Annotated in this window: 47 protein-coding genes and 5 pseudogenes (2 of these 52 cut by a window edge); 29 read left to right on the plus strand and 23 right to left on the minus strand. The window is 60.3% G+C overall.

Annotated features, from left to right (window positions below; translation table 11 throughout):
- The 3 genes from BSG20_RS09950 to BSG20_RS09960 form a co-directional block, all read left to right on the plus strand.
- Positions 1-189: the end of an NAD(+) synthase gene (locus tag BSG20_RS09950; protein WP_072374284.1), read on the plus strand. The gene continues 1,863 nt to the left of window position 1, outside the view; the window shows 189 of its 2,052 coding nt (coding positions 1,864-2,052); its start codon lies off the left edge, out of view; the stop codon is at positions 187-189.
- 75 nt (positions 190-264) lie between these two features.
- Positions 265-474 carry a hypothetical protein gene (locus tag BSG20_RS09955; RefSeq protein ID WP_072374287.1) on the plus strand — a complete coding sequence of 70 codons (210 nt, stop codon included), beginning with the start codon at positions 265-267 and terminating at the stop codon, positions 472-474.
- 51 nt (positions 475-525) lie between these two features.
- The gene (locus BSG20_RS09960) at positions 526-783 is read left to right on the plus strand and encodes a hypothetical protein (RefSeq protein ID WP_072374290.1); all 258 of its coding nucleotides are present in this window, start codon (positions 526-528) and stop codon (positions 781-783) included.
- Here BSG20_RS09960 and BSG20_RS09965 read toward each other — a convergent pair whose 3' ends face one another.
- Positions 784-1,686, minus strand: a complete 903-nt coding sequence (locus BSG20_RS09965; RefSeq protein ID WP_072374292.1) for a LysR family transcriptional regulator — start codon at positions 1,684-1,686, stop codon at positions 784-786. It lies immediately after the preceding gene.
- 230 nt (positions 1,687-1,916) lie between these two features.
- Between BSG20_RS09965 and BSG20_RS09970 the strand changes: the two are divergent.
- Positions 1,917-2,219: pseudogene (locus tag BSG20_RS09970) on the plus strand (nucleotidyl cyclase domain-containing protein); the annotation flags it as partial.
- Positions 2,220-2,221: 2 nt separating this feature from the next.
- Here BSG20_RS09970 and BSG20_RS09975 read toward each other — a convergent pair.
- Positions 2,222-2,893 (minus strand): annotated as a pseudogene (locus BSG20_RS09975) (LysR family transcriptional regulator).
- Positions 2,894-3,089: 196 nt separating this feature from the next.
- Here BSG20_RS09975 and BSG20_RS09980 point away from each other — a divergent pair.
- Complete coding sequence (locus BSG20_RS09980; RefSeq protein ID WP_072374295.1) at positions 3,090-3,554, plus strand: RrF2 family transcriptional regulator; 465 nt, start codon at positions 3,090-3,092, stop codon at positions 3,552-3,554.
- Between the two features lie 4 nt (positions 3,555-3,558).
- On the opposite strand, the gene BSG20_RS09985 is transcribed toward BSG20_RS09980, so the two are convergent.
- Positions 3,559-4,662 carry a monooxygenase gene (locus BSG20_RS09985; protein WP_072374298.1) on the minus strand — a complete coding sequence of 368 codons (1,104 nt, stop codon included), beginning with the start codon at positions 4,660-4,662 and terminating at the stop codon, positions 3,559-3,561.
- A gap of 159 nt (positions 4,663-4,821) precedes the next feature.
- Between BSG20_RS09985 and BSG20_RS09990 the strand changes: the two genes are divergently transcribed.
- Positions 4,822-5,559, plus strand: a complete 738-nt coding sequence (locus BSG20_RS09990; RefSeq protein WP_072374301.1) for a metallophosphoesterase — start codon at positions 4,822-4,824, stop codon at positions 5,557-5,559.
- On the opposite strand, the gene BSG20_RS09995 is transcribed toward BSG20_RS09990, so the two are convergent.
- The 7 genes and pseudogenes from BSG20_RS09995 to BSG20_RS10020 form a co-directional block, all read right to left on the minus strand.
- On the minus strand, positions 5,560-7,917 hold the full coding sequence (locus tag BSG20_RS09995; RefSeq protein WP_072374304.1) for a polysaccharide biosynthesis tyrosine autokinase: 2,358 nt from the start codon (positions 7,915-7,917) through the stop codon (positions 5,560-5,562).
- Between the two features lie 4 nt (positions 7,918-7,921).
- Positions 7,922-8,929: a glycosyltransferase family 2 protein gene (locus BSG20_RS10000; RefSeq protein ID WP_072374307.1), complete on the minus strand. Its 1,008-nt coding sequence runs from the start codon at positions 8,927-8,929 to the stop codon at positions 7,922-7,924.
- Complete coding sequence (locus BSG20_RS10005; RefSeq protein ID WP_072374311.1) at positions 8,926-9,852, minus strand: glycosyltransferase family 2 protein; 927 nt, start codon at positions 9,850-9,852, stop codon at positions 8,926-8,928. Before BSG20_RS10005 ends, BSG20_RS10000 begins: the two co-directional genes overlap by 4 nt.
- Positions 9,849-10,847: a glycosyltransferase family 2 protein gene (locus BSG20_RS36390; protein ID WP_072374314.1), complete on the minus strand. Its 999-nt coding sequence runs from the start codon at positions 10,845-10,847 to the stop codon at positions 9,849-9,851. The genes BSG20_RS10005 and BSG20_RS36390 overlap by 4 nt, the downstream gene beginning before the upstream one ends.
- A 60-nt stretch (positions 10,848-10,907) precedes the next feature.
- Positions 10,908-12,056, minus strand: a pseudogene (locus BSG20_RS38615) (glycosyltransferase family protein); the annotation flags it as partial.
- 56 nt (positions 12,057-12,112) lie between these two features.
- On the minus strand, positions 12,113-12,907 hold the full coding sequence (gene exoK / locus BSG20_RS10015; protein WP_072374318.1) for an endo-1,3-1,4-beta-glycanase ExoK: 795 nt from the start codon (positions 12,905-12,907) through the stop codon (positions 12,113-12,115).
- Positions 12,908-12,910: 3 nt separating this feature from the next.
- On the minus strand, positions 12,911-14,029 hold the full coding sequence (locus BSG20_RS10020) for an acyltransferase family protein (protein ID WP_072374631.1): 1,119 nt from the start codon (positions 14,027-14,029) through the stop codon (positions 12,911-12,913).
- A gap of 105 nt (positions 14,030-14,134) precedes the next feature.
- On the opposite strand from BSG20_RS10020, the gene BSG20_RS10025 reads away from it, so the two are divergent.
- A complete protein-coding gene (locus tag BSG20_RS10025; RefSeq protein WP_072374321.1) occupies positions 14,135-14,338 on the plus strand; it encodes a hypothetical protein in 204 nt (67 codons plus the stop codon).
- A gap of 236 nt (positions 14,339-14,574) precedes the next feature.
- Positions 14,575-15,534 carry a glycosyltransferase family 2 protein gene (locus tag BSG20_RS10030; RefSeq protein ID WP_072374324.1) on the plus strand — a complete coding sequence of 320 codons (960 nt, stop codon included), beginning with the start codon at positions 14,575-14,577 and terminating at the stop codon, positions 15,532-15,534.
- Between the two features lie 11 nt (positions 15,535-15,545).
- Here the strand turns inward: BSG20_RS10030 and BSG20_RS10035 are convergent, their stop codons facing one another.
- On the minus strand, positions 15,546-16,547 hold the full coding sequence (locus tag BSG20_RS10035; RefSeq protein ID WP_072374327.1) for a glycosyltransferase family 2 protein: 1,002 nt from the start codon (positions 16,545-16,547) through the stop codon (positions 15,546-15,548).
- A 135-nt stretch (positions 16,548-16,682) separates the two neighbouring features.
- Complete coding sequence (locus tag BSG20_RS10040) at positions 16,683-16,949, minus strand: exopolysaccharide production repressor protein (protein ID WP_024317324.1); 267 nt, start codon at positions 16,947-16,949, stop codon at positions 16,683-16,685.
- Positions 16,950-17,741: 792 nt separating this feature from the next.
- Between BSG20_RS10040 and BSG20_RS10045 the strand changes: the two genes are divergently transcribed.
- The 4 genes from BSG20_RS10045 (at position 17,742) to BSG20_RS10060 (ending at position 22,102) form a co-directional block, all read left to right on the plus strand.
- Positions 17,742-18,422 carry a sugar transferase gene (locus tag BSG20_RS10045; RefSeq protein WP_024317323.1) on the plus strand — a complete coding sequence of 227 codons (681 nt, stop codon included), beginning with the start codon at positions 17,742-17,744 and terminating at the stop codon, positions 18,420-18,422.
- 75 nt (positions 18,423-18,497) lie between these two features.
- On the plus strand, positions 18,498-19,769 hold the full coding sequence (locus tag BSG20_RS10050) for a polysaccharide biosynthesis/export family protein (protein WP_072374330.1): 1,272 nt from the start codon (positions 18,498-18,500) through the stop codon (positions 19,767-19,769).
- A 10-nt stretch (positions 19,770-19,779) separates the two neighbouring features.
- A complete protein-coding gene (locus tag BSG20_RS10055; protein WP_072374333.1) occupies positions 19,780-21,045 on the plus strand; it encodes an O-antigen ligase family protein in 1,266 nt (421 codons plus the stop codon).
- A gap of 49 nt (positions 21,046-21,094) precedes the next feature.
- Complete coding sequence (locus tag BSG20_RS10060; RefSeq protein WP_072374336.1) at positions 21,095-22,102, plus strand: acyltransferase family protein; 1,008 nt, start codon at positions 21,095-21,097, stop codon at positions 22,100-22,102.
- Here BSG20_RS10060 and BSG20_RS10065 read toward each other — a convergent pair.
- Together BSG20_RS10065 and BSG20_RS10070 are read right to left on the minus strand one after the other, a co-directional pair.
- The gene (locus tag BSG20_RS10065; protein ID WP_072374339.1) at positions 22,097-25,291 is read right to left on the minus strand and encodes an efflux RND transporter permease subunit; all 3,195 of its coding nucleotides are present in this window, start codon (positions 25,289-25,291) and stop codon (positions 22,097-22,099) included. The genes BSG20_RS10060 and BSG20_RS10065 overlap by 6 nt on opposite strands.
- Complete coding sequence (locus tag BSG20_RS10070) at positions 25,288-26,463, minus strand: efflux RND transporter periplasmic adaptor subunit (RefSeq protein ID WP_072374342.1); 1,176 nt, start codon at positions 26,461-26,463, stop codon at positions 25,288-25,290. Before BSG20_RS10070 ends, BSG20_RS10065 begins: the two co-directional genes overlap by 4 nt.
- Positions 26,464-26,878: 415 nt before the next feature.
- Here BSG20_RS10070 and BSG20_RS10075 point away from each other — a divergent pair, with 415 nt between their 5' ends.
- From BSG20_RS10075 to BSG20_RS10085, 3 genes and pseudogenes are all read left to right on the plus strand, one after another.
- Positions 26,879-27,343 carry a MarR family winged helix-turn-helix transcriptional regulator gene (locus BSG20_RS10075; protein WP_072374345.1) on the plus strand — a complete coding sequence of 155 codons (465 nt, stop codon included), beginning with the start codon at positions 26,879-26,881 and terminating at the stop codon, positions 27,341-27,343.
- Positions 27,336-28,562, plus strand: coding sequence for an HlyD family secretion protein (locus BSG20_RS10080; protein WP_072374348.1), 1,227 nt, complete (start codon positions 27,336-27,338; stop codon positions 28,560-28,562). The genes BSG20_RS10075 and BSG20_RS10080 overlap by 8 nt, the downstream gene beginning before the upstream one ends.
- A pseudogene (locus BSG20_RS10085) lies at positions 28,555-30,096 on the plus strand (DHA2 family efflux MFS transporter permease subunit). Before BSG20_RS10080 ends, BSG20_RS10085 begins: the two are co-directional and overlap by 8 nt.
- Positions 30,097-30,099: 3 nt before the next feature.
- On the opposite strand, the gene BSG20_RS10090 reads toward BSG20_RS10085, so the two are convergent.
- From BSG20_RS10090 to BSG20_RS10100, 3 genes are read right to left on the minus strand one after another with little or no spacing between them, the layout of a single operon-like run.
- Positions 30,100-30,690 (minus strand): DNA-3-methyladenine glycosylase, encoded by a 591-nt coding sequence (locus tag BSG20_RS10090; protein ID WP_072374351.1) that lies wholly within the window; start codon positions 30,688-30,690, stop codon positions 30,100-30,102.
- A 33-nt stretch (positions 30,691-30,723) separates the two neighbouring features.
- Entirely contained in the window at positions 30,724-31,044 is a 321-nt protein-coding gene (locus BSG20_RS10095; RefSeq protein ID WP_072374354.1) for a hypothetical protein, read from the minus strand.
- Between the two features lie 47 nt (positions 31,045-31,091).
- On the minus strand, positions 31,092-31,982 hold the full coding sequence (locus BSG20_RS10100; protein ID WP_072374356.1) for a LysR family transcriptional regulator: 891 nt from the start codon (positions 31,980-31,982) through the stop codon (positions 31,092-31,094).
- Between the two features lie 122 nt (positions 31,983-32,104).
- On the opposite strand from BSG20_RS10100, the gene BSG20_RS10105 reads away from it, so the two are divergent.
- Complete coding sequence (locus BSG20_RS10105; protein WP_037120914.1) at positions 32,105-32,845, plus strand: SDR family oxidoreductase; 741 nt, start codon at positions 32,105-32,107, stop codon at positions 32,843-32,845.
- Positions 32,846-32,931: 86 nt separating this feature from the next.
- Positions 32,932-33,831: an SDR family oxidoreductase gene (locus tag BSG20_RS10110; protein WP_072374359.1), complete on the plus strand. Its 900-nt coding sequence runs from the start codon at positions 32,932-32,934 to the stop codon at positions 33,829-33,831.
- A 235-nt stretch (positions 33,832-34,066) separates the two neighbouring features.
- Here the strand turns inward: BSG20_RS10110 and BSG20_RS10115 are convergent, their stop codons facing one another.
- Entirely contained in the window at positions 34,067-34,978 is a 912-nt protein-coding gene (locus BSG20_RS10115; protein WP_024317309.1) for a LysR family transcriptional regulator, read from the minus strand.
- Between the two features lie 167 nt (positions 34,979-35,145).
- On the opposite strand from BSG20_RS10115, the gene BSG20_RS10120 reads away from it, so the two are divergent.
- The 5 genes and pseudogenes from BSG20_RS10120 to BSG20_RS10135 all read left to right on the plus strand — a co-directional run bounded on the left by BSG20_RS10120 (position 35,146) and on the right by BSG20_RS10135 (position 42,855).
- Positions 35,146-35,967, plus strand: coding sequence for an alpha/beta hydrolase fold domain-containing protein (locus BSG20_RS10120; RefSeq protein WP_072374361.1), 822 nt, complete (start codon positions 35,146-35,148; stop codon positions 35,965-35,967).
- Between the two features lie 39 nt (positions 35,968-36,006).
- Complete coding sequence (locus tag BSG20_RS10125) at positions 36,007-37,197, plus strand: efflux RND transporter periplasmic adaptor subunit (protein ID WP_072374364.1); 1,191 nt, start codon at positions 36,007-36,009, stop codon at positions 37,195-37,197.
- Positions 37,198-37,319: 122 nt separating this feature from the next.
- Positions 37,320-40,526, plus strand: coding sequence for an efflux RND transporter permease subunit (locus tag BSG20_RS10130; protein WP_072374367.1), 3,207 nt, complete (start codon positions 37,320-37,322; stop codon positions 40,524-40,526).
- 140 nt (positions 40,527-40,666) lie between these two features.
- Positions 40,667-40,803: pseudogene (locus BSG20_RS38805) on the plus strand (D-erythronate dehydrogenase); the annotation flags it as partial.
- Positions 40,804-41,028: 225 nt separating this feature from the next.
- Entirely contained in the window at positions 41,029-42,855 is a 1,827-nt protein-coding gene (locus BSG20_RS10135; RefSeq protein WP_370874307.1) for a putative bifunctional diguanylate cyclase/phosphodiesterase, read from the plus strand.
- 18 nt (positions 42,856-42,873) lie between these two features.
- Here BSG20_RS10135 and BSG20_RS10140 read toward each other — a convergent pair whose 3' ends face one another.
- From BSG20_RS10140 to BSG20_RS36405, 4 genes are all read right to left on the minus strand, one after another.
- Positions 42,874-43,890: an NAD-dependent epimerase/dehydratase family protein gene (locus BSG20_RS10140; RefSeq protein ID WP_072374373.1), complete on the minus strand. Its 1,017-nt coding sequence runs from the start codon at positions 43,888-43,890 to the stop codon at positions 42,874-42,876.
- Between the two features lie 2 nt (positions 43,891-43,892).
- Complete coding sequence (locus BSG20_RS10145; protein WP_093041100.1) at positions 43,893-45,218, minus strand: UDP-glucose dehydrogenase family protein; 1,326 nt, start codon at positions 45,216-45,218, stop codon at positions 43,893-43,895.
- A gap of 96 nt (positions 45,219-45,314) precedes the next feature.
- Positions 45,315-46,742, minus strand: coding sequence for a mannose-1-phosphate guanylyltransferase/mannose-6-phosphate isomerase (locus BSG20_RS36400; RefSeq protein WP_177309826.1), 1,428 nt, complete (start codon positions 46,740-46,742; stop codon positions 45,315-45,317).
- Positions 46,743-46,778: 36 nt separating this feature from the next.
- Entirely contained in the window at positions 46,779-48,203 is a 1,425-nt protein-coding gene (locus BSG20_RS36405) for a phosphomannomutase (RefSeq protein WP_177309827.1), read from the minus strand.
- Between the two features lie 155 nt (positions 48,204-48,358).
- Between BSG20_RS36405 and ung the strand changes: the two genes are divergently transcribed.
- The 5 genes from ung (at position 48,359) to BSG20_RS10175 (ending at position 52,714) form a co-directional block, all read left to right on the plus strand.
- Positions 48,359-49,060: a uracil-DNA glycosylase gene (gene ung / locus BSG20_RS10155; protein ID WP_072374378.1), complete on the plus strand. Its 702-nt coding sequence runs from the start codon at positions 48,359-48,361 to the stop codon at positions 49,058-49,060.
- A 139-nt stretch (positions 49,061-49,199) separates the two neighbouring features.
- Positions 49,200-50,132, plus strand: a complete 933-nt coding sequence (locus tag BSG20_RS10160) for a VOC family protein (RefSeq protein WP_072374381.1) — start codon at positions 49,200-49,202, stop codon at positions 50,130-50,132.
- Positions 50,133-50,143: 11 nt separating this feature from the next.
- Entirely contained in the window at positions 50,144-50,752 is a 609-nt protein-coding gene (locus tag BSG20_RS10165; protein ID WP_072374384.1) for an alpha/beta hydrolase, read from the plus strand.
- Between the two features lie 256 nt (positions 50,753-51,008).
- Positions 51,009-51,491 carry a transcription elongation factor GreA gene (gene greA, locus BSG20_RS10170; protein WP_072374387.1) on the plus strand — a complete coding sequence of 161 codons (483 nt, stop codon included), beginning with the start codon at positions 51,009-51,011 and terminating at the stop codon, positions 51,489-51,491.
- A 377-nt stretch (positions 51,492-51,868) separates the two neighbouring features.
- On the plus strand, positions 51,869-52,714 hold the full coding sequence (locus BSG20_RS10175; RefSeq protein ID WP_072374390.1) for a GNAT family N-acetyltransferase: 846 nt from the start codon (positions 51,869-51,871) through the stop codon (positions 52,712-52,714).
- On the opposite strand, the gene BSG20_RS10180 is transcribed toward BSG20_RS10175, so the two are convergent.
- Positions 52,711-53,628: a DMT family transporter gene (locus BSG20_RS10180; RefSeq protein WP_072374393.1), complete on the minus strand. Its 918-nt coding sequence runs from the start codon at positions 53,626-53,628 to the stop codon at positions 52,711-52,713. The genes BSG20_RS10175 and BSG20_RS10180 overlap by 4 nt on opposite strands.
- 197 nt (positions 53,629-53,825) lie before the next feature.
- On the opposite strand from BSG20_RS10180, the gene BSG20_RS10185 reads away from it, so the two are divergent.
- Together BSG20_RS10185 and BSG20_RS10190 are read left to right on the plus strand one after the other, a co-directional pair.
- Entirely contained in the window at positions 53,826-55,124 is a 1,299-nt protein-coding gene (locus tag BSG20_RS10185; protein WP_072374396.1) for an adenylosuccinate synthase, read from the plus strand.
- A 60-nt stretch (positions 55,125-55,184) separates the two neighbouring features.
- Positions 55,185-57,469, plus strand: partial view of a RodZ family helix-turn-helix domain-containing protein gene (locus BSG20_RS10190; protein WP_072374399.1) — the 5' portion only. The gene runs 76 nt beyond the window's last position; only the first 2,285 of its 2,361 coding nucleotides appear in the window; the start codon lies at positions 55,185-55,187; its stop codon lies beyond the right edge, outside the window.

Consider the following 57,469-nt stretch of genomic DNA (forward strand, 5'->3'; position numbering starts at 1 on the left):
TGGATGGAGGTTTTCCTGTTCCGTTTCTTTACCATCAGCCAGTTCAAGCGGTCGGCATCGCCGAATGGCCCGAAAGTGACGTCGGGCGGATCGCTGTCTCCGCGTGGCGATTGGCGTGCGCCATCCGACGGCAATGGACGGATATGGCTGAAGGAGTTGAAGACAAATGTCCCTGATGCAAAAGCCTAGGCCTGTCGATAGCGGCTTGCAAAAGCTGTTGGCCGCCGCAGATACCGTTATGTGAATGACAGTTAGCGGTACCACATGGAAGATGAACCTTGTCCATTCGAAGATCTCCCCCGCTACGAGATCCGTCAGGAGCCGCGTGGAGGGTGGACGATCGTTGACACCTTGACGTCCCTGCCTGCGGCAACGGACGGCAGGGATTTCGTCGGTCTCACCAAGAGAGATGCAGAGGACATTGCCCGCGAGCTAAACCTCAGTGCCGCCCAGGGTCGCGATCCGCTGCTCTGATCTCCCGGAACTTGCCGACAGCGGTCGCGTTTCGTTGCCAGAGGTGCAACGATGACAGCCAAGGACAACAGGCCGGACGATCATCCTGCTGATCGGCACACGGCCTACGAAGCGCAGGAAAAAGCGCTGTCAAGGGAAGGGCGAAGCCTTTCGGCCTGGGCATTGTTTGGTGCCGTCGTCTTCGTGGTTGCGATGGTCGTGTTGGCATTCAGCGTCTGGACAGGCGGCGGAACCAGTCCCGCGCCAAAGGCGCCGGCAGGAGCCACGAGCCCCAATACCGTGCCGCCGCCAACGCAAAACACGAACTGACTACGTCATCCATTTCCGGTGCTCCGCAAAGCGCTCTGCGAGCAGGTCGATGAACAGGCGAACTTTCGTCGGTAAGTGACTGCGGTTCGGATAGACGGCGTTGATGCTGAACTCGACGGCGCGATAGTCGGGCATCATCCGGACGAGTCGTCCCGACGCGATGTCGTCGAACACAACGAAACTCGGCGCCAGGAAGATGCCCTGGCCCGTCGTCGTGAGGTGCCGTAGCGTCTCGGCGCTGTTCGATACGACGTTGCCACCGATCTTCACGCTCGCCTGGGTGCCATCGGCGCCTTCAAAGCGCCATTCGTCTCCGTAGGGGTAATAGGTGTACTGAAGGCAGTTGTGGTTGGCCAAATCCGCCGGTACCTGCGGTATCGGATGGCTCTCAAGATAGCTTGGCGAACACACAAGGATGTGCCGCCAAGGCGTCAGCTTCCGGACAACGAGGCTCGAGTCCGGCGGCGGTATGGTGCGGATCACCAGATCATAACCTTCCTCGACCATATCGATCATCCGTTCCCCAATATTCATATCGAGGGCGATCGACGGATAGAGCTCGAGATACTCGCTGACCACCGGCAGAAGGAAGCGGACGATGGCCGTGCTGGTATAGACCTTGAGGGTACCACGCGGCGTAGAGCTCATCGCTCCTGCGGTACTGTCGGCTTCCTCGAGATCGGCCAGGATCTGGGCCGAGCGTTCGTAGTAATACTTGCCGGTTTCCGTGAGGCTGACCTTGCGCGTCGTGCGGTTGAGTAGCCTGACACCCAGCCTGTCCTCGAGGGACTGTACGTGGTTGCCGACCATCGTCACCGACATGTTGAGACGGCGTGCGGCCGCAGAGAAGCCGCCGCACTCCACCACGCGACCAAAGACTGTGAGGCTTGTCAGCCGGTCCATTGGGTTCTCCGATTATCCGCTCTGGGTTGATGATCCTTCCCGATCTGAGCAGATTATCAGAACGCACGTGACGGCGCATTGTCCATCTCATCGAGTTTGACCTCGCGTGGCGAGGCAAGTCACAGGAGAACAATGGTCGAATTTCCCCGCAAGGAAGCATTCGAGGTCGCCGGGGAAGCCGACCAACGCGACCACCCCAGCAGCACGTCGGCATTGATCGCCGAAAGGACATTCTGCGAGAGATCGATCGGTTCCAGTTCGGCGAGATTGCTGTCAGCGTCTGTATTGCCTTGCACCATGGCGAGGTCAGCTACGGCAATATCGGTTCCAGCCGACGCCTCGATTTCACGCTGATCGGCCCCGACGTCAATCGCGTCAGCCGCATCCATACAGCGTGCGGAGATCTTCGCGTTCCGCTCCTGATGTCCGATGCGTTCCGGAAAGAGGCGCAGGCCGAAGCCGTCTCGGCCGGCTGGCAGACACTCACGGGGTTCCCGCAGAAGGTGGAGCTTTTTCGATTGCCAGAGGCATGAAGCTAGCCAAGGCTCCCAGCAAAACGCTCGGCCAAACGGTCCTTCTGGAAGCGAGAGGATGAAGTCGATGAAGGCGCGGGTCTTTGCCGGCAGCAATGTTCGATTTGCGTAGTCGAGCGAAATTGGCCCGGCATCGGCATACGGGGGAACGTGACCCTTCATGTATGAAGGGGAGGCGACAGCAACGAGATGAGCGGGGGCAAGCGTTCGGGCGATGACACCGGGCGTTCGTTCGAAGCCGCCCGCCGATCGCGGCATCATAGTCTTCGGAAATGACATCGACCTGGCGGTTCTCGAACATCCATTCCGGCTTCACAAGCGGATAGCGTGTCAGGAAATCCGGCAGCAACGGCAGGACATAGCCGGTGCCAAAGGCCGGGCTCATGCTGACCTTGAGGACGCCGGACGGTTCGCCTTGATCGGTCGCCACGGCGGCAATGGCACTCTGCAGGTTTGCCAGATCATCGCGGATGGCGGCGAAGAAGCGTTCGCCCGCCTCGGTCAACGTGAGCTTGCGCGTACTGCGCTGAAAGAGGCGAACACCGAGATTGGCCTCGAGGATCGCGACATTGCGACTGACGGCCGCGGGCGTGACGGAAAGCCGGCGCTGCAGCGGAAAATCCGCCGAGTTCGGCGCTGCGGACAAAGGACTCCGGATTTGCCAGCGGTTCCATCGGATTTTCAACGGTTGCTTGAAACCAAGAAAGGCTATTGTGCGGTGAAGTCGGGTGCAAGCACCGAGGTGTCTATCGGCAAAGCCGAAGTCGAATATAAACTATATAAATAATAGCTATTTCTTGTGTGTTCACGGTTTTGGCGTTATTTGCTGAATAATGGGGACGGAGTACCGGGGGCGTAAGGCAACAGGAAATGCTGACGAAAAAGGGAAAGTATGGGTTGAAGGCGCTGGTTGACTTGGCGCGGCTCGCGCCCGGTGAAACGGCCTTCATCAACGACGTTGCCGCGCGCAACAATATTCCGAAGAAATTCCTCGATACGATTCTTCTGGAATTGCGAAATGTCGGCATTCTTCGATCGAAGAAAGGCCCGGGCGGCGGCTATTCGCTGTCGCGTCCGGCCTCCGAAATCCGCATCGGTCATGTCATCCGCACACTCGACGGCCCCTTGGCACCTATTCGATGTGCCAGCCGCACGGCTTTCGAAGCCTGCGACGACTGTTCCGATCCCGAAAACTGTCAGGTGCGGCGCTCCATGACCGAGGTCCGGGACGCGATCGCCGATATTCTCGACAACATGACGCTCGAGCAATTCGTCGCATCCGGTAACAAGCTGGACGATGCCGACGAGGAAGTCGCCATTTCGGTCGCCAATTGAGGCATCAGCCGTCGCGGAAATAATGCGCCGCAGCCGCTCGGTAGAGATCGTCGGCGGCTGCATCATTTGCGCGGATTCGTGCGTTTCTCCAATGCCGATCGAGATTCCGGCCAATGCTTGTCGCACCGTTGCCGGACAGTTCGAACAGTGCGTTGGCGACCTCGAGCGCCGTCCTGCTTGCGGTGATGCTGGCGGCTGACGCGGAGAAGAAGGCTGCTTCGGTCCCGCCTGTCGAGGGGCTCACCTGCGCGAAGTCCAATTTGCCGCCGGCGCTTTCCAGGAGCGCAGCCGTCGCCTTTACGGAAAGTGCAAGTTTTCCAACCCCGGCCGAACGCGGCACTTCCCGAAGACTGGCGAGGGCGGCTCGCGCGATGCCGAGGTCCGTCCCAGCATGGAGGAGGGCGGCCAGGGCCGAACTGGTCGTGTGAGGCTGCTGGCGATTATCCGCCGCTGCTTCGCCGTTTCCAATGACGCCATTGGCAACTGCGGATCCGGCGCCGTTCGTCCTTTGCCCGAAACCATCCCAGTCATCGATGATCTGCAGCCCCGCGGTGTCGCAAGGCAGGTGGAAGCGGACCGCTTGCCCCTGCGTGTCGATCGCGTCGGCGGCGATCCAATCGGCAAACAGGATGCCGGGCACGCGCAAGCTTCGGCCGCTCAGTTGATAGCGGTCGCCAGAGGGGACCGCCGCGCCCGCTTCAGCAAAAGTTGCTGCCACGAAATGATCGCCGGCAAGGGCGCGAACGAAGAGGAGGGCCCTTCGCTCCTCGTTCGTTTCATTCCTGAGCTCTTCCAGCACGGTGAAGTGATGCTCGAGGCATTCCCCGATCGAAGAATCGCCTTCCGCGATGATGGCGACAATCTCGCCGAGGAGCGCATTGGCGACATCCAGCCCCTCATTCTCTGGTGGAACCGTCACGGCTGTCAGTCCTGACTGGAAAAGGGCGTCGAGCTCCGCGCGAGGAAAGATGCGGTTGATGTCACGCTCGCTCGCCTGCAGCGCGAAGTCCGCAGCAAGCCGGCGCGCAGTGGCGATCGCCTCTTCCTCGCTTTCGATACGGTGCGCGGCTGGTCTTGCCCGGTCGGAAAACCGCGATACGGTTCCCATTGCTCCTCCAATCAGTTGAGCCTCTAGGATTGATGGATCGCGGGTGCAATGATAAGGCGCGTTTTTCTACGAATGCACGAGCGATTGGATTTTATTGTCGCTTGATGGCACCAATGCGAAGCGTAGCGACGCTTCGATGCTCGCAATGAAAGGTTCAACATGCCTTCGACGGTCCGTGAGCGGCTGAAACTGGATCCCGGCGACATTCCGATCTACGCCATCGGTGACATTCATGGCAGGCATGACTTGCTGCAGAAGGCAGAGCAGGCAATCGTCGAGGATGCCGCCGCCATTCCAGGGCGCAAGCTGATCATCACGCTCGGCGATTACATCGATCGCGGGCCGTCATCAGCACAAGTCATCTCCCACCTGATGGGGCCTCCTCCGAAGAATTTCGACCGTATCTGCCTGACCGGGAACCACGAGATTACGATGCTCGACTATCTCGACGGTCTGGTCTCCTTTTCCGATTGGATGCGAATGGGGTCGGATGCGCTGCTGCGCTCCTATGGCCTCGACGCAGAGCAGTTGCCGCTGGTTTTCTCGACCGCAGCAAAGCTTGATGGCTTCATCAGGCAATCAATACCGAAGCCGCATGTGGATTTCCTGCGCTCCCTGCCGATTTTCGTCGATACGCCTAGCGTGCTCTTCGTGCACGCCGGTATTGATCCGATGCTGCCGATCGAGGCGCAAAGCGACGATGATCTCGTCTTCATCCGTCATCGATTTTTCGAGAGCCGTCGGCCGCTGCCGAAGGTCATCGTCCACGGCCATACGCCGAACGACGAGCCTGAGGTCCTGCCGAAGAGGCTGAACCTCGACACTGGCGCCTTCCACAGCGGCAAACTCACGGTTGCCAGGCTGTGGAAGGGGCGTGTGCATCTTTTCCAGACGTGATCAGGCGCCGGCTTTTGCTGGCTCCCGCTTCTTTGGCGTCTCTTCCGTGTAGTAGCTCACATATTTATGGCGGTAGCGTTCCGTGCCGCCGAAGTTGGTGAACTTGCCGAGCTCGGTCATGTCGGTCTTGTTGAGGATCACGCCGAGAATCTTGGACTTGATCTGCGGCTCGGCATTGAGAAGGTCACGCACGACGGATGTCGGCGTCGAGCCCCATTCGGTCACGAACAGGAAGCCATCGACCTGCGGGGCAAATGCCTTGGCGTCGATGACGGGACCGAGCGGCGCAAGGTCGACGACGATGTAGTCGAACATCTTGCGTGCATTTTCCATGAGGTTGAACATGCCCTGCGAAGCAAGCAACTCGCTGGTGTGCATGAGGTGATCGTTCGGCAGAACCGGGAGGATTGCCAGCTTTGTCACAGGATCGACCTTGACGGCACTTGCCCACGGAACCTCACCAAGAACCGCCTCGACGAGCCCCTGCTTTGGCGGTGTCTTCAGCATGCGCGTCAGGCCGGGGTTGCGAAGATCGGCGTCGATGAGCAGCGTGCGCTTGCCGCTGGAGGCGAGAAGCGCCGCGAAGTTGGCCGCCGTCGTCGACTTGCCTTCTCCCGGCATCGCCGAGACGACGCCGATAACGCGGTCCGATTTGCCCTGGAACATGACGTCGCTCGCAAGCTTCGCATTGCGCAGGGTTTCGGCGAAGATCGAGCGCGGTGCTTCGAGGACAACACGCATGATGCGTTCGAAGGTCGCGCCGGAATCGGCCGTCGCTTCGGCCGGGTCTAGCGCAGGATTGGCACGGGGCCGGAAGAGTTTGCCCTCCCGCGGCGGCTTGCCGATCAGCGGCAGATAGCCGAGGAATTTGAGGCCAAGGATCGTCCTGACGTCGCCCTCGACGCGGAAGAAACGTTCGCGGAATTCCTGGAATGCCGTGAGCGCGCCGCCGGCCATCAGGCCGAGAACGATGGCAAGGCCAAGCGTCATGGTCTTTTTCGGGCTGGACGGCGAGACCGGCACGCCTGCCTCGGAGATCACGCGAGCCTTGGCAATGGGGAAGGACTGTTGTTGCGAGGCCTCCTCATACTTGCCGAGGTAGGATTCGTAGAGTGTCTTCAAGGCAGTTGCCCGTTGCTCGAGATCGTTGAGCTGGACGATCGACCTGTCGGCTTCCGAATTCTTGCCTGTCAGGTGTTCGATGTTCTGGCGGAGCGAGGCTTCCCGTGAGCGGGCGACCTCGAACTCGTTGCGGTAACTGGACGTCAACTGCTGGAGTTCCTGATAGATCTGGCGGGTCAGGTCCTGTTTTTCGGCACGCAGAGCGACGGCTTGCGGGTGGTCTTCGCCGAAGTTTGTCGTGACTTCCTGTTCGCGCTTGTTCACCGAGATGTAACGGGTGCGCAGATCCTGGATCACCGTATTGTCCGTCTGGCCGGACGAGATTGCCGCGTTGTTGACGGCACTGTCAGGGCCAAGATCGACGATCGACTTGAACTGGTTGTAGCGGGCCGAAGCGCTGGCACTGTCTGCCTGGGCGACGATCAACTGCTTGTTGAGGTCGGCAAGCTGCTGTTCGGACATCAGCTCACCATTGGCCGATGTCAGCCCGTTCTCGGACTTGAACTTCGCCACATCGAGGGCTGCCTGCTGCGACCGCTCGCGAAGATCGGCGAGACGCTGCTGCAGCCAGACCGAGGCGCTTTCCGTCGCGTCGAAGTTGGCATTCAACTGATCGTTCAGATAAGCGTTCGCGTAAGCCTTCGTGATCCGCGCGGCGAGGAGCTTGTCGGTCGAACGGAAGGAAACCGCCAGAACAGAGCTGCGGTTGACGCGGGATACGGCCACCGCGTCCTGCAGCAGAGCGGCCGCCTTCTGGCGGCGGGCGTTGCGAGCATCGTCTTCCGTCGCCGGCGGCCCGCCAGGTGCCAATGCGCTCACGAGCAGCTTCATCCCGGACTTGATCAGCGCGGCGGGCGACTGCGCAGGATCGAGGATTGTTTCGTTATCCTGAAGCTTCTCGGCATCGACCACGCGAAGCGCGAGCTCGTTCGACTTCAGGATTTCGACGGCGCTGGCGATCTGCATGTCGACCTGCTGTGCGCTGGCCACCGGCGTCGGATCCTGCGCGTATTTCGCAATATCGTCGTCGAGCAGGATCTGCGTCATCGACGTGTACTGCGCTGTGGCAAAGAGCAGATAGACAACGGCGAGCGTCACTGTCGCAGCAACGCAGAGCGCCACCGACCCGGCACGGCGAATGACAATGGCGATCAGGCGATCGATGTCGATGAATGAATCGGAATCGTCGGCCGCTTTGGGCAGAGAACTGTGCAAGGTCAGGTTCCGTTGGTTCATGGCTCTATCCTTTGCGGGAGCGGGTCACGCCATCGATGGCTGTGAGGTCGGTCCGCGGGCTGATCAGTTGGCGAAGCGGCGCGAGCGCGCGATGGATCCGAATGGCGATCGGCATCCTGAGATGCGCCACCGCCGACGGATTGCTCCATGCCGTCTTGATCGCTCCGCAGATCGACCGGTCTTTGATGTTCTGTACGAGGATGAGGAAGGCGCGACCTCGGCGGAGGCTTCGCTCGCGAAACTCCTGTGCGGCTGCCGCCTCCGCATCCAGCGTGTAATCTCGAAGGAAGGTCTTATCGCCCTCGATCATGGCGTCGATGTGATGAAGGGAAAGAACGCGTGAAATCGATCCCTCACGGATCTGATAATCGTAGCCAGGGATTGGCTCGATCACGCAGCGCCCACCAAGCGCCATGGCCGAGGCGAGAAACAGATAATCCTCGCCGACTTTCAGTGCTTCGTTGAAACGAAGCCCATGTCGTTCGATGAAAGCGTGCTGAAAGATTGGCTTGAGATAACCAAAGTTATGCGTTGTCTGAAACAGGGCATTCGATCGTATGAATACGGGAAGCGTCAACGTGGGCGTTTCCGCCAGCGATTGTTCGGTAAACATGGTCTCCGGCGGCGTGCCGTCGGCGCGAATGACGCGGAGATTGTCGACGGCGATCTGAGCATCAGCCTTCTCGGCGCGCCCGATCATGCGCCGTAGTCGGTCCGGTTCGACGGTGTCGTCGGAATCGAGCACGGCAAGCCAGCGGCCGGTCGCGGCCGACAGGGCCGCGTTGCGCGCTGCCGCAGGCCCGCCGTTGCAGGCAAGCGCCAGCAGCTTCACGTTTCTGTCGGCGTAGCTCTCGGCAATCGCTCTCGTCTCGTCCGTTGAGCAGTCATCGGCGACGATCACCTCGACCGAAACGCCCCTTTGTGCAAGCGCGCTATCGATCGCCTTGGCGAGCGTCCCCGCTGCATTGTACGCGGCGACGATGAAGCTGACGTCGGGCTGGGTTTGCGTCATGCGGCCTCCGCCGTTCCATACTGACGGATTTCACGAACGCCCAACAGACCGCTGACGACCCCGGTATGCATGAGGCCGCGAAGGGCGTAGCGATACCGAGGAATCGGGGAAAAGATGCAAGCAAGCGCCGCGGCATAGCAGAAGACTGCCTTGGCGACAGCAAGGCCGATCTGCTTTAGCCGCTGCAAGCCGGTGTTCTTCTCCTGGAGCAGCCGCCCATGTGTCTGACCGAAGCGGAAGCGGCGCTTGGCAAGCCAGGACAAGCCGGCGCGGCTTTCGGGCACCGGTTCATAGACATAAGCCTCGGGCGCAAAGGCGATCCCGCCGCCTTCGGCATGCATGTGGCTGAAAAATTCGGTGTCCTCGCCGCCGGTGCGTCCAAGCGCCAGGTTGAAGCGACGCCCGGCCACATGGGGCGAATCGAGGCGAAGGAGGACGTTGCAGGTGTAACCGGTGCGGATTTCGCCGCCGACCCAGACGGGGAGGGTCGAGTGGAAGTCACCCTCGCGCATCCAATTCGGCGCCGTGGAGGAATAGACGCTGCGCACAGGGCCAAGCACGGCATCCGCCTTGGTCTTCCTGGCCGCGGCAAGCAATTCCACCAGCCACTCCTCGCTGGCGTCCTCATCGTCGTCGATGAAGGCCAGGAAGTCGCCGGTCGCATTGTCCAGGCATGCGTTGCGGGCAATAGAGATGTTCGATGCCGGGCAGTGCACATAGGCAATCTCATGCGGAATGGTCGGGCGAAGGGCATCGATCCGTTCCCTCGCACTCGGAACCTTGTCGTTGTCGGCCACGATGATGCGCAGCTTTGCCCCGTCCGGGACGGCCAGGACCGCAAGCGAAAGCAGCGCTTCGTCAAGCGAAGCGCGGCGGTAGGTGCAAACGCCGATATCGATCTGCATGGGTTTGACATCGTTCATGAGGAGACCTTTTTGCCGCGGAAGCTCAAAAGCTCCATCCAGAAACCGGCTGACCAGGCGAAATGCATCACCATTGCCGAAACAGCAGCAAGCGGGCCGTACGGGTTCCTGTGGCCGATGGCCATCCAGAAGCCGTAACCGACGCACGCGACAGCCCAGAGGCTGAACGGGATGACAGCCGCCCAGTTCAGAACGGCGAGAAACGCGCCGATGAAGACAGGCACGACGAGCAGCGGAAGCATCTGCCGAAGATTGGGCATGCTGCCGTGCTTGAGAATGTTCTTTGCCCGACCCCGACCATAACCGAGGTATTGGCGAAACAGCGTCGAGATGGTCGAGCGCGGATAGTAGGTCATCCGGGTCTTGTCGGTCATCCAGATACCGAAGCCGCCCTGCTTCAGGCGGTAGTCGAGTTCCGCATCCTCGTTATGGCTGAAGGTCTCGTCATAGCCGCCCACGGCATCGAAGGCTTCGATGCGCATCAGTGCGTGGTGGCCGTGATTGGTCCAATGACCCTTTGCGCCTTCGCGATGCTTGGAGCCGCCGTTCCCGAGCTTGGAGTTCTGAGCAAAGGCCGTTGCCTTCTGGAAGACGCCGAAGCCAACGGTTTCCATTGCGACCACGACGGAGTCCGCCTGGGTCAGCACGGCCTCCTGCACAAGGCGACGGCAGTAGTCGGCTGGGTAGTCGCCGTGGGCGTCGATGCGGATCAGGTAGTCGTAGTCACGGCCAAAGGTCTGGACAGCGAGGTTGATCGCCGCGCTCTGGATGCGCCGCGGATTGTGCAGCAGCACGACGCGCGGATCGGCGGTGCTGATGCGAGCGACGATTTCGCGTGTCGCGTCCGTACTGCCGCCGTCGGCGACAACGATCCGGGCATTCATGTGATCGAGCTCGAGGCTCAATTTGGCAAGGAGAGCCTCGATGTGCTTCTCTTCGTTCAGGCAGGGAATGATGATGAGACTGGAGACGCTGGCACCGGCATCAGGCTTCATGGGTGTCCACCCTTCTGGAGATAGGCTTGTGGGAATAGTTGCCCCGGCGCCGCCCCTCTCTGCGGCTGCCGGAACAAGGCGGGAAAGGTTTGCGACGAGCGCAGCGCAATCGCTGCGGTCGGCAAGCCAGGTCTTGCGATCCTTGGCGGCGACGACCTCGCTCAACGCGCGGTAACGATCGCCGGTCATGCTTTGGAACAGGTGCTCGAGCTGCGAAAGGCTCGCTTCCGGAAGCGCAAGGCCGATGTCGCGGGTCTCAAGGAAGCGTGCCGTCTCCGTGCCTTGCAGCGCGATCGGAACAGCGCCGTAGAGGCAGCCCTCATAGAGCCGGTTTGGCAGGAGCCAGCTCGAATTGAGGCCCTCCTCGAAGAAATCGATGGCCCAGGAGAAATGGACGTCGTCGTAGATCGCCCGCAAATCTTCCGGGTTGCGATAGGCGCCTTCGAAACGAAGGTAAGGCTCGTCACGCACGAAGGCGTCGAAATCCTCGAATTCGGCGTAGGCGGGGCGGCCGCGCAGGACGATCTCGACCCTGCCTTCCATGCGACGCGAGAAATCGGCAAGCAGGCCGAGCGACTTGCGGCAACGAAGCGCGCCGAACCAGCCAATCTTCCACGGCTCTCCGGGTTGCTTCAGCGGGCGGGCGAATGCCGGCTCGATGGCTGCCTCGTCGAGGGCAATCACCTTGTTCTCGATCAGAAGCGTCTCCGCTTTGATGCCGGATCGGGGACTGAAATAGTTCTCTATGAAGGCCGGAGAACTCGTCAGGATCAGCTTCGCATCCTTGCCGAAATGCGCCTCGGCACGCCGGATCGCAGTCCCCACCAGATCGTCGCGCAGCAGAAGGCGATGGATGTCCAAGCATTCGTAGACAATGGGAACGCTGCCACCGAAAAGCGCGTTGGCCCTTTGCGCGACGGCCAGCGCTTCCAGATTGCGCCCGATGATGAGATCCGGCTTCTCCACGTTCTTCAACAGTGCCTTGAGACCGGCCACGGCTTTTGCGACGGCGCCCATGCGCTGCGCAAACTTGGCATCGGTCGTGCGCCCAAGTTCGATCGGCGTGACACCCTCGACTTCGGCAAGCCGGTTCTCTCCGCGGCGAAAACCGGCGAGCACGACGTCGGCGCCCCCCTCGCGCAGCATCAGCATCCGCCGCCGTACGGCAGGGTCTGCCAGATCATGCACGAGGTAGAGCACTTTGAGCATCGACGTTCCTTTTTGGGTGCCGGCTTCCGCCGCGCTTGTTGTCTGCGGGATGCTGGTCAGTTGAGCGTGCATGCGATCGATTCAGGGAACTGGCACTTGTCACCGAGCGCGGTGAAAGCCACGCGATCGACGCTGAGAACGGCTGGCTTCGTGTAGTCGAAGCGCCCCATCCAGTTCGAGAGCGTGTCCGAACCCCATAGGCTGAAGAAGATCTTCTGCGGGTTGGACGGTATCTTCGACGGATCGGTAACATCTTGGACAAGCTTGCCGTTCAGGTAGTAGCGCAGGCGATCCTTTTCCCAGATGAAGGCATAATCGTTGAAGCCCTCGTCGGCCTTGCTGCCGACAGGAACGAGCTTCTCGTTATCGCCCTTGGCCTGCACGTACTGGTTCACCTGCACTTCGCCGGTGTTCTTGCCCAGGACTTCGAAGTCGATCTCGTCGTGCTTCTGCTTGTCGGCAGGGCCGATGTAGGTGAAGAAGGCGGAATTCAATCCGGAGCCCGTACCGGCCTTGATGCGCGCTTCATAGGTGCCGTAGCTGTAGCGCTTGGTCGTCTGGATCTCGCCACACAAGTAGTTGCGGTCCTTGGACTTTCCGTCCGCGAACGAGAGCTGCAGGGCGCCATCCTCTACCTTCACCTGGTTTTTCGACCAGGTGCAGTTCTGATGGGCGCCGTTGTTCCAGCCATCCGACACGTACCAGAAGCCGCGGTTGATCTTGTCGAAGTCATCCACAAAGGACTTTCCGGAGGTCTGTTGTGCCGAAGCCGGCAGCGCCGAAACGCAGGCTGCCGTGATGGTCAGAAGGCTCAGGCAAAGTTTTCGCGCATGGGCGATTTGGGTCGTCATGTGTCACCTTTGCTGTGTCACGAGTTTGGGAGAGATGTCGTGGGGCGAGGCCGGCGTCGCGGACCGTTTGGTTCGGCTGCCCGTCAAAATTGCGTAGATGCGTGGGAAATTCCTCCGGCACAGTCCGTTCGAAAAGGCGAGGAGCGGAAACAGCAGGGCGAAAGACAGGACGAAGAAGAGTGGATAGAAGCTCACATCCGTCTTGCCCCACAGGATCCACAGAAAGATGAGCAGCGGGTAATGGGCGCAAAAGATCCAGAAGCTCAGGCTTCCGGTCTTCGCAAGCCGTTGGCCGAGCTGCGTCTTGATCAGCGGAGCCGACAGCAGCCAGAAGCCGAGCGCGCCGACGATTGCTAGCGCATTGCGGAAGAACTGCACCCAGTCCGGCAGGGAAGGGCCGGTGTAGAAGATGGCCGTCGCCAGAAGTGCCGAGGCGGCGAGCAGCAGGAAGACGCCAAGGGCGGCAAAGCGGTCGAGCGCCTTCAGGTCGAACTGCTGCAGGGCAATGAAGATGCCGAGACTGAAGCTGAAGAGGATCGAGCGCTTCAGAACGATGTAGATCGACAGCTCCGGAATCAGCGCGATTACCAGCAAGGAGGTCAGCGTCAAAATCGGAGCGCGGCCGATCAGCCACGCGAGGATCGGCGAAAGCAGGATGCAGACGAAGAGATCGCGGAGGAAATAGAGGGGTACGTTGGCCGGAAAATCCTCCACCGCCAGCACTTGCGTCATCAGATCGCGGCCGGATGCGTTCAGCGGGTCGGGCAGATAGCCTTCGCCAACGCCGAGGCTGGTGGCCAGGACGATCGCCGCGATAAACGCGCAGTTCCAAAGCAGGAACGGCAGGAACACCGTCTGCACCTTCGTTCGCACGGTTTTCTTGTAGCTGAAGTTTTCCTGTCCACTGCGAAACAGCAGATAGCCAGAGATCGCGCTCAGGCAGGGAACGCCCACGCGAAAGAGTGCCTCCGTCAGGAAAACCCGGATCCAGTCAAATGCGCCGTAGGTCCCGTCGTAGGGACTGCTGGCGGCGTCGAACGGTATATGGACGAACACGATGCCCGAAATGAGCACAATGCGCATCAGATTGATCCGTGACGATACGTTCGCATCAACATTCACGTTGTCAGTCACCCCTTTTGGGCCGCACCTCCCCTTGCGACCGTTTTCAATCAGAGCAGACTCGAGCCCGCACCCCGAAGTTAGGGCGGATTCACGGAAGAAAATATGGCAGTGCAGCAAAAAGTGATCGGGGTCCCACTTCGTAACAGTCGTCCTGTCCTGGCTCAGTATGGGAAAAAGCCTATCTATAGCTCTGCCCGAATCGTCCTGAACGTCAACGACAGCAGTGTATTTCATAACATGATGATATTCATCAATTTCTGGCTATTTCCCTCGCCACGCGGGGCAAAAGTTTTTGTTGACTGGTGAACGATTGTTACAACGCGAGGCTGACGAACCGCTCCGATCGTGGCCGAATTGCGACCGGAGACCGGGCAGCCGTTTCGTTTCGATACGATGGCTCTGGTCCGGTCCACCAATCCGCTTTGACAAACTTCGGCCGAAATGAACGTCATCATTTTGCAGTGCAGCAGACTTGCTTGGCTTTCAGTCACCCCTAGATGCGCTGGGGTGGAAGCATCACTTCGCGTATCCAAGGAGAGTATATGGCGGCCTTCACGATCATCATCCCGTTCTACCAGCGTCAGGACGGCATTCTCAGCCGCGCCCTGGCGTCGGTCTTCTCGCAAAGCTTCAAGGATGTTGATGTCATCGTCGTCGACGACCAGTCACCACGCTCTCCCGATGCGGACCTGGCTCGCCTGTCGGAAAAGGACAGGGCGCGCGTCACGGTGATCGCTCAGCCCAACGCTGGGCCAGGGGGAGCCAGAAACACCGGTCTCGATCATGTGCCGGAAGCGACGCGGTATGTTGCCTTTCTCGACTCCGACGACGTCTGGACACCCGATCATCTGGCGAATGCGGCCAACGCGATGGAAGCCTTCGGTGGCGACTGCTACTGGGCGTCGATCGAAGGGGGCGAGGAATTCGACTATCATTTCGGTATCGCCGCGCTCGAGAAAGAAGACGGGGCGCGGCGTCTGCTGGACACGCCGCTGATCCTCGAGGTGCCGGATCTCGCCGGCGTCATGCTGAAGAACTGGGCCTTCCTGCACATGTCCTGCATGGTCATCGGCCGACCGCTGTTCGAAAAGGTGCGTTTCGATGCGGCCCTGCGATTGGCGGCCGAGGATGTCCTGTTCTTCTGCGATTGCATCATTGCGGCCAAACAGGTGCTGCTCTGCGCAGAGCCGGGAGCGCTGCGCGGGGAAGGCATCAACATCTTCCACGGTGTCGACAACGCCTCACCGGAGTTTCTCAAGCAGCAGTTCATCACCTGGATGGCACTCGACCAACTGGAGAGCCGCTTCTCGCGCCGACCGCAGGAGGTCGCGACGATCAAGGCGCACAAGAACACCGCGCGTAAGCAGGCGATCTGGAGCCAGATCGGGCTTCTGCGTCGTCGCAAGACGCCAGATTTCAGGTTGCTGGCACGCTGGGCAGCGCGCGATCCCCGCTTGCTTCAGAGCGCCCTGCAGCTGGCTGCCGGCAAGTTCTCGAGATAGTCGAACCCCGGCTACTTGGCCGGGGCGCTCAGAAGATATCGCAAGCCATTGCCCTGCGCGGTGACGGAGACGCCACCGGGATTGCGTATCCGCTCCGTCTTGTCCATCAGGATGCCTGCTGCGACAGACGGGAACGCCGCCGGGTGCGTCGCGATGTGGGCGATTGCTGCCAGCGGGCCTGATTGTGACTTGATGTCGAGGAACCGCCGCAGTTCATATTTGCCGCGCACATGCCGCTCATGCCGACGCACGGCTTCTGCGGCCTCTGGCGGCAATCTCGATGACGTCAGGAGCGCGCGATCGGCCTCGTAAAGGCGGCGAAGATCGTCGGTGCGGTGAGTGCCGCTGAGCGAATTTCCGCGCACGACAGCCCCGTAGCCGCAGCTGTGAATCACCTTATAGCGCGCGCCGAGCGCCAGGGCGCGGATGTAGAGGTCGTAATCCTCTCCAAGCCGCATCTCCTCGCGGTAACGCAAGCCATGCTTGTCCAGGAAAGCCCGGCGCATGATCGGCTTGAGGAAGCCGATTTCGCCGCGGCGGACGCCACGCTTGGAAATGTTGCCATCGACAAAGGTGGGCAGGTCGAGGAAGAGCGGACTTTCGGCAAATTGCTGGAGCCGCTGGGGAGCCTGGCTCGCCGTATCGGCGTCGACGAACGCGATGTTGTCGGCAACGAACTCCCAGTCGTCTTCCGCGAGCATCCGGCCAAAGCGGCCATCGAAGAAGAAATCGTCTGCATCGAGGATTGCGATCAGGGGTGCTGAAGAGATGTCAATGGCGTGGTTACGGGCGGCGGACGGCCCTTTGTTCTGGTCGAACCTGACGACATTCAGCCTGCCGCTGGCGTCGTCCGCACGTTTTGCGGCCGCGGCCGTGCCGTCGCTGGAGCCATCATCGACGACAACCACTTCGGCCACTTCCGGCTCCCGAAGGGCCGATCTAACGGCGGTTTCGATGGTGTCCGCTGCGTTCTTGGCAGCGATGATGACGCAAATGCTTGCGGTTTTTGCCACGCTTTACCTCCGTTGTTTCTCCCAACAACTAGGACGTCAAAATGTGGCGGACAACGGTCGGCTGTTCAAATGATGTTACGAACGGGGGCTGCTCTCCATGTTGGAGAGCCATGGCAGCGCCGCAAACAGCAACCCTTAGCGGTTGAATGGTTCAGAGCCGTTGAACGGCCTGACAGGCAGCTTTTCCGCTTCTTCGCGCTTCACTGCGGGGCGAATCGTGCGGCTCCGGGCTTCCTTCCAAACGAGGTATAGGATGCCGCCGAAGTAGCCGGTCTGAAGCAGGACGGCACAAATCGCCGTCTTGATCGCGGTGCCGGTCAAGGAACCGCTCAGCCAATACGTCGCAACAGCAAATACGGCCAATGCGCCGAGCATGCTGAAGATAACGCGAGGTGCATACATCGTCGCCTCCTCCATCGGAGCTTCGTTCAACGAACAATCATTGAAGACGAAAGCGCCACCAGGATCCTTCCTAGGATAATGTTTTACAGGACTTCCTGTTTCAACAGAAGCTCTGGAGACGTTTTTTGCGTCTGCGAAATGGGTAGTACCGCGACGATCTTAAAGGTTTCTTCCGGCTATTGGTAAAAATGCCACGTGCTGCCACCGTTCCATCGGTTTCGCGAAAGATGATTAAAAAATAATACGCACATCTTTGGTTGCGAGCAATTAGGCAATGCACGTATCTATTAGTGCCACAATGTCGGTCATATCGGGTGGGTAAGAGCGGTTATCCGTTCAACTTTTATTACAAAGTTTTAAATTCAAACGGTTAGCTGTTGCAGTGCAAAATTGATGGTGCAATGCAATAAACGGGTTCTTTCGACAAATAGAATCCGCCGCTTTTCCAGAAGCCGCCAATGCAAACCACCAATTGTCAGCACCACGCCCGAAGGACCTAGACTTCAGTATCTTTGGTGCGCATAGCAATGGTCGAGACTTTTATTGGTACACGCAGAGATTATTTCCCGATCGCCAGAGAATTGTATAGCTGTTTCAGCAAAATCTTAAAAACAAAAAAGTTGAACGGCGGCTACAAAAACACCTCGTAAAGCCTCGGTCTTAAAATTGTGGCTTAAAAAAACAAAATCACCTCATACACTTCGAATTCGTCAGCGCTAGCTAAGCGGCCTGAGCCTACCCGACCACCAGAGCCTACCCGACCAAACGGCAAACATAAGTGGAGTTACCTCTATGAAGTCTGCGACGAGATCGGACAGTTCGCCATTTTATGGCGTAGTTCATCAGAGCGTGTTTCCGCCGACTGGCGGGATCGCAAAACGGGCATTCGATATGTCCGCCGCCTGCCTCGGGCTCATCTTTCTGAGCCCGCTTTTTTTGATGGTGATGTTGCTTGTGAAGCTTTCCGACAGGGGGCCGATCTTCTACGGGCATCGCCGCATCGGCCACAATGGCCAAGAGTTCCGTTGCCTGAAGTTTCGGACAATGGTCACCAATGGTGACAAGGTTCTGCAGGAGTACCTGCGCAACAATCCGAAGGCCATGGAAGAGTGGCGTGCAACGCGCAAACTGCAGGACGACCCCCGGGTCACTGCCGTCGGTGCCGTTCTACGCAAGTTGAGCCTTGATGAGCTGCCCCAGCTCTTCAATATCATCCGCGGCGAAATGAGCGTCGTCGGTCCGCGTCCGGTCGTTCGAGACGAACTCGAGATGTACGAGAATGCGGCCGTCTATTATCTGCAGTCCCGCCCTGGCCTGACAGGCCTCTGGCAGATCAGCGGACGCAATGACGTTTCTTACGCAACCCGCGTCGCCTTCGACACGCACTATGTCGAAAACTGGTCGCTGGTTCGGGATGTCGTGATCATCGCACGCACAATCCCGGCCGTATGCGCTCAACGCGGCAGCTACTAAGCCGCATCTCAAAACCCAAAGAGTACTGCGCGGCAACGCCTTGCGGCTTGTCGTGCTGAAACACGGGGAAGGTATATGGAAAAACGCTTTCTTGACGGCAGGGCCGGACGACGTCGCACGCTAAGATCCGGTATTGTTTTCGCAGCCGGATTTGGTGCTTTTCTGGCGTCGTCATCGCTTGCTGGCGCCGACGACTACCGTCTCGGCATCATGGACAAGCTGAAGATCCGGGTGGCCGAATGGCAGACCGCGGATGGCAGCATCCGCGACTGGGCGGTCGTCAGTGGGGACTACACGGTCGGGCCTTCAGGAAGCATTTCCCTGCCTTTCGTCGGCGATATGCCTGCATCGGGCAAAACGACGGACGCGATCGCCCAGGAGATCGGTTCGGCTCTGCAGAAGCAATTTGCTCTGAAGGACCGGCCGTCTGCCTCGGTGGAATTGTCGGAATTCCGGCCGGTTTATCTGTCAGGCGACGTCGAAAAGCCCGGCGAATACCCGTTTGCGCCCAATCTCACGGTCGTAAAGGCCGTGAGCCTTGCCGGCGGTTTGCGCCGTGCGGATGCCGGGCAACGGTTTGCGCGCGACTTCATCAACGCCAAGGGTGACGCTGTCGTCTACATGGCGGACCGTGCACGCCTGCTGGTGAAGCAGGCGCGGCTGCGCGCCGAGACCGCGAACCAGGATACGATCGAAATGCCGAAGGAGCTTCAGGACAAGCCGGAGGCCAAGGCCCTGCTTGACAGCGAAACGGCCCTCATGAACACGCGCAAGAAGCGGCTGACGCTGCAGCTTCAGGCGCTTGCTGACCTCAAGCAACTGCTGCAAAGCGAAGTCGAGACTCTTGCCAAGAAGACCGAAACGCAGACGCGGCAGCTGCAGCTGGCAACGGAGGATCGCGACAAGGTCGAGGATCTGGCCGAAAAGGGTCTTGCGCTCAGTGCCCGCAAGATGGCGGCCGAGCAGCGCGCTGCCGATACCGAGGCGACGCTCCTCGATATCGATACCAATTCGCTGAAGGCCAAGCAGGATATCAGCAAGGCCAATCAGGACGAGATCACGCTTCGGAACGACTGGGATGCGCAGCTTGCCCAGGAACTTCAGAATGCCGACGCCCAACTCGACGAACTCAATCTCAAGCTGAACACCAGCAACTCGCTGATGTCGGAAGCCTTGACGCAGTCGACTGATGCGGCACGCTTCGACACCACGAGCGGCGCTGCCAGCATCGCCTATTCGATCATCCGCGAGGTCGACGGGAAGGCGAAGGAGATTCCGGTTCAGGAAAACACAGCATTGCAGCCCGGCGACCTGATCAAGATCACCGCCGGATTGTACATGCGATAACGAGGCCGCAATGCGGATCGCAAAAACGGTGCTCATCCAGCCCGGCGGGAACGCGGCCTATGCCATCCCCGCCGTGGCGCTGTCGCTTTTTTGCTTCGCCTACTCGATCAAGTTCGGGCAGGCGGCGATCCTGCTTTACTATGCGCTCTGGCTTCCGCTCATCGCTGTGGACTACAAGAAGGTGCTCGGCAGCCATAGTCGCTACCTCTGGATCTATGCCTTTGCTGCAGTCGCCTTCCTGTCGGTCTTCTGGTCAGCGGTTCCCAGCATTTCGCTACGCGCCAGCGTCCAGTATCTGACGCAGGTTATCTGCGCCCTGATCGCGGTGCGGGTGCTCGATGTGAGAACCCTGACGGTGGGGATGGTCGCGGGCGTCGGGATCGTTCTCGTGTACTCGCTGCTGTTTGGCTACTACGAGTACGATCCGCTGGATGGCACCTTCAGTTTCGTGGGGGCCTTCGCCTCGAAGAACCAGCTTGGCTTTTATGCGTCGCTTGGCCTGATCGTCTCTTTTGCAGCTGTCTTCATCTTCGGGGAGAGACGCCTCTGGATGGCGGCGTCGGGCGTGGTCGGGCTGCTATCGGCCTATTGCCTCATCGCCTGCCAGTCTGCGACGTCGGTTTTGACGACAGCCGTCGTGATCGCCCTGATGATGGGGCTGCGCGTCGTCCTCGCACTTGCCCCCGACCATCGCAAGCTGCTGGTGATCGGCGGCGGCGTTGCCGTGATCGTCCTTGCCGTTGCTGGTGTCTATCTGGGGGCGGTCGATGCCGTTCTCGGCATCTTCGGCAAGGATTCCACGCTGACCGGCCGCACCTATCTCTGGCAGCAGGGCATCGAGGCGGCCAAGCAAAACCCGGTATTGGGAATCGGCTACCAGGCCTATTGGGTCCAGGGCTTCTCCGAGCCGGAGCGGCTGTGGGAAGAGTTCTTCATCGGATCGCGCAGCGGCTTCCACTTCCACAATACCTACATCGAAACGGCCGTCGAGCTGGGGCTCACGGGCGTCATCGTTCTTGCCGTCATGTTGTTGCGGATTTTGTGGGGGCACCTGCGCCGGGTCATCGAGGATTTCAGGAACGATGAATCCTATCTGCTGTTTTCGATCGCGGTGCTGCTGACGATCCGCTCCTTCGTCGAGATCGACATTCTGACCCCATACAACGTCGGAACGTTTCTTTTCTACTTTGCCGCCGGGAAGCTGGCGACAGCGCGCCGCCAACCGGCGGTGAGCTTATGGCAACGACATAAGTCGCCAGAGCCCGTCACTCAATAACGTCATTGCATTTTCGACCGGCCCTTGACCGGTCTTTTGAGGAATCCGGATGAAGACACTTTACGGCATCCAATATCTGCGCGCCTTTGCGGCACTTGCCGTCGTGGTCTTCCATGCAGCGGAAAAGTCCGGTGAGCATTTCGCCATTGGCGCCGCCGGCGTCGACGTCTTCTTCGTCATCAGCGGCTTCATCATGTGGGTCATCAGCGATCGCCGACCGATGACGCCGCAGGGTTTCCTGCTTGATCGCTTTCGTCGCATCGCGCCGTCCTATTGGCTGGTGACGAGCGCGATGATCGCCGGCGCGGTGATCGGCCTCTTCCCGAACCTGAAGCTCACTGGCGCCCATATCATTGCCTCACTCTTCTTCATTCCTGCCCAGTCGCCGAGCACCGGTGATATCTGGCCGGTCCTCGTTCAGGGCTGGACGCTGAATTTCGAGATGTTCTTTTACGTGCTGTTTGCCGGGGCGCTCTTCCTGCCGCGTCGCTGGCGGTTGACCTATCTGACGGTCATTTTCGGGGGCTTTTTCCTGATCGGCCTTCTCTTCGAGCCCGCATCGCCGGTGCTGAGCACCTATACGCGGCCGATCATTCTGGAATTCCTCGGGGGGATCTTCCTGGCGGAATTGTGGATCCGACGCTGGATTGCGGGCACCAGTCTGGGGCTTGCTTGTGTCGGCGCATCGCTCTCCGGCTTTGCCACCATCTTCCTGATCGGAGCCGATTTCGATGAAGCAATCTGCGGGCCGCTCGCCATGGCCCTGGTTTACGGCATGGTGTCCCTCGAGGCGGGTGGCAGCATAGGCCGCGTGCCGCTTCTCACCTATCTCGGTGATGCTTCCTATTCGATCTACCTCTGGCACACGCTGGCGATCTCCGTGATCGTCAAGGCTGCAGGCGCAGTCGGGATGTCGGCAACGTCGACGATCGCAATCGCCGTCATAGGAGGCACGATCCTCGGAGCCGCAGCCTACGAGCTTGTCGAGAAGCCGCTGCGCAAGATCCTGTCGTCAGACCTGCTCAAACAGAACGCGGTCGAGCGGCGCCCTTCATGAAGAGGTTTCGGTGGCAGTCTCCTCGGAGGGCGGCGCGGTCTCGGTCTGCGCAACTGGTTTTCGCCGGCGCGCGCGCAGCACGACGTAGAAGACGGGTGTCAGGAACAGGCCGAAAATCGTTACGCCAAGCATCCCTGAGAAAACGGCCGTTCCGAGCGATTGACGCATTTCGGCGCCGGGGCCGGTGGCGATCATCAGCGGCACGACGCCGAAGATGAACGCGAAGGCGGTCATTAGGATCGGCCGCAGACGCAGGTGACTGGCCTCGATCGCGGCCTCGACCGCCGATTTGCCTTCGTCCTGGGCCTGTCTCGCGAACTCCACGATCAGGATGGCGTTCTTGGCTGCCAGACCGATCAGCACGATCAGCCCGATCTGCGTCAGGATATTGTTGTCCATCCCGCGCAGGTGAACGCCGATCAAGGCAGCCAGGATCGCAAGGGGAACGATCAGGATGATGGCAAGCGGCAGGACCCAGCTTTCATACTGTGCCGACAGTGCCAGGAAGACGAAGACGACCGACAGGGCGAAGATATAGATCGCCGTGTTGCCGGTGTTCCGTTCCTGAAAGGCGATTTCGGTCCACTCGAAGGTTGTTCCTGCTGGCAGCAGCTGCTTGGCAAGGCCCTCCATCTTGTCCAATGCAGTGCCCGTCGAAACGCCGGGGGCGGCATTGCCCTGCACGGGTACGGACACGTACATATTATAGTGCTGGACGAGCGACGGGCCGCTGGTATCGCGGATATCGACCAGCGTGCCAAGCGGGACGAGTGCGCCGGTGGCGGATCTTACCTTCAGGGCGAGGATGTCGTCCCGCTCGACGCGATATTGTTGGTCGGCCTGGGCCCGCACCTGGTAGACACGCCCGAAAGCATTGAAATCGTTGACATAGGATGTGCCGAGATTGATCGACAGCGTATCAAAAATATTGGAGATCGGTACGTTCAGCGTACGCGCCTTGTCGCGGTCGATTTCGAGGAAGTACTGCGGGCTGTTGGCGGAGAACGTCGTAAAGACGCCCGTCAGGCCCTCTGTCTGGTTGGCCATGCCCATCAGCTGATAGGCGACGCCAAGAATGCGGCGCATGTCGGAGCTTTCGCGATCCATAAGCTGCATCTTAAAGCCGCCCGCATTGCCGATACCGGAAATCGGCGGCGGCGGGATAGCGATGATGAAGGCCTCCTGGATTGCCTGCAGGCTCCCGTAGAGTTGTCCAATGATCGTGGACGCCGTCTGCCCGTGCTCCAGGCGGTTTTCGAAGGTGTCGAAGGCAGCGAAGACGACGCCGGAGTTGGAGGCATTGGTGAATGTCGCGCCGCTGAAGCCCGAGAAGGCTACGGCATTCTTCACGCCTGGCGTGTTGCGGATAATATCCGAAGCGCGCTCGACAACGGCGTCGGTGCGGGAAAGTGCTGCACCGTCCGGCAGTTGCACGACGACAATAGCGTAGCCCTGGTCCATCACCGGGACGAAGCCACCCGGAACGATCCGGCTCATATAGTATGTCGCGCCGAGCAGACCGACAAAGACGATGAGGGCGAGGATTCGTGCCGCAACCGTCTGCACGGTGTGACGGACGATCCATGAATAGCCCGCACTCAACCTGTCGAACCCTTTGTTAAATCCGTTCGCAAGCGCGCTTCCGAAACGCGCAATCGGATTGCGACGCTTCTCGTGCTCCTCGTGGGGCTTCAACACCAGCGCAGCGAGGGCCGGCGAGAGGGTCAGTGAGTTCAGCGCCGAGATTGCGGTGGCGACCGAGATCGTCACCGCGAACTGGCGATAGAACTGACCCGAAATACCGGGGATGAAGGCGGTCGGCACAAAGACGGCGATCAGCACGAGCGAGATCGCGACGACTGCCGTGCCGACTTCGTTCATCGTCACATGCGCGGCCTCCCGCGGCGTCATTCCCTTTGCCAGGTTACGCTCGACATTCTCGACCACGACGATCGCGTCGTCGACGACGATGCCGATGGCCAGCACCAGGCCGAACAGCGTCAGCATGTTGAGCGAGAAGCCGAAGGCGAGCAGAAAGGCAAAGGTGCCGATCAGCGAGACCGGGATGGCGACGATGGGGATGATTGCCGTTCGCCACGACTGCAGGAATATGAGAACCACGATGGCGACGAGCAGGGCGGCTTCAGCGATCGTCTTGTAAACCTCGTTGATCGACTCCGCGATGAATTCAGTCGGGTTGTAGACGATGTCGTAGCTGAGACCTTGCGGAAAATCCTGAGCGACAATGTCCATCGTCCTCTTGATTTCGGCTGCGGCCGCGAGCGCATTGGTGCCGGGACGCGCGAAAATGCCGAGCGCCACGGCCGGCTTGCCGTTCAGATAGCTATTTGTGACGTAGTCTTTGGCGCCGAGTTCGATGCGGGCGATATCCTGCAGCTGGACGAGACGCCCTTCCGCGGTCGCCTTGACGATGACATAGCGGAATTGTCGTGCATCCGAGAAACGTCCCTGGGTCGTCACAGTATATTGAAAGGCGTTGGTGCCGGCAGCCGGCGGTCCGCCGATCGAGCCGCCGGAGACCTGCACGTTCTGTTCTCGCAGCGCATCGACGACGTCGCCGGAGGTCATGCCGTAGGCCGACAGTTTTTGCGGATCGAGCCAGATGCGCAGCGAATACTCGCGCTCGCCGAACAGGATGACGTCGCCAACACCGTCAAGGCGAACAAGCGTGTCGCGGATGCGTGTGCGCGCGTAGTTGGAGACGTAAAGCTGATCGTAGCGAGAGTTCGGTGACAAAAGATGCACCACCATCATCAGGTCGGGCGAACTCTTTGCCGTCGTGATGCCGATGCGCCGCACCTCTTCTGGAAGGCGTGGTTCGGCGATGGCAACGCGGTTCTGCACAAGGACTTGCGCCTTGTCGAGGTCCGTGCCGAGTTTGAAGGTCACGGTCAGGGCCATCGAGCCGTCAGCGGTCGAATAGGAGGACATGTAAAGCATGTCCTCGACGCCGTTGACCTCCTGCTCGACCGGTGTCGCGACGGTATTGGCAATCGTCTCGGCATCAGCGCCGGGATAGGAGGTGCGGATAACGATGGTCGGTGGCGCAATCTCGGGGTATTGCGCCACGGGTAACTGAAAATAGGCGATGCCGCCGACGATGAGCAGCACAATGGAGAGCACCGACGCGAAGATCGGGCGGTCGACGAAGAAGTGTGCAAATCTCATCGGCTGAGCTCCAAGCCGGCGGCTTCTGGCGCAATTTCCTCGCGGCTTTGCGGAAGCTCCACCACTTGCGGCGTCACCTTGGAGCCTGGGCGTGCCCGCAGGAGGCCATTGATGACGATCGTCTCGTTGCCGTCCATGCCCTCACGGATCACGCGATACCCATAGAGCCGCGGGCCGGGGCGGACCGGCTTTGCCGTGACAGTGCCGTCATCTCCAACGACATAGACAACGCGTTGGTTCTGGTCAGAACCGATCGCCTCATCGGGGACAAGGATCGCTTTGTAGACGTTCGACGCTTCAACAGAAACGCGACCGAATAGGCCCGGCTGGAGCACATAGTTCGGGTTGTCGAAGCGAGCGCGTATGCGCTTCGTGCCGGTCTCGCTGTCGATGCGGTTTTCAGCGAAGTCCAGCTTGCCCTTGAATGGCTTTTCGTTCGAATCCGTGATCGTTACCTGGACCTCGACGCCGCCGCCGCCCTCCTGCAGATCAACCCCGCGCTCGCGGGCAGTCTGCGCGAAGTTAAGAAGGCGGCGCTCGTCGACGTCGAAGTAGAAGTCGATCGGATCCACCGAAACGATGGTGGTCAGCACCGATTGGTCGGCCTGGACCAAGTTGCCGACGGAGATCAGCCGGCGGTCGATGCGCCCGCCGATCGGGGCCGTGATCTTCGTATATTCGAGGTCGAGTGCCGCGCGATCAGCCGTCGCTTGCGCGCCGCGGACGTTCGCCTGTGCCGAAACCCATTCGCGCCGGCGGTCGTCAAGGATCGATATCGACTGGCTGCCGCTCGTCGCCAGGCTCTCGGCCCGCTTGAACTGAGCGTCGGCGTAGACGAGCGTGGACTTGGCCACCTCCAGTGCCGCGTTCGCTTCGTTCAGCGCGGTGTTGAATGGCCGCTGGTCAATGACGAAAAGCAGATCGCCCTGCTTGACGAGTGCGCCGTCGGTGAAATGCACTTCCTGCAGGTAGCCCCCGACACGCGAGCGCACTGATACCTGATCGACCGGTTCGAAGCGGCCAATGAATTCGTCATTGTCGACGACATCGCGCACGACAGGTTTGGCGACGGAAACGGGAGGGGGGGAGGCTGGCTGCTGCGCCATCGCCGCGTTGAACGGCAGGAGAGCCAAGGTGCCAATGGCCAGCAGACGTCGAAGGGAGGAAGGCATGGCGGTTTCCTTATCCGGACGGCCGCAAGCGCCGCCGTCGCTTATGCTGATGTGATGCGATTCATGTCTTGATGTCTCTAAACAAGGGCGCTGGCCCTCATTCACCTATGCCATTGCAAATTTACGATCGCGGCGGTCGGCCGCGCAGGCGTGCTTGTCATCGAGAAAACCGGTCGACCGAGACCACTGCATTTCCGATAACCCTCTGGATTTCTACTTTAAACGGCTGCCGATCGAAATTGCAAATGCCAACCGGTTGCAATTTCGAAAACCCTCCGAAATCTCTGCGCGTATTCCCATGCGGCATTTTGGCCGCAGCTGCGGAATCTGGGAGGGAGCCTATTGTGCATCTGCACAGGCTTAATATATCTAGGCATATTATAAGTGTACCTATCAATTATGGGTACTGTCTCCCATGAGTGGCAATCCTACTCTCGGCTTCCTGTTGCACGACGTTGCACGGCTGCTTCGCAAGCGGTTCGAGCAGCGCGCGCGTTGCCTTGGGCTCACGCGGTCGCAATGGCAGACGCTTGCCTGCCTGCGTAGCAACGAGGGAATCCACCAGGGCGGGCTTGCCGAGATCCTGGAAATCGAGCCGATCACACTTGTCCGCATTGTTGACAAACTCGCCGACCGCGCTCTCATCGAGCGCCGTCAGCATCCGACCGATCGCCGCATCTGGCTTCTCTATCTGCGCGAAGAAGCCCATCCACTGCTCGCTGAGATGCGCGAGCTCGGTGAGCTGACACGCTGCGAAGCATTCCAGAGTGTCCCTCCCGAGCAGCGGGACCAGCTGTTCGACATCTTATCCGCAATGAAAACGAACCTAGTTGAGGCCTCCCGAACCCCGGTAGCCGAACATGAGACCAGACATGGCTGAGAAATCCTCCCTGCGCGTCGTTGCCGACGCAAATGCCAAAAACCCAGTTGAAGAAAATGACACTTCCCCTCGCGAGGAAACTGTAGCTGAGGCGCCTTCATCCAATTCAGCGCCCGCTACTGCCGTGGCTGCGCCCGGCGGCACTCAGGTCCGCCGCCGGCGCAGCCTCACGCGGCCCGTTCTGTTCGCTTTGCTGCCGGTCGCGCTCGTCATCGGTGGCTATTACTACGTCAACGGCGGTCAGATCATGTCGACCGACAATGCCTATCTCCAGGCCGACATGGTGGGCCTGACGACCGACGTTTCCGGTATCGTCGACCAGATCAACGTGCACGAGAACGAGGCCGTCAAGAGGGGCCAGGCGCTCTTCAGCTTGCGCCAGGATTCGTTCAGGATCGCACTCGACGGTGCGCAGGCACAGCTTGGCGCCGTGCGCAACCAGATCCTCAATCTGAAGGCCAGCTATCAGCAGTCGCTTGCCGAGATCACGCAGACCGAAGCCGATATTCCGTATTATCAGACCGAGTTCGACCGCCAGCAGAACCTCCTGAACAGCTCGGCTGCGACACGTGTTGCCTATGACCAGGCCAAGCACAATCTCGACGCCGGCCATCAGAAGGTTGCCGTTGCCGAGGCCGAAGCGGCAGCGACACTGGCGCAGCTCGGCGGCAATGCCGACCAGCCGGTAGAACAGAATCCGCTCTATCGCGAAGCCAAGGCGAAGGTTGACGATGCGCAGCGCGAACTTGACCACAGCGTGGTCAAGGCGCCGTTCGACGGTATCGTGACAAACGTCAACGCGCTGCAGCCGGGCTCCTACCTGCAGGCGTCCACGCAGGCCTTCTCGCTGGTTTCGGCAAGCAACCTCTGGATCGCCGCGAGCCCGAAGGAAACGGAACTGACCTATGTCAAGCCCGGTCAGCCGGTGACGATCTATATCGACACCTACCCGGGCGTGGAGTGGAAGGGCAAGGTCGAGAGCATCAGCCCGGCCTCCGGTTCCAGCTTCTCGCTGTTGCCGGCGCAGAACACGACTGGCAACTGGGTCAAGGTCGTGCAGCGCATTCCGATGCGGGTCAGTATCGATGACGCCGCCGGCAAGCCGCCGCTTCGCGTCGGAATGAGCACGGTCGTCGACGTCGATACGGGTCATGCCCGCGGTCTTCCGGATTTCGTTTCCAAGCTTTTGGGCCGCTCCGGCGGCAGGGACCATGAGTAACGCTGCATCATCGCCGGCCACCCCGGTAGCCAATCGCCGCGCGATCACGGCTTGCGTCATCCTGGCCGTGATCATGCAGGCGCTGGACACGACGATCGCCAACGTCGCGCTGCCCTATATTCAGGGCAGCGTCTCGGCGAGCGCTGACCAGATCAACTGGGTTCTGACCTCCTATATCGTGGCGGCTGCGATCATGACGCCGCCCTCCGGCTTTCTGGCCGCGAAGTTCGGGCGCAAGCGGGTGCTGCTGGCGGCGATCGCCGGATTTGTCGTTGCCTCGGTCTTGTGTGGCTTGGCTCAAAGCCTTCCTCAGATTGTTGCCTTCCGACTTCTCCAGGGCCTCTTCGGCGCGTCTTTGGTTCCACTCTCTCAGGGCATCCTCCTCGACATCTATAGTGTCGAGGAGCGCGGCTCGGCCATGGCCTTATTTGGCGTCTCGGTCATGGTCGGGCCGGTCCTCGGACCTGTGATCGGCGGCTAGCTGACCGATAACATCAGCTGGCGCTGGGTGTTCTACATCAACGTGCCGATTGGCGCGCTGGCGTTTGCCGGTATCGTGATCTACGTCACCGAGACGAAGCTGGATGTGCTGGCGAAGCTCGACTGGTTTGGCTTCGCAATGATGAGTCTCGCCATTGCATCGCTGCAGCTGTTCCTCGACCGCGGCGAACAGCTGAACTGGTTCGCATCCGGCGAGATCATGATCGAGGCGATCGTCTGCGCCGCGGCCTTCTACCTGTTGATCGTGCATACGCTGACGGCTGAGAAATCATTCGTGAATCCGAAGCTGTTTCTGGACCGAAATTTCAGCGTCAGCATGCTCTTTATCTTCGTGATCGGCATCACCTATCTCGCCTCGCTGGCACTGATGACGCCTTATCTGCAGACACTGATGGGCTATCCCGTCATGACCGCCGGCATCGTCATGGGACCGCGCGGCCTCGGCACCATGCTCTGCATGTTCATCGTCGGCAGGCTGATCGGCAAGGTCGACACGCGCGTGCTGCTGGTGCTCGGTCTCGCGCTGACGGCCTGGGCGATGTACGCCATGACTGGCTGGACGCCTGATATCTCGCAGTGGACGATCATTTCCATCGGCTTCGTTCAGGGCGCCGGGCTTGGCTTCCTGTTCGTGCCGCTGACGACGATCGCCTTCTCGACGCTGCCGGCGCACATGCGCGGCGACGGAACCGGTCTCTACAACCTGTCGCGAAACATTGGTTCGAGTGTTGGCATCTCGATCGTATCGGCGCTCCTTGTCGAAAACGCCCAGGTAAATCATGAGACGATTGCGGCCTATGTCACACCGTTCAACCGGGCCTTCGAGGCGACAGCGGCGCAGGGGCTGAGCCCGCTGACGGCGGCGGGTCGGGCATCGCTCAATGAACTGATCACGCTGCAATCGACTGTCATCGCCTATATCGACGATTTCAAGCTGCTGATGCTGATGTCGCTTGCGGTCATTCCGCTCGTGCTGCTGCTGCGCAAACCGAAAGTCGCTCCGGCGATGGACCACAGCGCCGTGATGGAGTGACGTTCAGCCGAACGGCCTGCTGAGATAGCGAGACCCGGAGATGCCGAAGCGCCAAGGTGCTTCGGCATTTTTCGTTATGCCGATCCGTTTGCCGGCGACAATCTCGATGGGAGCTGAGGGTGTGATTAAGAACGGCGGGCGGTCGAGCAGTCTGTCGTTCAGCGAGAGGTCGATGCCGAGCGCCTGGCAGAGCTTGCCGGGGCCGCTGCAAAGGCGAGTGAGCACGTCGCTGCCGCGGCGCTCCGTCATGGTCGTGATGCCGGCTTCCGGCTCGATTGCGCGGATCAGCACGGCAGAGCCCGGCGTGCAGACAAAGTTAAGGCACCAATACATGCCATAGATGCGATAGATGTAGACATTGCCCGGTCGACCGAACATGGCGCAATTTCGTTGCGTCGGGCCGCGAAAGCTGTGCGAGGCTTCGTCGTCGGGAAAGTAGGCTTCCGTCTCAGTTATGCGACCGCCGACATCGCCAACATGCAGATGGCAACCGAGCAGATCCCGGGCAACGGCAATCGCATCGCGCTCGAAAAAACGCTGAAGCTCCTGGCCGGCGAGAGGAGCGGCGCCGATCGCACCAGCGGCATACGTCATCTGTTTCGGGCTCCGGCGCTTTGCTTCAAGGTACTAGTGACCGACCTTCGGGTCGTGGCCCGAGATGGAGGAACCCGTTACCGATACGGGGTCGCTTGCCGGAAAGGTATCTTCGAGACCTTCTTCCAATTCTTCTTCGAGCAGGGCAGCATCCTTGCCGCGCGCGCCGTCAGCCTGCGAACTCTGCAACGTTGTCGTAAGCAATGCTCGCGCACGCGTGATCGCATTGTCGTTCGTCAGCCCCGGGGAGGCAGCGGCGTAGAGCGTGACCGATATGCTGTTGCCCGACTGCTCCGTAAAGATGACAACGAAACTGCCTTCCTTCGGATGCACGGTGACGTCTGTGATGGCCATGGAAGATCTCCCGGTTCTGACAGTTGACCCAAGTGAAACGCTTTTCGCTAGGATTGTCGAGCAAAGACCTTCACCAGCCAGTCGATGAAAACGCGAACGCGCGGCGAGAGCTGCCGGTTTCGCGGATAGAGCAGGCAGACCGGAGTTGGCGTCAGGGGGAAATCCGGCAGGACATGAACGAGTGTGCCGGCCGCGAGGTCCCTTTCGGCGTGATATCGTGGCACCTGTATAAGGCCGAGGCCGAGCCTCGCCGCCGACATGAAGCTCTCCGCGGCATTGACGGTCACCGCCGCGGGCAAGGTGATGTCACGGATACTGCCGCCGACCATGAATTCCAGTGGTAGAACGCCGCCCGTCGCAGTCGAGCGGAAACCGACCATGCGGTGGCCATCGAGCCTGTCCGGATGCTCGGGCAGGCCATGCTTTTCGATATAGACGGGAGCGGCAAGGGTGACCTCCTCCAGCATGGCGACGCGACGTGCCACCATGTCGCTGTCATCAGGCGTGCCGACCCGCAACACGCAATCGATGCCCTCGCGGACGAGGTCGACCAGACGGTCGCCCTCGCTCATGTAGAACTCGATATCCGGATACATCTCCAGAAAAGACGGTAGGCTCGGCAGCACGAAATGCCGGGCAAGCGTGCCATGCACGTCCACGCGCAGCATGCCCTTCGGCTTGGTGCCGGCGAATGCGCCCTCCGCGTCCTCGATATCCGCGAGGATGGAGATACAGCGCTGATAATAGGCTTCGCCGTCGAGCGTCGGGCTGACATGGCGGGTGGTCCTGTGCAGCAGACGCACGCCGAGGCGTGCTTCCAGCTGCTTGACGGCATCGGTCACCGTGGAGCGCGGCAGGCCGGTGTCTTCGGCGGCAAGCGTGAAGCTGCGGCGCTCCACGACGCGGGAAAACACCCGCATGGCATCGAATCTGTCCATCTTATTTGTTCGGATTATCCGGATAGTGATGCCGAATAATGGCTGATTATCCGCAATGTGAAAAGAGGCATCTTCTCTCCATCGAAAACGCGCTGAGGCACAATGAAAGAAGGAGAAAGGCGATGAGCAGCAACGAGAACAAGGTCGCACTTGTCACGGGCGCTTCGAGAGGCATCGGCGCCGCGATCGCGGAACGGCTGGCCAAGGACGGTTTCACCGTCGTTATCAACTACTCCGGAAACGCCGCGCTCGCCGAAGAGCTTGTACAGAAGATCGAACGGGGTGGTGGCAAGGCACTGACCGCGCAAGCTGACGTCAGCAACCCCGAAGCCGTCCGCCGGATGTTCGATGCAGCGGAAGCAGCCTTCGGCGGCATCGACGTGCTGGTCAACAATGCCGGTATCATGCAGCTTTCCTCGATTGCCGATGCCGACGACGCCAACTTCGATCGTCAGGTGAGCGTCAATCTGAAAGGCACGTTCAACACCTTGCGCGAAGCCGGAAGGCGCCTGCGCAACGGCGGCCGTATCGTCAACTTCTCGACGAGCGTCGTGGGTCTGAAGCTCGAAAACTATGGCGTCTACGCAGCGACTAAGGCAGCCGTCGAAACGCTGACGGCGATCATGTCGAAAGAACTGCGCGGCCGCAACATCACCGTCAACGCCGTGGCGCCGGGTCCGACAGCCACCGACCTCTTCCTCGACGGGAAATCGGATGAGCTGATCGCCCGTATGGCCAAGATGAACCCGTTGGAGCGTCTGGGAACACCGGAGGATATTGCCGCCTCGGTCTCCTTTCTCGCGGGTTCAGACGGTTCCTGGATCAACGGCCAGGTGCTGCGCGCCAACGGCGGCATGGTCTGATCGTCGACTTCGGCGGCTTTGTCCTGCCGCCACCCTTAGAACGCCAGCATTCAAGAGCAACTCTCGAATATCCAAGGAATAGGAAAATGGATAAGCAGGTCATCGTCATCACCGGAGCATCCAGCGGCTTCGGCGCTCTCACCGCCCGCACGCTCGCCGGAGAAGGGCATGTCGTCTACGCCGGGATCCGCGATACGGCCGGCCGCAACGCGAAAGCCGTTGCCGATATCGCGGCCTTCTCGCGGGAGAACAATGTCGATTTGCGATCGGTCGAACTGGATGTGGTCTCCAACGCGTCTGTCGAAGCCGGGATCGCCAAGCTCGTCGCGGAGGTCGGCCAGCTCGACGTCGTCATCCATAATGCCGGCCATATGTCGTTTGGCCCGGCCGAGGCTTTCACGCCGGAGCAATATGCAGATCTGTTCGACATCAACGTCCTATCGACGCAGCGGGTGAACCGTGCTGCGCTTCCCCATATGCGCAAGCGCGGCAAGGGACTGGTCGTCTGGGTTTCCTCCTCCAGCACACGCGGCGGCACGCCTCCCTATCTTGCGCCCTACTTCGCTGCCAAAGCCGCGATGGACTCGGTTGCCGTCTCCTATGCGTCGGAGCTTGCCCGGTGGGGCATCGAAACCGCGATCATCGTGCCAGGCGCCTTTACCAGGGGCACGAATCACTTCGCGCACTCCGGTTCGCCGGCCGACGCGGCGCGGGCAGCGGAATACAATGACGGCCCCTACAGGGGCGTGCCGGAGCAGGCGCTGCAGGGGCTTGCCGCGCTCGAACCTGCCGATGCCGATGCAGGCTCGGTCGCAACGTCGATCGCGCAGGTCATCGCCATGCCCTTTGGCAAGCGTCCGTTCCGCACCCATGTCGACCCGTCTGAAGACGGTGCCGAGGTCGTCAACGGCGTTGCCGACCGGGTTCGTGCCGAAATGTTCCGGCGAATCGGTCTGGAAGATCTCCTCAAGCCAGTCGTTCGCTGAATGCCGGTGTTCGCCATTGTTTCATTTTTGCGAACTTGCTGTGCACGAATCGGCTCTTAACAAATGGGCAAGGGCAGGCTTATAGTAGTTGAATGCGACTGGAAGACCTCCAACTCCGGGCGCCAACCTCAGATACCGGCCGAGCCATTTCCCTGGTGACGCGGCAGGGTCTGAACGGAATTCGATGACAGACAGTTGCGGCCCGTCAAGGAACTCCTCCCGGGCCGCAATCGCGTCAGGCGTCATTAAGTTTGGCGTCCGAGAGCAATTTCACCAGCCAGTCGACGAAGACGCGGACCTTGTTGCTGAGGTGCCGGTTCGGCGGATAGACGATGTAGAGCGGCAACGGCTCGCGGCTCCATTCCGGCAGAATTTCCACGAGGTCGCCTTTCGCCAATGCGTCGCGGATCATGAAGCGTGGCAGCTGTGCAATGCCGAGACCGTTCAATGCCGCATTGACGAAAGTTCGGCTGTCGTTGACCGACAGCAGGTAACGCGGATTGATCTCCAAATCTTCATTGTCCTTGCGGAATTCGAATGGGAGTGTCCGGTTGGTCTGAGCACGGAAGTAACTCACTGAATAATGGTCGTTTTCCAGCTCCTCGGGGCGGGTTGGAATGCCGAATTTTTCGATGTAGAGCGGTGCCGCGCAGGTGAGCATTTCGACTTCTGAGACGCGCCTTGCGATCAATGACTGATCGGCGGGCGTTCCGCCGCGAAGCGCGCAGTCGACGTTCTCGGCCAGGTAGTCGACGGTGCGGTCACCCACGCCGAGGTCTACGCGGATATCCGGGTATTTCTGGTAGAAGTCGCAGAGCGCGGGCACGACGATCCAGTCGGCAAAAGCACCTGCCATCTCGACGCGCAAACGTCCGGTCGGCAGTCCCTGCGAGTTTGACAGGCTGCCATCCAGTTCCTCGAGTTCGGAGACGATCTGGGCCGCTCGTTCATAGTAGAGCGCGCCGTCGGTCGTCACCATGACCCTGCGCGTGGTGCGGTTGAGAAGCTTGGTGTGCAGATGCGCCTCAAGCCCCTGAATGAGATTGGTCACCGTCGCCTTGGGCATGGCGAGCGTGTCGGCGGCCCGTGTGAAATTGCCCGTCTCTACGACGCGGATGAAAGCGCGCATTGCCGAGAGCTGGTCCATCGGAAATCACCTAAGCAGGTTGCACTGCGGTATTGTTCGAAATTCGGAACAGTGTAATCGCACTATCGCTTCTTATTCCGACAGTGGAATAACAATATCTTTTCATCAGAAATTGCAAGCCATCTTGGCTCGCAATGCGTTATGTGGGTCAAACGCGAGCCGGAACGATGGCGGTGCAGGTGAAAGACATAGTGATGGAGAAGGTGGCCATCGGCCCCGTTTCCGCACGCGTCTATCAAGGCGCCGAGTTCGGCAAGGGTTCACCGATCATACTGTTTTTTCACGGCGGTGCCTTTCTGCAATCTGGCATCAAGGACAGCGTGGTTGCGCAGAGCTTGGCGAAAGCCGGCGCAATCGTGGCAGTACCGGACTACAATGCGCCGCTCGGCAATGTCTTTCCGAAGCCGCTCGAAGTCGGCTATTCGATCTTCTCTTATCTCGCCAACAAGCGCGCGTCGGGTCTCGGCGATCGCAATTCGCTGCTTATCGTGGCTGGCGAAGAGGCGGGTGGCAACATAGCTGCCGGTGTCGCTTTCAAGGCACGTGACCATTATGCCGATGCACTCGATGGTCAGGTTCTGATTTCGCCGCTGCTTGACCCATTCATGGGAACGTCGTCCATCCGCAAAGCTGACGGCATCGGTATGCGCCAGCGCTGGACCGAAGGCTGGAGCCACTATCTCAGTGGCGGCGGCTGTCATCCCTATGCTGCACCGTGTTTGTGTTCCCGTATCGCAGGGGTCGCGCCGGCACTTGTCCTGACGGCAGAAGATGATCCCCTTCGTGACGAGACGCTCGGTTATGCCGATCGCCTGAAACAGGCCGGTGTTGCAGTTCGCCGAAATGTCCTCCCCGCCGGGGCAGGTTGGCCATCCCTTTATGGCGGGAAATCCGAACACGCGTCGAATTGGCAACAGACGATCACCGACCACTTCGAGGGCTTTGTTCGCGATATTAGCAGCCGACCTATTGCATTGAAGACGAACTGATTGAATCCGGCCATTTGAAGGGCCGCAAGGAGAGTAACAATGACGTCCAGTAAGAAGCGCTGGGCCCTCGTGGGCGCCGGCTTAGGACTTGCTGCGTCCGTTTCGGCCGCAGCCATCTTTTTCGAACTGCCGATGAGCACGACCGCCACGGCCGCTTCCACACCCGCACAGGCTCCCGCTGTGCCGGTGACGGTTGCCGTCGTCGCCAGCCGTGACGTGACGACATGGCAAGAGTTTTCCGGCCGGCTTGAGGCCGTCGACCGCGTGCAGATCCGTTCGCGCGTGGCCGGAGCCATCCAAGCCGTGCACTTCCGCGAAGGCGCGCTGGTGAAGGCGGGCGATCTGCTTTTCACCATCGACCCCGAACCCTATCAGGCGGCTGTTTCCCAGGCCGAGGGCCAGGTGGCATCTGCCGAGGCGAAGGTCAACCTCGCGCAGATCGAGCTGGAACGCGGCCGCAGGCTCTCAGACAACAAGACGATTTCGCAAAGCGATCTCGATCAGCGTCAGAATGCCTTCACTGAAGCGCAGGCCGGCCTCCGTACCGCCCAGGCGGCGCTTCGTTCGGCACAGCTCGAACTCGGCTACACCGAGGTCCATGCGCCGGTTGCCGGCCGTGTCGGCAAGATCGAGATCACCGTTGGTAACCTTGTTGCCGCTGGCTCCACATCTCCCGCTCTGACGACACTCGTGTCGGTCGATCCGATCTACGCAAGCTTCAATGCCAGCGAAGAGATGGTCACCAAGGCGCTTGCCGAACTACCGGCCGCTGATGGTGCCGTCCCCGCCGTCGAGCAGATCCCGGTCGAGGTCGGCACGCTGGCGGATCAGGGCACGCCGATCAAGGGCAAGCTGCAACTGATCGACAATCAGGTCGATGCCGCAAGCGGCACGATCGGCGTTCGCGCCGTCTTCGACAATCCCGGCGGCAAGCTGATCCCCGGCCAGTTCGTCCGGGTTCGCATGGGCGAGCCGAAGGCCGAGAACAAGATCCTGATCAGCGACCGCGCCATCGGCACGGACCAGGACAAGAAGTTCGTGTTCGTCGTCGATGCGCAGAACAAGGTGAGCTATCGGCCCGTCCAGCTCGGTGCGGCGGCGGAAGGCCAGCGTATCGTCGAAAGCGGACTGACTGTCGGCGACACGATCGTCGTCAATGGCCTGCAGCGCATCCGTCCGGGCGCAGTGGTTGCGCCGCAGGCGGAAGAGAAAGTCGCCACGGCTCAATAAGCCGAAGCATCCGGAGCGTCTCGGCGCTCCGCGGAAATTCCGAAAGACGCGATCCACCGGCGGCCTCCCAACCGCCGGAGAGGGTCGTTGCATCCCAGTTTCATCCCGGAGGGGGCTTTGAAATGAATTTCTCCAGATTCTTTGTCGACCGTCCGGTGTTCGCCGGAGTCCTATCGGTCCTCATCGTGGTCGCCGGTCTGCTCGGCCTGCGCGCACTGCCGATTTCCGAATATCCCGAAGTCGTTCCGCCATCGATCGTCGTGCGCGCCACCTATCCCGGCGCAAACCCGGAGGTCATCGCGCAGACGGTCGCAACGCCGCTCGAAGAACAGATCAACGGCGTCGAGGGCATGCTCTATATGTCCAGCCAGGCGACGTCCGACGGCGTCATGACGCTGACGGTCACCTTCAAGCTCGGCACGGACCCGGACAAGGCACAGCAGCTCGTCCAGAATCGCGTTTCGCAGGCCGAACCGCGTCTGCCGGAAGAGGTGAAGACCATCGGCATAACGACGGTCAAAAGCTCTCCCGACCTGATGATGGTCGTGAACCTGATCTCGCCCGACAATCGCTATGACATCACCTATCTGCGCAACTACGGTGTCCTCAACATCAAGGATCGGCTGGCGCGTATCGATGGCGTCGGACAGGTTCAGGTCTTCGGTTCGGGCGACTATTCGATGCGCGTCTGGATCGACCCGCAGAAGGCTGCCGAGCATGGCCTTGCCGCCAGCGACGTCACCAATGCGATCCGCGGCCAGAACGTGCAGGCCGCGGCCGGCACGATCGGCGCTTCGCCGAGCCTGTCAGGTGTAGACCTGCAGCTCAACGTCAATGCGCAGGGCCGCCTGCAGACGCCCGAGCAGTTCGGCAACATCATCGTCAAGACCGGCGCCAATGGCGAGATCACCCGTCTTCGCGACGTTGCCCGCATCGAGCTCGGCGCTGCCGATTATTCGCTGCGCTCGATCCTCGATGGCAAACCGGCAGTCGCTATCCCGGTCTTCCAGTCTCCGGGTTCCAACGCCATTACCATCTCGGACGAAGTTCAAACGACGATGGAAGAGCTGAAGACCGCGATGCCTGACGGCGTCAGCTACGAGATCGTCTATGACACGACGAAGTTCGTCCGGTCGTCGATCGAGAAGGTCGTCGACACGCTGCTCGAAGCCATTGCGCTCGTCGTCATCGTCGTCATTCTGTTCCTGCAGACATGGCGCGCCTCGATCATCCCGCTGATTGCCGTTCCGGTTTCGATCATCGGCACGTTTGCGGTGATGTACGTCTTCGGCTTCTCCATCAACGCGCTCAGCCTCTTCGGCCTCGTCTTGGCGATCGGCATCGTGGTGGACGACGCGATCGTCGTGGTCGAAAACGTCGAACGAAACATCGAGAACGGGCTCAGTCCGCGTGCTGCAACCTACAAGGCAATGAAGGAAGTCTCCGGCCCGATCATCGCGATCGCACTTGTGCTCGTCGCCGTCTTCGTGCCGCTCGCCTTCATCAGCGGGCTGTCGGGACAGTTCTATCGCCAGTTTGCGCTGACGATCGCGATTTCGACCGTCATCTCGGCCTTCAACTCGCTGACATTGTCACCGGCACTCGCGTCCCTCTTGCTGCAGGACCATCACGCCAAGCGTGATTGGCTGACACGCGCCATGGATGCCGTCTTCGGCTGGTTCTTCCGGGGCTTCAACAAGGCCTTCGGTGCCGGTTCACGGGGCTATGGAAAGGGCGTCGGCGGCCTCGTGTCGCGTAAGAGCATCGTCATGCTTGTGTATCTGGCGCTCGCCGGCGCGACCTACGGTCTGTTCAATGCCGTACCGGGCGGCTTCGTGCCGGCTCAGGACAAGCAATATCTGATCGGCTTTGCCCAGCTGCCGGATGCTGCGAGCCTGGACCGCACCGAAGACGTCATCAAGCGGATGAGCGACATTGCCATGGCCGAACCCGGCGTCGCGCATGCCATCGCCTTCCCGGGCCTGTCGATCAACGGCTTCACCAACTCCTCGAACGCCGGCATTGTCTTCGTGACGCTGAAGGATTTCGAGGAACGCAAGTCGCCGGCGCTCTCAGGCGGTGCGATCGCCATGTCCCTGAACCAGAAGTTCGGGGCGATCCAGGATGCCTTCATTGCGATGTTCCCGCCGCCGCCGGTCAATGGTCTCGGCACGACGGGCGGCTTCAAGATGCAGCTCGAAGACCGGGCCGGTCTCGGCTATCAGGTGCTCGACGAGGCCAACAAGGCGATGATCGCCAAGGCCTACCAGACGCCTGAACTGACGGGCATCTTCTCTGCCTATCAGATCAATGTTCCGCAGCTCTATGCCGATCTCGACCGTGAGAAGGCCGAACAGCTGGGCGTCCCTGTGACTGACGTTTTCGAGACACTGCAGATCTATCTCGGTTCGCTCTATGTCAACGACTTCAACGCCTTCGGCCGCACCTACAGCGTGCGCGTCCAGGCCGATGCCAAGTTCCGTGCCCAGCCCGAGGACATTGGCAAGCTGAAGGTTCGTTCGGCATCGGGCCAAATGATCCCGCTGTCTGCGCTCCTGAAGGTGAACGCGACAACCGGGCCGGAGCGGACCAACCGTTATAACGGTTTCCTCTCCGCCGATATCAACGGCGGTCCAGCTCCGGGCTTTTCGTCAGGCCAGGCTCAGGCGGCGATCGAGAAGATCGCCGACGAAACGCTCCCCAAGGGCATCGCCTTCGAATGGACGGATCTGACCTATCAGCAGATCCTGGCGGGCAATTCCGGCGTGATCGTCTTCCCGCTGGCGCTGCTGCTCGTCTTCCTCGTGCTCGCTGCACAGTATGAGAGCCTTGCCCTGCCGATCGCGATCATCATGATCGTGCCGATGGGCGTGTTGGCGGCACTGACAGGCGTCTGGCTGACCGGTGGAGACAACAACATCTTCACGCAGATCGGGCTGGTGGTCCTTGTCGGCCTCTCGGCGAAGAACGCGATCCTGATCGTGGAATTCGCTCGCGAGCTGGAATTCGAAGGCCGCACGCCGGTACAGGCGGCAATCGAAGCAAGCCGCCTGCGCCTGCGTCCGATCTTGATGACCTCGATGGCGTTCATCATGGGCGTCGTGCCATTGGTCGTTTCAACTGGCGCGGGTGCCGAGATGCGGGCCGCCATGGGTGTGGCCGTGTTCTCGGGCATGATCGGCGTCACATTCTTCGGCATCTTCATGACGCCAGTGTTTTACGTGCTGGTTCGCAAGCTGACAGGCAACCGTCCGCTGGTGCAGCACAAGGAGCACGAGCACGAGCAGGAAGAGAACGAAGCGAAAGTCATACGGCTCGCCGCCGAATAGCCCCCACTGCGCGGCGAGACGTGGAAAGGCGGAGCAGTGCTCCGCCTTTCCTGTTTTCATGGGCTGACCATGCGGCTATGTCGCGAAGGGCAGGGCCGGGCGAGGGGAGTCGCGCGGTGAATGGTTGATAAAGGTCGCCACTGCATATTGCCATGATCGGCGCAGCGGGAGTGATCGGGCGCAAGCTGACCGCGCGGCTCGTCGCCGACGGGCAGCTCGCAGGTCAAGCCGCCACTCGCTTTCCCTTGTCGACGTCGTCACACCGGTCGCCCCGGAGTTCGTCGAACATGGCGGCGGTGAAACCGATCACAGCGGTTTGCTGCTGCAACTCGAAGAAAACAATCACCGTTCCTCGAAAGGCTGAATTGCCTAGTGCACAGGATCTCTGTCAAAATCGACGCTGCGTTCGACCTGCAATGATTGATGGATTTTTAGGGGGTTCTAATTAATCTCTCGCCAAATGGTTGGTTCGGCACGTACAAAGGACTTCCCTGGTGTCGCCATGACACCATACTGTTACTTGAAGCTGCATGAGGCTTGGACGGCGTTGGCATCGAGCAGTCCCACACGGTCCGAACGAGAGTTCCAGGACATTCTGCGGCGCCTTGAGCTTGCACTCGACGCGTCACAGATCGGTGTGTGGGAGCACAACCTCGATCAGAATGAGATCGCCTGGGATGTCCAGATGCATCGCCTCTACCAGACCGGGAGAGAAAGTGGTCCGGTCCCGACTGCGATCTGGTCAAACGCAATTCACCCCGACGATCGCGCCCGCGCCGAACAGGAATTCGAGGACGCCATTGCCAGACGCGGGCAATATAATTCGGAGTTCCGGATCGTTTGGCCGGACGGCGAGATAAGATATATCCGATCACGGGCCCATTTCTACGTGAACGAAGATGGGTCGCCCTCCTTTATCGGCGCGGAGTGGGACGTCACGGCAGACGTACTGCTTGCGAACGAGGCGGCTCGCCAACGGGCGGTCGCCGAGGCGCGGGCCTTGGCTTTGGAAGAAAGCAGTGCACGCATCGAGTATGTGGCGGAACACGACTATCTGACGGGTCTTCCCAACCGTCGCCTTTTCGACAAGCGCCTGGCCGAATTGGCCGACGATGCCTCGGTCTCGACGCTTGCAGTTCTCCACCTCGACCTCGACGAGTTCAAGCAGATCAACGACAGTCATGGCCATGCCGCCGGCGACATCGTGCTGCGTGCCGCGGCCTTGCGGATCGAGGCCGCCATTCCAAAAGCCGCAATGGCGGCACGTATCGGCGGCGACGAATTCGTCATCCTTCTCGTCAATTTCGGAGGGTTGACGGAACTGAATCGTATGGCGCGTGACGTGCAGCGGCGCTTGAAGAAGAAGATTCGCTTCGGCCACGAAATGCTGCAATCCGGAGCTTCGATCGGCATTTCCTGGTCGGCAGATCGCTCTGGCTCCAACCTGCTGGCTGAGTCCGATATCGCGCTCTATCAGGCAAAAACATCGGGGCGCGACCGCGTCGAGTTCTTTTCACAGCAACTTAAAGACGATCTTATGGGCAAGCGGCGCCTTGCAGAAGAGCTGAAGCTTGCGCTGGAGCAAGGCGATATCATTCCATTTTACCAATTGCAGCTCGATGCTCATACGCGCGAGATCGTCGGCATCGAGGCACTGGCACGCTGGCATCACAGCGAGCGTGGCACTCTCTCACCCGGGATCTTCCTGAAGATCGCCGACGAGTTCGGTTTGTCGTCCGAAATCGATGCTTCGATCCTGAGGCGCGTTCTCGCGGACCGGCTGAGCTGGGGGCAGCATGCAACAGCCTTGCCACGGATCTCGGTCAACATTTCGGGACAGCGCCTCTACGATCCGCAATTGATCGACGATCTTAAGACGCTCGAGATACCGGAAGGTGCCCTGGTTTTCGAACTGGTCGAGACGATTTTCCTGGATGATTGCGACGACGAGCTCCTGCAGACTGTCGATCGCATTAAGCAGATGGGAATCGAGATTGAGATCGATGATTTCGGTTCCGGCCACGCGTCGCTCATCGGCCTTGTCCGGCTGCGCCCGGCACGCCTGAAGATCGACCGGCAACTGGTGAGCGAGGTGGATACCTCCTCCGAGCAGCGCCGCGTCGTCAAGTCGATCGTCGAGATCGGCAAGGCTCTCGGTGTGGACATTATCGCAGAAGGAGTCGAAACCGAAAACCATGCCGTGACGCTCGCCAAGCTCGGCTGCCACACGTTGCAGGGCTTCGCGCTGGGCCATCCGTTGCCGGCATCCGAGATCGATAGCATCTTCGCTTCGAAAAAGGCGACGCTGGCCGCCAACCTTCGTCGTTAGCTAGCCTGGGTAGAGCGCTTACGGCTCGAGTTCGCCGCGGGCTTCCAGATACCAGTCGACGAAAGCCTTCACGCCCACATTCAGCGTCGTCTCCGGCTTGTAGCCGGTCAGAGCCACCAGCAAATCGGGGCTGGCAAAGGTGCGCGGCACGTCACCCTTTTGCATCGGCAGCATCTTGCGCTTTGCCGGCTGGCCGAGTGTCTTTTCGACGGTCTCGACGAAGGTCATCAGGTTCTCGGGTTGACCGCCGCCGATATTGACGACACGGAACGGAGCCTGATGCGAAAGCGTCTCGACACGTTGGTCTGCCACGCGGTTGGCTTCCGACGGAGCGACGGACGAGAGTCGGACAACCGCCTCCACGAGGTCATCGATATAGGTGAAGTCGCGGCTCATCTGGCCTTCGCCGTAGATCTCGATCGGCTGGTCCTCCAGCATGTTCTTCACGAACTTGAAGAGCGCCATATCGGGACGGCCCCAGGGGCCGTAGACGGTGAAGAAGCGGAAGGCTGTGGTCGGGACCTTGTGGAGATGGGCATAGCTGTGCGCCATCAGTTCCATCGATTTTTTCGTCGCCGCATAGAAGGTGAGCGGCTCGTCCGCCCGGTCTGTCTCGCGGAACGGAACAGACGGGTTGGCACCGTAGATCGACGACGTCGAGGCCAGCATCAGATGGTTGACGCCGACATCCTTGGCGATCTCGAGGATGTTCCAGGACCCTTCCAGGTTGGACGTCAGATAGGCCTTCGGGTTTTCGAGGCTGTAGCGCACGCCGGCTTGTGCTGCGAGATGCACCATCACATCGGGCGTTGCGCTTTCCACGGCCTCTTCCAGGGCCTTGCGATCTTCCAGCATGGCTGTCACCGAGCGAAAGGCCGGAAACTGTGCCAGCGCCGCGTTGCGCATGTGCTTGAGCTTGATGTTGTAGTAGTGCGTCATGCCATCGAAGCCGACGACTTCGTGGCCATCCTGCAGCAGGCGGCGGGCAAGGTGAAAGCCGATGAAGCCCGCGGTGCCGGTGATGAAATAGCGCATCTCTACTGCTTCTCGTTCTTCTTTCCGATAGCGAAATAGGCGAAGCCATGCTTGGTCACTTCGGCGACGGGATAGATATTGCGCAGGTCGACGATCGTCGGGGTCTTCACCAGCGACTTCATCCGCTTGAGATCGAGCGCTCGGAACTCGTCCCATTCGGTGACGATGACGATGGCGTCCGCGTCTTCGGCGATCTCGTAGGGGTCGTTGCCGTAGGTGATCGGGCCGATGACCTCCTTCGCCATCTCCATGCCTTCCGGATCGTAGGCGTGGACGTTGGCGCCGCCGTCCAGCAGGGCCTGGATGATGGTGATCGACGGTGCATCGCGCATGTCGTCGGTGTTCGGCTTGAAGGTCAGGCCGAGGATGGCAATCTTCTTGCCGCGAACAGTGCCGTCGCAGGCGGCGATGACCTTGCGGCCCATGGCGCGCTTGCGGTTGTCGTTGATCGCGACCGTCGTCTCGATGAGGCGGACCGGGCTGTCATGATCCTGCGCGGTCTGGACCAGCGCCAGCGTATCCTTGGGGAAGCACGAACCGCCGTAGCCGGGGCCGGCATGCAGGAACTTGTCGCCGATGCGCTTGTCCATGCCGATGCCCTTGGCGACCTTCTGCACGTCGGCGCCGATCTGCTCGCAAAGGTCGGCGATCTCGTTGATGAAGGTGATCTTCATCGCCAAGAAGGCGTTGGCCGCGTACTTGATCAGCTCGGAGGTGCGGCGTTCGCAGAAATAGAGCGGTGCCTCGTTGAGGTAGAGCGGGCGATAGACCTCGCGCATGACTTCCACGGCGCGCGGTTCCTCGGTGCCAAGGACGATGCGATCCGGGCGCTTGAAGTCGGTAATTGCGGCGCCCTCGCGCAGGAATTCCGGATTGGAAACGACGGAAATATCCTTCTCGGGGAATTCCTCGCGGAAGATGCGCTCGATCTCATCGCCGGTGCCGACAGGAACCGTTGACTTGGTGACGACGACGGTAAATCCGCAGACCGCCGCCGCGATCTCGCGGGCGGCCAAGGTAGGAACATAGACGTAACTCAGGTCGGCATGGCCATCGCCGCGCCGCGACGGCGTGCCGACAGCGATGAAGACGACGTCCGCACTTGCGACGGATGCCGCCAGCTCCTTGGAAAAATCCAAGCGACCGGCGTTGCGGTTATGGTCGATGATGTTGTCAAGGCCGGGTTCGAAAATCGGAACTTTGCCGGCTTCGAGGGCGTCGATCTTCGCGGCAGACTTGTCGACACAGGTGACATGGTGGCCGAAATCGGCGAGGCAGGCACCGGAGACAAGGCCGACATAGCCCGAGCCAATCATCACAATACGCATGGGTACATTCCCTGGGACAGCAATCGCGGCCCGGCCGATTGGCGGGGGCCGCAATGGTGTTACAGGGCGACGTTTATAAGTTCAAGACAGAGATGATCAGCTGCGTCCGAACTCGTCGACGATGCGGATGATATCGTCTTCGCCGAGATAGGATCCGGTCTGGACTTCGATCAGTTCAAGCATGATCTTGCCGGGGTTGGCCAAGCGATGGATTTCTCCGAGCGGGATGTAGACGGATTCGTTTTCCCTGAGCATCTGCACGTTCTCGCCGATCGTCACCTCGGCCGTGCCCTTGACGACGATCCAATGCTCGGAGCGGTGATGGTGCTTCTGCAGCGACAGCTTCTTGCCCGGCGTGACGAAGATGCGCTTGACCTGGAAACGGTCGCCGTTCAGCACCGAGGTATAGCCGCCCCAAGGGCGGTAAGAGGTCGGGTGCGTCTCGGTCAGCTGCGATGTCGACGGGGCGGCAGCGAGCATCTTGACGAGGTTTCCGACGTCCTGGCTGTCCTGCAGCCGCCCGACATAAACCGCGTCCTCGCTGGCGATGACGGCGATGTCGTCCATGCCCTGGACGGCGAGATGCACGCCATGCGTCATGATGAGCGAGTTCTTGGTATTGACGACCGTCGTGTTGCCGGCGGCGACATTGCCATGCTCGTCGCGGCTGCCGCTCTTCCAGACGGAATCCCAGCTGCCGAGGTCGGACCATTTGAAGGGCGAGGGGACGACCGCCGCATTGCTCGTCTTTTCCATGATCGCGTAGTCGATCGAGATGTTCGGGGCTTCGGCAAACGCCGCCTTGTCGAGGCGCGTGAAGTCAAGGTCGGTCTTTCCGCTTGCCAAAGCCTCTTGCGCGGCCTTCATCGTCTGGGGCGAGTAGGCGTTCATCTCATCGATCAGGCGTGAAACCGAGAACATGAACATACCGGAATTCCAATAGAAGCTGCCTGCCGCAAGCATCTCTTCCGCCTTGGCGAGCGGCGGCTTTTCGATGAAGCGCGCTACCGTCCGTGCGCCTGTTGGCAGCTCTTCTCCGCCTTCGATATAGCCGTAGCCGGTTGCCGGCTCGCTCGGCTGGATGCCGAACGTCACGAGCTTGCCTTCGGCAGCTGTCGCAGCCGCGATGCGGACGCAGTCAAAATAGGTGTCGTCGGCGACGATCTCATAGTCGGAGCCAAGCACATGCATGATTGTGTCTTGGTCAAAGCGTTTGCTCACCAGCGTCGCAGCCGCTGCAACGGCGGCGGCGGTGTTGCGGGCAACCGGTTCGAGCAGAATGGCGGCGAGGCCAATGTCCAGTTCACGTGCCTGCTCGGCGACGAGAAAGCGGAACTCTTCGTTGGTGAGAACGACAGGAGCCTCGTAGAGCGCAGGATCGGACACGCGCTGCAGCGTCTCCTGGAAAAGTGTCTTGTCGCCGATGAACTGTATGAATTGCTTCGGTGCTGCAGCACGCGACAGCGGCCAGAGGCGAGTGCCTTTGCCGCCAGCCATAATCACGGGAACGATCTTCTGTGTCATTTGGAGTGTCCTTGAATATCTCTTTTACGTCGCCAATCAGTTCGCCTGCGCCCACCAGCGAATTCGCTCCAGACCGGCGTGCAGCAACGCCAGGGTGGTAGCTTCGCTTTTCGCCTCGGCGTAGCAGCGCATTTCGGGGGCGTTGCCGGAGGGGCGGAAATGAATCATGCCTCGGTCCTTCAGCGTGACGCGAAGCCCGTCGATGTCGCTGACGCCGCCGACCTCGCCGATCGGCTGCAGAAACGCCGCGAGATTGGCGGAGCCGGCCCGGAGATACGCCATCAACCGGGCACTGGTCTCAACCGGAAAATCCTCAAGGCGGTCGGCTGCGGCAAACGGCAGATGGTAGGAGGCGGCGACGACCGAAAGCGGCTGCCGTCTGGATGCTGCGAGAGAGAGCGTCGCCAGGATCGGCACGAAGCAATCGCGCGTCGGCAGGGCGCGCAGCTTATGGCCGTTGACGTCGAAGTCGCTCGCGGTCAGCACGCCTCCGTTTGCCTCGAAACCGGCGACATGGGTCTGCCCGGCTGCGAGTGCGTCTTGCATGCCTGATATCACAAAGGGAGAGCCGACGCGGGTGCGAATGATGTTGAAGCGACCGGCAGCTTCGATGCCGGAATTCGAAGTCACGGGCGTCACCACCGACGTCGCGCCGAGAAAGTTTGCGGCGATCAGTCCAAGCAGGTCGCCACGCAGTGGCGTGCCCGTCTCATCTGCCACCAATGGGCGATCGCCATCACCATCCGCAGAAACGATCGCGTCGAGGCCATGCTGCCTTGCGACATCCATGAGCTTGGCAATCGTCTCGTGCGAAACGGCCTCGGTGTCGACGGGGATGAATGCTTCCGACCGTCCAAATGGCACGACTGTTGCGCCGAAATGCTTCAAGAGGTCCACCAGCAGGTCACGGGCGACCGTGCTGTGTTGGTAGACACCGACTTTGACGCCGTCGAGCGCGCCTGTGGGGAGAATATTGGCATTCCGCTCGCGGAAAGCTGCCAGGCATTCGACGGACCGATCCTGTGGCGTGGTGCCGCGCGGCTGAAACGCAAAACCGGCGCGATCGAGTTCTGCGGCCTCGGCCGTGATCATTGCCTCGTCTGCCTTGCCTATCTCACCATCCGGCCGATAGAACTTTATGCCATTGCGATCGGCTGGAATGTGCGAGCCCGTTACCATCAGGCAAGCCGCCTTTTGCTGCAGGCCATAGAGCGCAAGCGCCGGCGTTGGGACGGCGCCGCAATAAAGAATGTCGAAGCCGAGGCCGGCCAAAGCATCGGCGCAGTTTGCCGCGATTTCAGGGCTGGAATCCCTGAAGTCCTCGCCGATCAGCAGGGCATCGCCGTGGCGCGCCATTCCACTGTCGAGCAGATAGCGACCGAAGGCAGTGGCATAGAGCGCCGAAGCTCGCCCCTTGAGGTCGACAGACAGGCCGCGAAGCCCACTTGTTCCGAATTTCATCCTGAATAAGCCCCCGGATACGCTTGAATTCACCAGCGATTCGACCGCAATCTACTCAGCGTTCGTAAATAGTGAACCCCGACGAACAATAAAATGTCTGCCAATTCCCGCTTCGAGGCAAGCTGAAAGCGCATCCAAGCGGACGAGGACCGTCCATGAATGAACAGTCGGTTGCGTTGGAGGAAAGCTGGAGAGAGGCTCTCGCCGGCGAATTCGCCAGCCCTTACATGCAGCAACTCAAAGCGTTCCTCGTCGCCGAGAAACACCAAGGCAAACGGATATTTCCCAAGGGATCCGAGTACTTCCGCGCTCTTGACCTTACGCCACTGGCCGACGTCAAGGTCGTGATCCTGGGGCAGGATCCCTATCATGGGCTCGGCCAGGCGCATGGCCTTTGTTTCAGTGTTCGACCGGGCGTTCGAATCCCACCGTCACTCGTCAATATCTACAAGGAAATGCAAAGCGATCTGGGCATTCCGCCGGCTCGGCACGGATTTCTGGAGCACTGGGCGCGGCAGGGAGTGCTTTTGCTAAACAGCGTGCTGACGGTCGAGGAGGCGCAGGCCGCATCACACCAGGGCAAGGGCTGGGAGCGCTTCACCGACGCAGTTATTCGCAAGGTCAATGACGAATGCGATGGCGTCGTGTTCATGCTCTGGGGCTCCTATGCCCAGCGCAAGGCCGCCTTCGTCGACACTGCGCGCCATCTTGTGTTGAAGGCGCCGCATCCATCACCGCTCTCCGCCCACAACGGGTTCTTTGGTTGCGGCCATTTTTCCAAGGCCAACGCGTTTTTGCAGGCGCGCGGTCGGGCACCGATCGACTGGCGGCTGCCCGCCGCCGCACATGATATCTAGGCTCATTCTGAACGATTTCATTTTGTCGTTCACTAAAAAGAGACAATGCGTTCCGGTCGGCGGGACTATTCCAATCGGTCCCTAGCGATCATCTATACCCCATCCGAAGCCCGCGAGGCGGGCAAGAAAGGGGTCTCAAATGCTCGATCAAATCAAGGGTCTGCACCACGTCACATCGATGGCGGAGGATGCCCGCACCAACAACCAATTCTTCACCAACACGCTCGGCCTGCGCCGCGTCAAGAAGACCGTGAACTTCGACGCGCCCGACGTCTATCACCTCTATTATGGCGACGAAACCGGTGCGCCCGGCACCATCATGACCTACTTCCCGTTCCCGAAGATGGCGCAAGGTCGCCCTGGAACCGGCGAAGTCGGAACCACCGTTTTCTCGGTCCCGCAGGGTTCGATCGGTTTCTGGAACGATCGCCTGAGCAAGCTGAACATCACCGGCCTGAAAACCGAGGAAACGTTCGGCGAAAAGCGCCTGAACTTTGCCGGTCCTGATGGCGACGGTTTTGCTCTTGTCGAAGTCAACGATGACAATCGCCTGCCCTGGACGCACGGCGGCATCAGCGAGGATCACGCGATCCGCGGTTTCCACTCGGTTGCCATGCGGTTGCGCGATGACGGTGCCACGTCCGAACTGCTCAACTTCATGGGTTACGAAGTCCAGGAAGAACGCGATGGCGTGAAGCGCTTGACGATCCCTGGTGGCAACGGCGCGCATCTCGTCGATCTTGAAACCATGCCGAACGTTTCGCGCGCTTTGCCCGGTGCAGGTTCCGTTCATCACGTGGCCTTCGCCGTAGAAAATCGAGAGAAGCAGCTCGAAGTCCGCAAGGCACTGATGGACACCGGCTATCAGGTTACGCCCGTCATTGACCGTGATTATTTCTGGGCGATTTACTTCCGGACCCCGGGCGGCATCCTGTTCGAGATTGCGACGAACGAGCCCGGATTCAACCGTGACGAGGACACCGCCCATCTTGGTGAAGCGTTGAAGCTGCCGCAGCAGCACCAACACCTGCGTGCACTTATCGAGCAGCACTTGCAGCCGCTTGAAGCCTAAGGGGAAGCATGATGAGCGATAACAGCTATGCGCACCGGCTGCAGGCCGGTGCCCCCGGAAAGCCCATTCTGTTCGTGCTGCACGGAACGGGCGGCGACGAAAACCAGTTCTTCGATTTCGCGCGGCGCCTGTTGCCGGAAGCGACGATCGTCTCGCCGCGCGGCGACGTCTCGGAGTTTGGTGCGGCACGCTTCTTCAAACGCACTGGCGAGGGCGTCTACGACATGACGGATCTTGCCCGAGCAACGGAGAAGATGGCCGCTTTTGTCGCAACGCTGGCGAAGGAACATGCGGCCACCGATATCCTCGGACTTGGCTTCTCGAACGGAGCAAATATCCTTGCCAACGTCTTGATCGATAAGGGGCTGTTCGATGCGTCGGTGTTGATGCATCCGCTGATCCCATTTCAGCCGAGAGCGAACACCGCACTAGCTAGGCGCAGGATATTGATCACCGCCGGTGAGCGCGACCCGATCAGCCCTGCGCCCGTCACGAGGGCTTTGGCCGACTACTTCGAAGCCCAGAATGCTTGTGTCACGACGGAATGGCATGCAGGTGGGCATGATATCCGACAGAACGAAATCGACGCCATTCACAGGTTCTTCGACCCGTATCATTAAGTGGCCGTCGGATGGCCCTTGGCCATCCGACAGCCTCATTCGCCTGCGCAGACCGATACTCCAACAGGCTTATCTGTGGCTGTGATGTTCTGGTGGGCGCTGTGACCATCCGATAAGATGGTATATGATCGGTTGCGGCTGCCACCAGCGGGTCGGTGTCGCCGCATTATTGCTGGGTATGTGTGGTTCCGATCATTCGGGGACTATCGCTCATGCGCTGCAAGACCGCAGTGAGCACCAAAGCGGAGTTTCGAAATTGAGTGTTGCCTTCGTCAAAGAAGAAAGTGCCGAAGCGGCTTCGGAAACGCTTTTGCCTGACCGTCCAATTTCGCCGCATCCGAACCTTGTTACGGAAGCGGGATTGAAGGCTTTGGAATTGCAGCTCCAGCAAGCTCGCGAAGCCTACGATGCCGCAAGCACCATAGAAGACGTGAATGAACGACGGCGGCAGGCAGCAAACCCACTGCGGGATTTACGCTACTTGGCCGCACGCGTTCGCACGGCGCAGGTTATCCCTGACCCGACTTCATTCGACACCGTTGCCTTTGGAAGCACCGTGACCTTCAGCCGTGACGATGGACGCGTACAGACATATCGGGTGGTGGGAGAGGACGAAGCTGATCCCAACGCTGGCTCGATTTCCTTCGTATCCCCGGTGGCAAGGACCCTCGTCGGCAAAACGATTGGTGATGTCGTCAGTGTCGGCGGTCAAGAGCTTGAGGTCATCGCCATCTCCTAGGGCGTCCATCTCGGCATCATGCGAACGCAACGGCTGTTTTCGAAGCTTGTGACCCTGAAATTCGGGTATGCGAATTGTTCCCAATCGTACGTGGACGATCTTGGCGCAAAGCAGAAACTGGTTGCCCTCACGTGGCCGTTACTGGGAACTTGCCGTGCTTTCATGTTGTCTTAAGTAATTCCCTTGAGATTGTAATCTCCCTGTTCCATGATGCTGCGATGCGAAGAATTTCGGGTCGTGCTTCATGACGATCGATGCAGATCGCCTCAGCCATGAACATGTTTTTTCGCTGCCGGCTGGCTTTACGGCTGTTGGACTTTCATTCTTGTTTGTCCCGCGAGTTCGTACTTGCGGTCGATCTGATTTAGGGATGCTGCATGAATTCGGAGTTTGCCGTTCGCCCGATGCGACCCGGTGAGTTGGAGCTAGTGCTTGAATGGGCACGTCAGGAGGGCTGGAATCCCGGCCTCGACGATTCCATTGCCTTTCACGATGCGGACCCATCCGGTTTTTTCGTTGGCGTGTTGGGGGAGGTGCCGGTCGCCTCGATTTCCGTCGTCAAGTATGGCGAGGATTTCGCGTTCCTCGGGCTCTATATCGTCCATCCGGATTTTCGGGGCAGGGGCTACGGCAAAGCCATCTGGAATACCGGCATGGCGTCTGCGGAAGGCCGCAGCATCGGCCTGGACGCTGTGCCCGCGCAGCAAGACAATTACCGCAAGGCCGGTTTCGAAGAGGCCTATCGGACGGTTCGCTACGGCGGCGTGATATCAGCCGTGCCCGAATCGACATTGGTCGCGCAATCCGTCTCAGACAAGCTTGACGGATTGCTGCGCTATGACGCGACGATCTTTCCGGCTCCGCGGCCGGCGTTTGTGACGTCGTGGTGTGCACCGCGCAAGGACCGGCACTCGGCTGTGGTGCGCAAGAGTGGCAAGATTCGTGGCTACGGGACGATCCGTTGTTGTTATGAAGGCTACAAGATCGGCCCGCTGTTTGCAGCCGACAAGGATAGCGCCGCAGCCTTGCTTTCGGCCCTTGCGCCGCGTGCCAAGGGAGCGAAGGTCTTCATCGATATTCCGACCGGCAATGGGGAGGCGGTTGAGCTTGCCGAGAGCATGGGCTTGGCGCCTGTCTTCGAAACCGCCCGGATGTATCGGGGAACAGCGCCAAACGTTGCGCTCAAGAACGTCTTCGGCGTAACGACGCTGGAGCTCGGCTAATCCATAGGCGAAGCAGGTGCCGTCGAGGCAGCTCGCTCAGGGCGGCCTTTTTCGGCAATGGCGATGCCGCCCAATGCAAGCGCAAGCGCAATCAAGTGAAAGGCCTGCAGCTGCTCGCCAAGCAGGGCGACCGACAACAGCGTGCCAAAGACCGGCACGAGGTTGATGAACAGCCCGGCGCGATTTGCGCCGATCGCCTCAACCCCCTTGATGTAAAGGATCTGTGCGAGCAGGGAGGCGAAGATCGCGGTGTAGAAGGCGATCAGCCAGCCTCTGTTGTCAGGCAGCCGAACGGCGCCCTGGCTGCCCTCCCAAATGAGAAGCGGCACGGCGCTCAGCGTCGCGCCAAGCGCGGGGATGGCCATCAATGTGCGCCAGTCGAGCGGCGGCTTCCAGCGAAGAAAAATCGTGTAGACCGAGTAGGCGGCGACAGCGATCAGCATGAGACCGTCGCCGCGATTGAGGTCAAGCCGCAGCAGGGTCGTCAGGTCACCATGGGCGGCGGTCAATGCGACGCCCCCGAGTGTCATGGCGAAGCCGACGACTTGCGCAGTCGAGACGCCTGTGCGGAAGAAGACGAAATTCAGCAGGAAGATCAGCATCGGAATGCCGGCCTGCTCGATCGCGACATTGATCACGCTCGTATACTTGACGGCCGAGTAAAGCATGGCGTTAAAGAGCGTGTACCCGATGACGCCGTAGAAGACGAGCAGCGGCAAATTCCTGCGGACAATCGGCCAGTCGCGCTTCAATTGCGGTAACGAAACGGCGGCAATCAGTGCTGTTGCAAGGAACCAGCGCAGAAACGTCAGCATCATCGGGCTGACGTGCCCAAGCGCGAGCTTGCCCGCCACCGCGTTTGCGCCCCAGCACAGCGCTGCGACGACGAGAGAAATATAAGCGGCGACCTGCACAGGCGATTCTTTCAGATGGCGGCGATGCGGTTCTCAACCTCAGGGTATGATCGGCCAATAGCCCGATGATGGCTGATTTGTCACGTAAAAAGCCGATTCCGGCGGCATAACAGGGTCGCTTTCCCGGTAACAAAGCATTATAGATGCGCGGGTTTGAGAAGGGTGCGGTTAAATCCGCCTTTAACAGGAAGACGTGAATGACGAACGTAGTCGTGGTCGGTTCGCAATGGGGTGACGAAGGCAAAGGCAAAATTGTCGATTGGCTTTCGGAACGTGCGGACATCGTTGTGCGCTATCAGGGCGGACACAATGCAGGCCATACGCTGGTCATCGATGGGACCAGCTACAAGCTGTCGCTCTTGCCATCCGGCGTCGTGCGTCCCGGCAAAATGGCTGTAATCGGCAACGGCGTCGTCGTCGATCCGCATGCGCTGATCGCCGAGATCGAGAAGCTGGAAAAGCAGGGCGTGAAGATTTCTCCCGAGAACCTGCGCATTGCCGACAACGCGACCCTTATTCTTTCGCTGCACCGCGAGCTCGATGCCTTCCGCGAAGATGCAGCGTCCAACAGCGGCACGAAGATCGGCACCACACGCCGCGGCATCGGTCCGGCCTATGAAGACAAGGTTGGCCGCCGTGCGATCCGCGTGATGGATCTTGCCGATCTCGACACGCTGCCGGGCAAGGTCGACCGCATCCTGACGCACCACAATGCACTGCGCCGCGGCCTTGGCGTCGCCGAGGTCAGCCACGACACGATCATGACCGAGCTGACGTCGATTGCCGACCGCGTGCTTCCCTACCGCGATACCGTTTGGCTTTTCCTCGACAAGGAACGCCGCAAGGGCGCCCGCATCCTCTTCGAAGGTGCGCAGGGCAGCTTGCTCGACATCGACCATGGCACCTATCCGTTCGTGACGTCCTCGAACACCGTTGCCGGTCAGGCTGCGGCCGGTTCGGGCATGGGCCCGGGATCGCTCGGTTATATCCTCGGCATCACCAAGGCCTATACGACGCGCGTTGGCGAGGGGCCGTTCCCGACCGAGCTGCATGACGACATCGGCCAGTTCCTTGGCGAAAAGGGCCACGAATTCGGCACCGTAACCGGCCGCAAGCGTCGTTGTGGCTGGTTCGATGCGGCGCTGGTGCGCCAGTCGGTTGCAACGAACGGCATTACCGGGATCGCGCTGACGAAGCTTGATGTCCTCGACGGCCTGGACGAACTGAAGATCTGCGTCGGCTACAAGCTGGACGGCGAGCAGATCGATCATCTTCCGGCCAGCCAAGGCGCGCAGGCTCGCGTCGAGCCGATCTATTTGACGCTTGAAGGCTGGAAGGAATCCACTGTCGGCGCGCGCAGCTGGGCCGACCTGCCGGCTCAGGCGATCAAGTATGTCCGCCAGGTCGAAGAGTTGATCGGGGCGCCTGTCGCTCTCTTGTCTACAAGTCCTGAGCGTGACGACACGATACTTGTGACCGATCCGTTTGAGGATTAAGGTCGCGGGTCATTATTTGTGCGGTTCGCAGGGCGCACCGCACTCTTAGAGAAAGTTCGAATGGCGGATTTTATCGCAGTTATCCGGCGGGCGGTTGACGGCCTGTCTGAAAATACTCCCGAGATGCGGGTGAAAGTCTACGAGCGCGCTCGCGGTGCTGTTCAGCGGCAGCTCGAGAATATGAAACCGCGCCCGCCGGAAGCGATGCTGCAACGACAGCTTGAAAAGCTCGAAGCTGCAATCGGTGAAGTCGAAGCCGAGCATGCCGAAGCCGTTCCGCTCGACGATGCCGCGCTCGCGGTCGAGCCTGAGGTCGAGGCAAGCGCTGACGCCGGCAATGAGCCGGAAGCAACCGCTCCCGAACCGCTTGCCAGCGAGGCCGCAGTTGAGGAACCGGCGCACGAGACGCCGGTCCACGAAGACCGTGCGGCAGCCGAAGGCTCTGCGGCTGCCGACGAAGGGCCGATCGAAGAGCCCGCTCCCTATCACGAAGAACCTGCTCCTTATCATGAGGAGCCTGTCGCTGCTGTGCCGGAACATGCCGAGCAGCAGGACGCACATTGGGCGCATGAAGAGCCGCCGGCTCCTGTCAGCGAATCCGAGCCTGTCGAGCATGGGCATGCCGCTCATTCCGAAGAGGTTGTTCACGAGGATCACGACGGTCACGAGGAGCCTGTCGGCGCAGCTGAAGAGCCCATTGTCGGACCGGCCGAGCCGCCCCACGAGGAACCGGCTCTGCAGCCGATTGCGCGCGACTACGATCTGACCAACCGCCTGGTCGAACCGGTCTTTGGGCTGGATCGTCCGCCGGAAGAATTCGTGGATCGCAGCCAGGAGGAGCCGCTCCACGCGGATGCCGCCGGACATTTCGATCCGGTATGGGCAGAGCCCGTAGAGGAAACGCCTGCACCGCCGGCTAAGGATGCGCAGACGGATTGGGCGCTCGAAGAACTCAGGCAGTTTTCCGAAGCAGCGCCAGTTGCTCCCGCAAGTGAAGCGGCGCGCGCGTTCGAAGACGTCATTGCAGGGATCGACCACACGCCGACCGGCGTAAAGATGCCCGCCGCGAACGAGGGCTTCTCCTGGGAGGCTGCAGCCTTCGACGACCTGCCACCGATCGAAAATGGCAAGAAGATCCCGATCAGCGCCCATTTCGATGACGGCGACCTCTTCTCGGAAGTTCATGGGACGCCGACAGCAAAAGCTGCACTGGAAGCCAATCCAGCCTGGCAAGAGGCAAGGCCGCTTCGCGGATACGACAACCGTGGCGTCGTTGCCGAGGATGATGACGGCGTTCCTGCCGCCGATCTCGACAGCGCCGTTGCTGCCAAATTTCAGGGTAAGAACCTCCGTATGGAACCGAAGCGCCGCCGCTTCGGCATCGGCTCCATCGTGACGATCCTCGTTGCGCTGGGCGTCATCGGCGGCGGCGGATATGCCGCCTGGACCAATCGGGATGCGCTGTCGTCAATGGTGAAGAACCTTGTCAGCGCCGCTCCTTCGCAAAGCGCGAAGAATGAGCAGACCCCTACCAAGCCCGCTTCGGCAACGCCGCAGACCAGTGACGCAAAGCCGCCTGAAGCAAACAAGGAAGTTGCTTCCGTGAATGACGGCGCTTCCGTCAACAACAAGTTCAACCAGCGGCTTCGTGCCGATGGTACCGAGGTCGACAGCGGCCCCGCCTCCATTCCCGGAACGCCGACGGCGGAGGGAAAGTCGGTAGCCGAGCAGAACGTTGCTTCGGCCGATGCGACGCCGCCAGCGACCTCAGCGACGCCCGCAGCAGGCGCCCCGGCTGCCACCGGGCCAGCGGCGACGCCGCCGGCGGCCGGAGCAGCCACGCAGGCCGCGCCGCAAGGTTCCACCGAGAAGATGTTCCTTTACGAGGAGCGGATCGGCCAGAGCTCGCCGACCGCCATCCAGGGCTCGGTCGTCTGGACTCTCCAGCACGAGGCAGGCTCGGACGGCAGGCAGGAAGCGACCGTACAGGCGACCGTAACCGTTCCGGAACGCAATCTGTCGGCGCAGCTGACCTTCAAACGCAATTCCGATCCGTCCCTGCCGGCGAGCCACATCGTCGAGGTCGTCTTCTCGCTGCCGCCGAATTTCGAAGGCGGAGCCATCGAGAGTGTTCAGCGCATTTCCCTGAAGCGCACCGAGCAGGATCGTGGCGACGCGCTGATTGCCGTGCCGGCGAAGATCACCGACGATTTCCACATGATTGCGCTCAACGACTATCCGGATGCGCGCAAGGCGAACCTCGAACTTCTTGCAAGCCGCGACTGGATCGATATTCCGATCACCTATCGCAACGGCCGCCGCGCGCTTCTGACGATGCAGAAGGG

It is taken from the genome of Rhizobium tibeticum (assembly GCF_900110205.1).
Classification (GTDB): domain Bacteria; phylum Pseudomonadota; class Alphaproteobacteria; order Rhizobiales; family Rhizobiaceae; genus Rhizobium; species Rhizobium tibeticum.

Coding starts and splice junctions, on each gene's coding strand:
- BSG20_RS09955 (WP_072374287.1), top strand. CDS start 265: ATGGAAGATGAACCTTGTCCATTCGAAGATCTCCCCCGCTACGAGATC.
- BSG20_RS09960 (WP_072374290.1), top strand. CDS start 526: ATGACAGCCAAGGACAACAGGCCGGACGATCATCCTGCTGATCGGCAC.
- BSG20_RS09965 (WP_072374292.1), bottom strand. CDS start 1,686: ATGGACCGGCTGACAAGCCTCACAGTCTTTGGTCGCGTGGTGGAGTGC.
- BSG20_RS09980 (WP_072374295.1), top strand. CDS start 3,090: ATGCTGACGAAAAAGGGAAAGTATGGGTTGAAGGCGCTGGTTGACTTG.
- BSG20_RS09985 (WP_072374298.1), bottom strand. CDS start 4,662: ATGGGAACCGTATCGCGGTTTTCCGACCGGGCAAGACCAGCCGCGCAC.
- BSG20_RS09990 (WP_072374301.1), top strand. CDS start 4,822: ATGCCTTCGACGGTCCGTGAGCGGCTGAAACTGGATCCCGGCGACATT.
- BSG20_RS09995 (WP_072374304.1), bottom strand. CDS start 7,917: ATGAACCAACGGAACCTGACCTTGCACAGTTCTCTGCCCAAAGCGGCC.
- BSG20_RS10000 (WP_072374307.1), bottom strand. CDS start 8,929: ATGACGCAAACCCAGCCCGACGTCAGCTTCATCGTCGCCGCGTACAAT.
- BSG20_RS10005 (WP_072374311.1), bottom strand. CDS start 9,852: ATGAACGATGTCAAACCCATGCAGATCGATATCGGCGTTTGCACCTAC.
- BSG20_RS36390 (WP_072374314.1), bottom strand. CDS start 10,847: ATGAAGCCTGATGCCGGTGCCAGCGTCTCCAGTCTCATCATCATTCCC.
- exoK (WP_072374318.1), bottom strand. CDS start 12,907: ATGACGACCCAAATCGCCCATGCGCGAAAACTTTGCCTGAGCCTTCTG.
- BSG20_RS10025 (WP_072374321.1), top strand. CDS start 14,135: ATGGCAGTGCAGCAAAAAGTGATCGGGGTCCCACTTCGTAACAGTCGT.
- BSG20_RS10030 (WP_072374324.1), top strand. CDS start 14,575: ATGGCGGCCTTCACGATCATCATCCCGTTCTACCAGCGTCAGGACGGC.
- BSG20_RS10040 (WP_024317324.1), bottom strand. CDS start 16,949: ATGTATGCACCTCGCGTTATCTTCAGCATGCTCGGCGCATTGGCCGTA.
- BSG20_RS10045 (WP_024317323.1), top strand. CDS start 17,742: ATGAAGTCTGCGACGAGATCGGACAGTTCGCCATTTTATGGCGTAGTT.
- BSG20_RS10050 (WP_072374330.1), top strand. CDS start 18,498: ATGGAAAAACGCTTTCTTGACGGCAGGGCCGGACGACGTCGCACGCTA.
- BSG20_RS10055 (WP_072374333.1), top strand. CDS start 19,780: ATGCGGATCGCAAAAACGGTGCTCATCCAGCCCGGCGGGAACGCGGCC.
- BSG20_RS10060 (WP_072374336.1), top strand. CDS start 21,095: ATGAAGACACTTTACGGCATCCAATATCTGCGCGCCTTTGCGGCACTT.
- BSG20_RS10065 (WP_072374339.1), bottom strand. CDS start 25,291: ATGAGATTTGCACACTTCTTCGTCGACCGCCCGATCTTCGCGTCGGTG.
- BSG20_RS10070 (WP_072374342.1), bottom strand. CDS start 26,463: ATGCCTTCCTCCCTTCGACGTCTGCTGGCCATTGGCACCTTGGCTCTC.
- BSG20_RS10075 (WP_072374345.1), top strand. CDS start 26,879: ATGAGTGGCAATCCTACTCTCGGCTTCCTGTTGCACGACGTTGCACGG.
- BSG20_RS10080 (WP_072374348.1), top strand. CDS start 27,336: ATGGCTGAGAAATCCTCCCTGCGCGTCGTTGCCGACGCAAATGCCAAA.
- BSG20_RS10090 (WP_072374351.1), bottom strand. CDS start 30,690: ATGACGTATGCCGCTGGTGCGATCGGCGCCGCTCCTCTCGCCGGCCAG.
- BSG20_RS10095 (WP_072374354.1), bottom strand. CDS start 31,044: ATGGCCATCACAGACGTCACCGTGCATCCGAAGGAAGGCAGTTTCGTT.
- BSG20_RS10100 (WP_072374356.1), bottom strand. CDS start 31,982: ATGGACAGATTCGATGCCATGCGGGTGTTTTCCCGCGTCGTGGAGCGC.
- BSG20_RS10105 (WP_037120914.1), top strand. CDS start 32,105: ATGAGCAGCAACGAGAACAAGGTCGCACTTGTCACGGGCGCTTCGAGA.
- BSG20_RS10110 (WP_072374359.1), top strand. CDS start 32,932: ATGGATAAGCAGGTCATCGTCATCACCGGAGCATCCAGCGGCTTCGGC.
- BSG20_RS10115 (WP_024317309.1), bottom strand. CDS start 34,978: ATGGACCAGCTCTCGGCAATGCGCGCTTTCATCCGCGTCGTAGAGACG.
- BSG20_RS10120 (WP_072374361.1), top strand. CDS start 35,146: ATGGCGGTGCAGGTGAAAGACATAGTGATGGAGAAGGTGGCCATCGGC.
- BSG20_RS10125 (WP_072374364.1), top strand. CDS start 36,007: ATGACGTCCAGTAAGAAGCGCTGGGCCCTCGTGGGCGCCGGCTTAGGA.
- BSG20_RS10130 (WP_072374367.1), top strand. CDS start 37,320: ATGAATTTCTCCAGATTCTTTGTCGACCGTCCGGTGTTCGCCGGAGTC.
- BSG20_RS10135 (WP_370874307.1), top strand. CDS start 41,029: ATGACACCATACTGTTACTTGAAGCTGCATGAGGCTTGGACGGCGTTG.
- BSG20_RS10140 (WP_072374373.1), bottom strand. CDS start 43,890: ATGCGCTATTTCATCACCGGCACCGCGGGCTTCATCGGCTTTCACCTT.
- BSG20_RS10145 (WP_093041100.1), bottom strand. CDS start 45,218: ATGCGTATTGTGATGATTGGCTCGGGCTATGTCGGCCTTGTCTCCGGT.
- BSG20_RS36400 (WP_177309826.1), bottom strand. CDS start 46,742: ATGACACAGAAGATCGTTCCCGTGATTATGGCTGGCGGCAAAGGCACT.
- BSG20_RS36405 (WP_177309827.1), bottom strand. CDS start 48,203: ATGAAATTCGGAACAAGTGGGCTTCGCGGCCTGTCTGTCGACCTCAAG.
- ung (WP_072374378.1), top strand. CDS start 48,359: ATGAATGAACAGTCGGTTGCGTTGGAGGAAAGCTGGAGAGAGGCTCTC.
- BSG20_RS10160 (WP_072374381.1), top strand. CDS start 49,200: ATGCTCGATCAAATCAAGGGTCTGCACCACGTCACATCGATGGCGGAG.
- BSG20_RS10165 (WP_072374384.1), top strand. CDS start 50,144: ATGAGCGATAACAGCTATGCGCACCGGCTGCAGGCCGGTGCCCCCGGA.
- BSG20_RS10175 (WP_072374390.1), top strand. CDS start 51,869: ATGAATTCGGAGTTTGCCGTTCGCCCGATGCGACCCGGTGAGTTGGAG.
- BSG20_RS10185 (WP_072374396.1), top strand. CDS start 53,826: ATGACGAACGTAGTCGTGGTCGGTTCGCAATGGGGTGACGAAGGCAAA.